This window comes from Frigoribacterium sp. NBH87 (genome assembly GCF_014217665.1).
Classification (GTDB): Bacteria; Actinomycetota; Actinomycetes; order Actinomycetales; family Microbacteriaceae; genus Frigoribacterium; species Frigoribacterium endophyticum.
In genome coordinates, this window is sequence record NZ_CP043650.1 from 2,100,933 (window position 1) to 2,156,984 (window position 56,052).

Annotated in this window: 49 protein-coding genes (2 of these 49 running past the window's edge); 21 read left to right on the plus strand and 28 right to left on the minus strand. The window is 73.4% G+C overall.

What is annotated here, in order from left to right; all coding sequences use genetic code 11:
- On the plus strand, positions 1–1,279 hold the 3' portion of the coding sequence (locus tag F1C15_RS09835) for a bifunctional PIG-L family deacetylase/class I SAM-dependent methyltransferase (protein ID WP_185230905.1). Its footprint begins 125 nt before the window's first position; only the last 1,279 of its 1,404 coding nucleotides appear in the window; its start codon lies beyond the left edge, outside the window; its stop codon occupies positions 1,277–1,279.
- The gene (locus F1C15_RS09840; RefSeq protein ID WP_255465156.1) at positions 1,276–2,097 is read left to right on the plus strand and encodes a glycosyltransferase family 2 protein; all 822 of its coding nucleotides are present in this window, start codon (positions 1,276–1,278) and stop codon (positions 2,095–2,097) included. The genes F1C15_RS09835 and F1C15_RS09840 overlap by 4 nt, the downstream gene beginning before the upstream one ends.
- Positions 2,098–2,700: 603 nt before the next feature.
- Here the strand turns inward: F1C15_RS09840 and F1C15_RS09845 are convergent.
- Complete coding sequence (locus F1C15_RS09845) at positions 2,701–3,303, minus strand: MarR family winged helix-turn-helix transcriptional regulator (RefSeq protein ID WP_219731539.1); 603 nt, start codon at positions 3,301–3,303, stop codon at positions 2,701–2,703.
- 228 nt (positions 3,304–3,531) lie between these two features.
- Here F1C15_RS09845 and F1C15_RS09850 point away from each other — a divergent pair, with 228 nt between their 5' ends.
- From F1C15_RS09850 to F1C15_RS09860, 3 genes are all read left to right on the plus strand, one after another.
- A complete protein-coding gene (locus F1C15_RS09850) occupies positions 3,532–4,080 on the plus strand; it encodes a hypothetical protein (protein WP_185230909.1) in 549 nt (182 codons plus the stop codon).
- A gap of 209 nt (positions 4,081–4,289) precedes the next feature.
- Positions 4,290–4,961 carry an ABC transporter ATP-binding protein gene (locus F1C15_RS09855; RefSeq protein WP_056059283.1) on the plus strand — a complete coding sequence of 224 codons (672 nt, stop codon included), beginning with the start codon at positions 4,290–4,292 and terminating at the stop codon, positions 4,959–4,961.
- The gene (locus F1C15_RS09860) at positions 4,958–6,355 is read left to right on the plus strand and encodes an ABC transporter permease (protein ID WP_185230910.1); all 1,398 of its coding nucleotides are present in this window, start codon (positions 4,958–4,960) and stop codon (positions 6,353–6,355) included. The genes F1C15_RS09855 and F1C15_RS09860 overlap by 4 nt, the downstream gene beginning before the upstream one ends.
- A 64-nt stretch (positions 6,356–6,419) precedes the next feature.
- Here F1C15_RS09860 and F1C15_RS09865 read toward each other — a convergent pair whose 3' ends face one another.
- Entirely contained in the window at positions 6,420–6,917 is a 498-nt protein-coding gene (locus tag F1C15_RS09865; protein ID WP_185230912.1) for a glutathione peroxidase, read from the minus strand.
- Between the two features lie 143 nt (positions 6,918–7,060).
- On the opposite strand from F1C15_RS09865, the gene F1C15_RS09870 reads away from it, so the two are divergent.
- A complete protein-coding gene (locus F1C15_RS09870) occupies positions 7,061–8,020 on the plus strand; it encodes an AraC family transcriptional regulator (protein ID WP_185230914.1) in 960 nt (319 codons plus the stop codon).
- 61 nt (positions 8,021–8,081) lie between these two features.
- Here the strand turns inward: F1C15_RS09870 and F1C15_RS09875 are convergent, their stop codons facing one another.
- Positions 8,082–8,351, minus strand: coding sequence for a hypothetical protein (locus F1C15_RS09875; RefSeq protein WP_185230916.1), 270 nt, complete (start codon positions 8,349–8,351; stop codon positions 8,082–8,084).
- A 211-nt stretch (positions 8,352–8,562) separates the two neighbouring features.
- Here F1C15_RS09875 and F1C15_RS09880 point away from each other — a divergent pair, with 211 nt between their 5' ends.
- Entirely contained in the window at positions 8,563–8,937 is a 375-nt protein-coding gene (locus F1C15_RS09880; protein ID WP_056058571.1) for a hypothetical protein, read from the plus strand.
- 104 nt (positions 8,938–9,041) lie between these two features.
- On the opposite strand, the gene F1C15_RS09885 is transcribed toward F1C15_RS09880, so the two are convergent.
- Positions 9,042–9,749 (minus strand): hypothetical protein, encoded by a 708-nt coding sequence (locus F1C15_RS09885; protein WP_185230918.1) that lies wholly within the window; start codon positions 9,747–9,749, stop codon positions 9,042–9,044.
- A 130-nt stretch (positions 9,750–9,879) separates the two neighbouring features.
- Entirely contained in the window at positions 9,880–10,788 is a 909-nt protein-coding gene (locus tag F1C15_RS09890) for a diacylglycerol kinase family protein (protein WP_185230920.1), read from the minus strand.
- 78 nt (positions 10,789–10,866) lie between these two features.
- Between F1C15_RS09890 and F1C15_RS09895 the strand changes: the two genes are divergently transcribed.
- Together F1C15_RS09895 and F1C15_RS09900 are read left to right on the plus strand one after the other, a co-directional pair.
- Entirely contained in the window at positions 10,867–11,301 is a 435-nt protein-coding gene (locus tag F1C15_RS09895) for a DUF4383 domain-containing protein (protein ID WP_082514681.1), read from the plus strand.
- Between the two features lie 149 nt (positions 11,302–11,450).
- On the plus strand, positions 11,451–12,104 hold the full coding sequence (locus F1C15_RS09900; protein WP_056058575.1) for a heme oxygenase (biliverdin-producing): 654 nt from the start codon (positions 11,451–11,453) through the stop codon (positions 12,102–12,104).
- Positions 12,105–12,232: 128 nt separating this feature from the next.
- On the opposite strand, the gene F1C15_RS09905 is transcribed toward F1C15_RS09900, so the two are convergent.
- On the minus strand, positions 12,233–13,540 hold the full coding sequence (locus F1C15_RS09905) for an ATP-dependent RecD-like DNA helicase (protein WP_185230922.1): 1,308 nt from the start codon (positions 13,538–13,540) through the stop codon (positions 12,233–12,235).
- A 162-nt stretch (positions 13,541–13,702) separates the two neighbouring features.
- On the opposite strand from F1C15_RS09905, the gene F1C15_RS09910 reads away from it, so the two are divergent.
- Complete coding sequence (locus tag F1C15_RS09910) at positions 13,703–14,701, plus strand: hypothetical protein (RefSeq protein WP_185230924.1); 999 nt, start codon at positions 13,703–13,705, stop codon at positions 14,699–14,701.
- 106 nt (positions 14,702–14,807) lie between these two features.
- Positions 14,808–15,857 (plus strand): LacI family DNA-binding transcriptional regulator, encoded by a 1,050-nt coding sequence (locus tag F1C15_RS09915; RefSeq protein WP_185230926.1) that lies wholly within the window; start codon positions 14,808–14,810, stop codon positions 15,855–15,857.
- A 239-nt stretch (positions 15,858–16,096) separates the two neighbouring features.
- Here the strand turns inward: F1C15_RS09915 and F1C15_RS09920 are convergent, their stop codons facing one another.
- A complete protein-coding gene (locus F1C15_RS09920; RefSeq protein WP_185230928.1) occupies positions 16,097–21,910 on the minus strand; it encodes a GH92 family glycosyl hydrolase in 5,814 nt (1,937 codons plus the stop codon).
- A 485-nt stretch (positions 21,911–22,395) separates the two neighbouring features.
- On the opposite strand from F1C15_RS09920, the gene F1C15_RS09925 reads away from it, so the two are divergent.
- Positions 22,396–22,965, plus strand: coding sequence for a YdeI family protein (locus F1C15_RS09925; RefSeq protein WP_185230930.1), 570 nt, complete (start codon positions 22,396–22,398; stop codon positions 22,963–22,965).
- A gap of 195 nt (positions 22,966–23,160) precedes the next feature.
- Here the strand turns inward: F1C15_RS09925 and mmsB are convergent, their stop codons facing one another.
- The 3 genes from mmsB to chvE all read right to left on the minus strand — a co-directional run bounded on the left by mmsB (position 23,161) and on the right by chvE (position 27,114).
- Entirely contained in the window at positions 23,161–24,282 is a 1,122-nt protein-coding gene (mmsB, locus tag F1C15_RS09930) for a multiple monosaccharide ABC transporter permease (RefSeq protein WP_197981555.1), read from the minus strand.
- A gap of 83 nt (positions 24,283–24,365) precedes the next feature.
- Complete coding sequence (mmsA, locus tag F1C15_RS09935; RefSeq protein WP_185230932.1) at positions 24,366–25,913, minus strand: multiple monosaccharide ABC transporter ATP-binding protein; 1,548 nt, start codon at positions 25,911–25,913, stop codon at positions 24,366–24,368.
- Between the two features lie 70 nt (positions 25,914–25,983).
- The gene (gene chvE / locus F1C15_RS09940; RefSeq protein WP_185230934.1) at positions 25,984–27,114 is read right to left on the minus strand and encodes a multiple monosaccharide ABC transporter substrate-binding protein; all 1,131 of its coding nucleotides are present in this window, start codon (positions 27,112–27,114) and stop codon (positions 25,984–25,986) included.
- Positions 27,115–27,372: 258 nt separating this feature from the next.
- Here chvE and F1C15_RS09945 point away from each other — a divergent pair, with 258 nt between their 5' ends.
- The 5 genes from F1C15_RS09945 to F1C15_RS09965 all read left to right on the plus strand — a co-directional run bounded on the left by F1C15_RS09945 (position 27,373) and on the right by F1C15_RS09965 (position 33,854).
- On the plus strand, positions 27,373–28,992 hold the full coding sequence (locus F1C15_RS09945) for a glycoside hydrolase family 43 protein (protein WP_185230936.1): 1,620 nt from the start codon (positions 27,373–27,375) through the stop codon (positions 28,990–28,992).
- A gap of 172 nt (positions 28,993–29,164) precedes the next feature.
- A complete protein-coding gene (locus F1C15_RS09950; protein ID WP_167261503.1) occupies positions 29,165–30,187 on the plus strand; it encodes a LacI family DNA-binding transcriptional regulator in 1,023 nt (340 codons plus the stop codon).
- 125 nt (positions 30,188–30,312) lie between these two features.
- On the plus strand, positions 30,313–31,671 hold the full coding sequence (locus F1C15_RS09955) for an ABC transporter substrate-binding protein (RefSeq protein WP_244634582.1): 1,359 nt from the start codon (positions 30,313–30,315) through the stop codon (positions 31,669–31,671).
- Between the two features lie 63 nt (positions 31,672–31,734).
- On the plus strand, positions 31,735–32,874 hold the full coding sequence (locus F1C15_RS09960) for a carbohydrate ABC transporter permease (RefSeq protein ID WP_056058605.1): 1,140 nt from the start codon (positions 31,735–31,737) through the stop codon (positions 32,872–32,874).
- A complete protein-coding gene (locus F1C15_RS09965; protein WP_056058608.1) occupies positions 32,871–33,854 on the plus strand; it encodes a carbohydrate ABC transporter permease in 984 nt (327 codons plus the stop codon). Before F1C15_RS09960 ends, F1C15_RS09965 begins: the two co-directional genes overlap by 4 nt.
- 364 nt (positions 33,855–34,218) lie before the next feature.
- On the opposite strand, the gene F1C15_RS09970 is transcribed toward F1C15_RS09965, so the two are convergent.
- Genes F1C15_RS09970 through F1C15_RS09985 form a run of 4 tightly spaced genes read right to left on the minus strand, consistent with a single transcriptional unit; the run spans position 34,219 to position 39,812 of the window.
- A complete protein-coding gene (locus F1C15_RS09970) occupies positions 34,219–36,720 on the minus strand; it encodes a beta-glucosidase (protein WP_185230938.1) in 2,502 nt (833 codons plus the stop codon).
- Between the two features lies 1 nt (position 36,721).
- Complete coding sequence (locus F1C15_RS09975; RefSeq protein WP_056058617.1) at positions 36,722–37,543, minus strand: carbohydrate ABC transporter permease; 822 nt, start codon at positions 37,541–37,543, stop codon at positions 36,722–36,724.
- Positions 37,543–38,496 carry a carbohydrate ABC transporter permease gene (locus F1C15_RS09980; RefSeq protein ID WP_185230940.1) on the minus strand — a complete coding sequence of 318 codons (954 nt, stop codon included), beginning with the start codon at positions 38,494–38,496 and terminating at the stop codon, positions 37,543–37,545. Before F1C15_RS09980 ends, F1C15_RS09975 begins: the two co-directional genes overlap by 1 nt.
- Positions 38,496–39,812 (minus strand): ABC transporter substrate-binding protein, encoded by a 1,317-nt coding sequence (locus F1C15_RS09985; protein ID WP_185230942.1) that lies wholly within the window; start codon positions 39,810–39,812, stop codon positions 38,496–38,498. The genes F1C15_RS09980 and F1C15_RS09985 overlap by 1 nt, the downstream gene beginning before the upstream one ends.
- A gap of 145 nt (positions 39,813–39,957) precedes the next feature.
- Here F1C15_RS09985 and F1C15_RS09990 point away from each other — a divergent pair, with 145 nt between their 5' ends.
- Positions 39,958–40,980 (plus strand): LacI family DNA-binding transcriptional regulator, encoded by a 1,023-nt coding sequence (locus F1C15_RS09990; protein WP_185230944.1) that lies wholly within the window; start codon positions 39,958–39,960, stop codon positions 40,978–40,980.
- Positions 40,981–41,008: 28 nt separating this feature from the next.
- On the opposite strand, the gene F1C15_RS09995 is transcribed toward F1C15_RS09990, so the two are convergent.
- Positions 41,009–41,983: a GlxA family transcriptional regulator gene (locus F1C15_RS09995; RefSeq protein WP_255465158.1), complete on the minus strand. Its 975-nt coding sequence runs from the start codon at positions 41,981–41,983 to the stop codon at positions 41,009–41,011.
- 95 nt (positions 41,984–42,078) lie between these two features.
- Here F1C15_RS09995 and F1C15_RS10000 point away from each other — a divergent pair, with 95 nt between their 5' ends.
- Both F1C15_RS10000 and F1C15_RS10005 read left to right on the plus strand, forming a co-directional pair.
- Positions 42,079–42,717, plus strand: a complete 639-nt coding sequence (locus tag F1C15_RS10000; protein ID WP_185230946.1) for an HD domain-containing protein — start codon at positions 42,079–42,081, stop codon at positions 42,715–42,717.
- Between the two features lie 82 nt (positions 42,718–42,799).
- Entirely contained in the window at positions 42,800–43,849 is a 1,050-nt protein-coding gene (locus tag F1C15_RS10005) for an LLM class flavin-dependent oxidoreductase (protein ID WP_056058631.1), read from the plus strand.
- An 81-nt stretch (positions 43,850–43,930) separates the two neighbouring features.
- Here the strand turns inward: F1C15_RS10005 and F1C15_RS10010 are convergent, their stop codons facing one another.
- The 13 genes from F1C15_RS10010 to F1C15_RS10070 all read right to left on the minus strand — a co-directional run bounded on the left by F1C15_RS10010 (position 43,931) and on the right by F1C15_RS10070 (position 55,623).
- Complete coding sequence (locus tag F1C15_RS10010) at positions 43,931–45,913, minus strand: cytochrome c oxidase assembly protein (protein WP_185230948.1); 1,983 nt, start codon at positions 45,911–45,913, stop codon at positions 43,931–43,933.
- A gap of 137 nt (positions 45,914–46,050) precedes the next feature.
- Positions 46,051–46,338, minus strand: a complete 288-nt coding sequence (locus F1C15_RS10015) for an HU family DNA-binding protein (RefSeq protein ID WP_043595940.1) — start codon at positions 46,336–46,338, stop codon at positions 46,051–46,053.
- A 105-nt stretch (positions 46,339–46,443) separates the two neighbouring features.
- Positions 46,444–46,749: a 30S ribosomal protein S14 gene (rpsN, locus tag F1C15_RS10020; RefSeq protein WP_056058637.1), complete on the minus strand. Its 306-nt coding sequence runs from the start codon at positions 46,747–46,749 to the stop codon at positions 46,444–46,446.
- A 2-nt stretch (positions 46,750–46,751) separates the two neighbouring features.
- Positions 46,752–46,919, minus strand: a complete 168-nt coding sequence (rpmG, locus tag F1C15_RS10025) for a 50S ribosomal protein L33 (RefSeq protein WP_043595944.1) — start codon at positions 46,917–46,919, stop codon at positions 46,752–46,754.
- Positions 46,919–47,155, minus strand: a complete 237-nt coding sequence (gene rpmB / locus F1C15_RS10030) for a 50S ribosomal protein L28 (protein ID WP_056058641.1) — start codon at positions 47,153–47,155, stop codon at positions 46,919–46,921. The genes rpmG and rpmB overlap by 1 nt, the downstream gene beginning before the upstream one ends.
- 195 nt (positions 47,156–47,350) lie before the next feature.
- Entirely contained in the window at positions 47,351–47,782 is a 432-nt protein-coding gene (locus F1C15_RS10035) for a Fur family transcriptional regulator (protein WP_056059296.1), read from the minus strand.
- 7 nt (positions 47,783–47,789) lie between these two features.
- On the minus strand, positions 47,790–48,701 hold the full coding sequence (locus tag F1C15_RS10040; protein ID WP_167261517.1) for a metal ABC transporter permease: 912 nt from the start codon (positions 48,699–48,701) through the stop codon (positions 47,790–47,792).
- Entirely contained in the window at positions 48,698–49,576 is an 879-nt protein-coding gene (locus F1C15_RS10045; protein WP_167261519.1) for a metal ABC transporter ATP-binding protein, read from the minus strand. The genes F1C15_RS10040 and F1C15_RS10045 overlap by 4 nt, the downstream gene beginning before the upstream one ends.
- The gene (locus tag F1C15_RS10050) at positions 49,573–50,586 is read right to left on the minus strand and encodes a metal ABC transporter solute-binding protein, Zn/Mn family (protein WP_185230950.1); all 1,014 of its coding nucleotides are present in this window, start codon (positions 50,584–50,586) and stop codon (positions 49,573–49,575) included. The genes F1C15_RS10045 and F1C15_RS10050 overlap by 4 nt, the downstream gene beginning before the upstream one ends.
- Positions 50,587–50,658: 72 nt before the next feature.
- Positions 50,659–52,230, minus strand: a complete 1,572-nt coding sequence (locus F1C15_RS10055) for a dihydrolipoamide acetyltransferase family protein (RefSeq protein ID WP_185230952.1) — start codon at positions 52,228–52,230, stop codon at positions 50,659–50,661.
- Between the two features lie 82 nt (positions 52,231–52,312).
- Entirely contained in the window at positions 52,313–53,278 is a 966-nt protein-coding gene (locus F1C15_RS10060) for an alpha-ketoacid dehydrogenase subunit beta (RefSeq protein ID WP_185234257.1), read from the minus strand.
- Between the two features lie 86 nt (positions 53,279–53,364).
- Positions 53,365–54,522 (minus strand): thiamine pyrophosphate-dependent dehydrogenase E1 component subunit alpha, encoded by a 1,158-nt coding sequence (locus tag F1C15_RS10065; RefSeq protein ID WP_185230954.1) that lies wholly within the window; start codon positions 54,520–54,522, stop codon positions 53,365–53,367.
- Positions 54,523–54,552: 30 nt separating this feature from the next.
- On the minus strand, positions 54,553–55,623 hold the full coding sequence (locus F1C15_RS10070) for a histidinol-phosphate transaminase (protein ID WP_255465161.1): 1,071 nt from the start codon (positions 55,621–55,623) through the stop codon (positions 54,553–54,555).
- 71 nt (positions 55,624–55,694) lie between these two features.
- Between F1C15_RS10070 and F1C15_RS10075 the strand changes: the two genes are divergently transcribed.
- Positions 55,695–56,052, plus strand: partial view of a phage holin family protein gene (locus F1C15_RS10075; protein WP_056058658.1) — the 5' portion only. Its footprint extends 50 nt past the window's final position; only the first 358 of its 408 coding nucleotides appear in the window; the start codon lies at positions 55,695–55,697; the stop codon falls past the right edge of the window.

Below are 56,052 nucleotides of genomic sequence, written 5' to 3' on the forward strand. Positions count from 1 at the left end.
CGACGACGAGACGCTCGGCGCCGGCTCGCTGATCGCCGCCGCCGCCCGGCGGGGGCAGCCCGTCACGGTCGTCGTCGTGACGGACGGCACCGCCTCGCACCCGGCGTCGGAGACGACGTCGAGCGCCGAGCTCGGCGAGGTCCGGCGCCGCGAGGCGCGCGCGGCCCTCGACGAGCTCGGCCCCGGGGTCCGGCTCGTGATGCTCGGCGTGCCCGACGGGGCCGTGCGTGAGCACCGCGAGGCCGTGCGCGACCGGCTCGTCGACCTCGTCGACGAGCTCGCTCCCTCCGCGGTCGTGTCGACCTGGCGCGGCGACGGGCACCGCGACCACCGCGTGCTCGGCGAGGTGGCGGCCGAGGTCGTCGCCGGAGCGCACCCGGCGCCCGAGCTGCTCGAGTACCCGGTCTGGATGTGGCACTGGGGCTCGCCCGACCACCCCGACGTGCCGTGGGCGCAGCTGGTCCAGCTGACGGTGGACGAGGAGGCGCGGGTCGCGCGCCAGCACGCCCTCGCCCGCTACGTCAGCCAGGTCAGGCCGCTCTCCGCGCGCCCGGGCGACGAGGCGGTGCTGCGGCCGGAGTTCCTCGCCCACTTCGCCGCCGGGCGCGACGTGTTCGTGCGCTCCGTGCCCGCGGACGTCCCCGTCGACGTGCCCGTCGCCGGTGACGCCCCCGCCGACGACGCCTCGCGCTTCGACGGGACGCACGCCGCCCGCGACGACCCGTGGGGGGTCACGACGCGGTGGTACGAGCGGCGCAAGCGCGCCCTGGTGCTCGGGGCCCTGCCCGACGAGCGGTACGGCGCGGTGCTCGAGGTCGGCTGCTCGATCGGCGTCGTGACGAGCGAGCTCGCCGCCCGGGCCGACCGGGTCCTCGCGCTCGACGTCTCGCCGGTGGCCGTGCAGCGTGCCCGCGAGCGGCTCGCCGACCGGCCGCACGTGCGGGTGGAGCGGGCCGACGCCTCCGAGGGGCTGCCCGAGGGGCGCTGGGACCTCGTCGTGCTCGGCGAGGTCGGCTACTACCTCGAGCCCGGTGCGCTGACCGCCCTGCTCGACGGCGTCGCCGCCGCGCTCACGGCGACCGGGACGCTCGTGGCCTGCCACTGGCGGCACGGGGCCGACGACTTCGCCCAGGGAGGCGACGAGGTGCACGCCGTGCTGGCCGCCTGGGCCGAGCGCGCCGGGCTGCGCCGCGTGGTGCAGCACGTCGAGGCCGACTTCCTGCTCGACGTGTTCTCGCTCGACGGCCGGTCCGTCGCCGAGCGGACGGGCCTCCGGTGAGCGCGCCCGCGCCCTGCGCCGTGCCCGCCGACGACGCGCGCGACCGGGCCTCCGTCGCGGAGCCGGCCCGCGACTCCTCGCCGGCCCCGGTCGTCGGGGTCGCCGTCGTCGTGCCGGCCCGCGACGAGCAGGAGCTGATCGAGCGCTGCCTCGCCTCCGTCGCCGAGGCGCGGCGTCGCCTGGTCGAGGAGCGCCCGGAGGCGCGGGTCGTCGTCGTCGTCGTGGCCGACGGCTGCACGGACGACACCGTGCGGCTCGCAAGGGCCGTGCCGGGAGTCACCGTGCTCGAGACCAGCGTCCACAACGTCGGGCTCGCGCGGTCGACCGGCGTCGAGTGGGCGCTCGTGGAGCTGCGCCGGGGCGAGGGCCGGGGCGGGCCGGACGACGGGCCCGCGACCACCGCGGACCGCGTGTGGATCGCCAACACGGACGCCGACTCGCAGGTGCCGCCGGCCTGGCTGACGTCGCAGCTCGACGAGGCCGACGCCGGGGCGGACGTCGTGGTCGGCACCGTCCGGCCCGACTTCGCCGACCTCAGCCGGGAGCAGGTCGCCGCCTGGACGGCCCGCCACACGCCCGGGCGGCCGAACGGGCACGTGCACGGGGCGAACCTCGGGGTGCGGGCGTCGCGCTACGCGGAGGCGGGGGGCTTCGGCGACCTCGACCTGCACGAGGACGTGACGCTCGTCGGGCGGCTGCGCGCGGCGGGGGCGACCCTGCTGGCGTCGGAGGCGGGCGAGGTGCTGACCTCGGGGCGTCGCGTCGGCCGCACGCGCGGCGGCTACGCGGGCTACCTCGCGAACGACCTGCTCGCCTGAGCGCCGGCGCCGGCGCCGGCGCCGCGCCGCGCCGCGCATCGAGGTGACCCTTCCTGGGCCCTCCTCCGCACGGAGGCCCCAGGAAGGGTCACCTCGACGTCGTCGCCCGGCGCGGTGCGGCTGGCTCGCTGCTGCGGTGGCCGGCCAGGACGTCGTGGTCGAGAAACGTCGATCCACTCTGGAGTGGAGCAGCGGGGGTTGAGAAGACGTCTCCCCGAAGTCGTCCTCCACTCTGGAGTGGAGGAGCGGGACCGCGGGCGCTGTTCGCCCCGAGGGCCGTGCTCCACTCTGGGGTGGAGGAGCGGGAGTCCGGGCGCTGTTCGCCCCGAGGGCCGTGCTCCACTCTGGGGTGGAGGAGCGGGAACGCGGGCGTCCTCCGTCGGCGTCGTTCTCCACTGTGGAGTGGAGGAGCGGGCACCCGCTCATCCTCCACCGGGGGTCGTCCTCCACTCCGGAGTGGATCGACGTTCCTGGACCGTCTCGTGCTGGCCGGCGCGCGGCGCGGCGGGGACGCGGCGCGGCGGGGACGCGGCGCGGCGGGGACGCGGCGCGGTGGCGGCGCGGCGCGGCGGGGACGCGGCGCGGCGGGGACGCGCGACGCGACTACTCGGAGGGCAGCGCCCCGTTGCGGTCCAGCGCCGCACCGAAGTCGAGGAAGGCGTCCGCCATGCCGCGGTACTGCGGCGCGCTGAAGACCTCGCTGAACGAGCGGCGGTAGACGCCGGCGATCTCGATCGCGGCCGCGCGGCCCTCCTCGGTGAGGCTGACGATCACGCTGCGACGGTCGCCCGGGTTCGGGCGACGGTCGAGGTGCCCGCTGTCGATCAGCCGGTCGACCAGGTTCGTCATGGCGCCGCTCGAGAGCTCGAGGTACTCCGCGGCGCGCTTCGGCGTCACCGCGTCGCCCGCGGCCGACACGTAGAACAGGAACCGCAGGTCGGTGAGCCCGAGCCCGTGCTGACCGCCCTGGTGGCTCAGCACCCGCGAGTGGTGCAGCATCAGCAGCCGGAACGAGTTCAGCAGGCGGTCGAGGTCGAGCTCCGCGTCGACCTCGGAGAACGGCGGCCGGTCGAGGGCCGCGAGCGGGTCCTCGTCGACCTCGGGGTCGAGCTCGGGGTCGTGCCCGAGCTCCGTCTCGTCGACGGGCGAGGCCGCGTCGGGCGCCGGGAGGGTGGTCGAGGTCTGGCCGTCCGTGGCCGTGGTCATCGTCATGGTGCTCCGGTCTGGGGGCGGCCTGTCGGCGCCCGGTCGGGGTGGGGACGCCGTCCGTGGCCTCCCCGTGCCTCTCATGTTCCGTGAATCTCGACCGTCGAGATACCCCCACTACTGGGCGGCTCGGCAGCGCGGGCGCCGGCGAGGGGGGGACAACCCCCGTCCCGCTCCGGGTGGTGCCGTCATGTCGGCCGTCCCCGCCCCGCGGCGACGATGGATCCCATGCAGAAGACCTCCGCCCCCGGCCCCGCCGCTCGCCCCGTCCGCCCCGTCCGTCGCCCCGCCCGCCGCGCCGCCCGCCTCGCGCTCGTCGCCTCCGCCGCCGTCTCCGTGGTCGCCCTCACCGGCTGCTCCGCGATCACCGACGCGGCGCTCGCCGCCGTCGGCTCCGCCCCGGTCCAGGAGCGTCACTTCGACACCGCCGGGGAGGCGCCCCGCCCGTCGAACTCCGACGACGTGGCCTGGTTCCTGCCCGAGTGGGTGCCCTCCGACGCCCGCGACGTCGACGTCCGCCTGCACACCTCGCAGCCGGGCTACGAGATCAGCTTCACCAGCGCCGACGGCGTCGACCTCACGGCCTGCGAGCCCGTCGACGGCGACCTCGGCGGCCCCGCCCTCGAGCCCGAGGTGCTGCCCGACGACCTGCCCGCGACGGGCCTCGTCAGCTGTGGCGACGGCCGCGTCACCGCGCAGGTCGGCGACCGCTGGCTCGGCTGGACCACCGCCGAGCCCGTCCCCGGCGACGACGGCTCGGGCACGCTCCGCGGCTGACCCCGCGCCCGCACCCCCTCGCCCCCCCCGACTCCCCTCCCACCTCCTCCCCGGAAGGCCCCCTCGTGACGCACCCCACCGCCGCCCGCCCCGCACAGCCGGCCCGCGACTCCTCCGCCCCGTCCGCCCCCGCCGGAGGCGCGGCGCCGGTCGCCCGCCTCGCCGACGTCTCGAAGACCTACGGCCGGGGCGACGGCCGCGTCGAGGCGCTGCGAGGCGTGTCGCTCGAGCTCCGCGCCGGCGAGTTCACCGCCGTGATGGGGCCGAGCGGGTCGGGCAAGTCGACCCTCATGCACCTCGCCGCCGGCCTCGACACCGCCACCTCGGGGCAGGTGCTGCTCGGCGACACCGACATCACGCACCTCGACGACACGGCCCTCACCCTGCTGCGTCGCCGCCGCGTCGGCTTCGTCTTCCAGGCGTTCAACCTCGTGCCGACCCTCGACGTGACCGGCAACGTCGAGCTGCCGTTCCGCCTCGACGGGCGGCGCCCCGACGCCGACGAGCGCGCCTGGATCGACCGCCTCGTCGAGACCCTCGGCCTCGGCCAGCGCCTCGGCCACCGGCCCCACCAGCTCTCGGGCGGACAGCAGCAGCGCGTCGCCATCGTGCGCGCCCTCGCCACGCGGCCCGACCTGGTCTTCGCCGACGAGCCGACCGGCAACCTCGACTCGCGCACCGGGCGCGCCGTGCTCGAGGTGCTCGCCGCGGCGTCGCGCGAGCACGGCCAGAGCATCGCGATGGTCACCCACGACCCGGTGGCCGCCAGCTACGCCGACCGCGTCGTCTTCCTCGCCGACGGCCGCGTCGTGCACGAGGTCGGCCGCAGCACGCCCGCCGAGGTCTCCGCCGTCATGCTCGAGCTCGAGGCCGCCGCGTGAGCGCCCGCGAGCTCCTGGCCGAGCACCGCCCGAGCATCCTCGTCACGACCCTCGCCACCACCTTCGGCGTCGCCCTCGTCGGCGCGACCCGGGTGCTCGACCAGGCCCTCCGCGCCGACCCCGTCGCCGGCGACAGCGCCACCGTCGGCCAGATGCTCGGGGTCGTCGCCGTCGTGGTGATCGGGATCGCCCTGTACGTCGGCGCCGTCGTCACCGCGAACACCTTCGCGACCATCGTCGCGGGCCGCACCTCCACGATCGCGCTGATGCGCCTCCTCGGCTCCTCCTCTCGTCAGCAGCGTCGTGCCGTCGCGGGCGAGGGCCTCGTCGTCGGCCTCGTCGGCGCCGCCCTCGGCGCGGTGCTCGGCAGCGTGCTCGTCGTCGTCGCGGTCGCCGTGCTGGTCGGCCGCGGCACGCTGCCCGACCTGCCGTACTCCGTGGTGTCGGCCACCGCCCTGGCCCCGGCCGTCGTGGTCGTCGCGACCACCCTCGCCGCGGCCTGGGTGGGCTCGCGGAAGGTGCTCGCGGTCACGCCGCTGCAGGCGATCGGCACGGCGCAGGAGTCGCCGGCCCACGAGGCCCCGCGCCGCGTGCTGCGGACCGTCGTCAGCGCCGCCCTCGTCGTCGCCGGCGGGGCGCTGCTGGCCGCCGGCGTCGTGACCGGCCTGGCCGACGCGACCGGGGTCGTCGTCGCCTTCCTCGGCGGCGTCGTGTCGTTCACCGGGGTCGTCGTCGGCGCACACCTCGTGATGCCCCTCGCGCTGCGCGGCGTCGGCCGGCTCGCCGGGGGCGGCGCCGTGGCCCGGCTCGCGGCGGAGAACGCCGTGCGCCACCCCGAGCGCAGCACCCGGGCCACGGTCGGCATCGTGATCGGCGTCACGCTCGTCTCGACCCTCGCGGTCGCCCTCGGCACGCTGCGCGCCGTCATCGAGAGCATGACGGCCGCCGACCCGGAGTACTTCGCCGAGCTCGACGCGCTGTTCAGCACGACCCTCCTCGTCGTCACGGCGCTCGTCGGGTTCTCGGCCCTCATCGCCGCCGTCGGCCTCGTCAACGACGTGTCGCTCAGCGTGCTGCAGCGCCGCCGCGAGATCGGCCTGCTGCGCACCCTCGGCGCCACCGCCCGCCAGGTGCGGCTGATGGTGCTGCTCGAGACCGCCCAGATGACCGTCGCCGCGGTGCTGCTCGGGCTGCTGCTCGGCGTCGTCTACGGCTGGGCGGGCGCGCAGTCGCTGCTCGGCTCGGCGGCCGGCGAGCTCGTGGTGCCCCAGGTGCCCGTCGGGCTCGTCGTGGCCCTCGTGGTCGCCGCCGCGGCCCTGGCGCTCGTGTCGTCGGCCGTGCCCGCCCGCCGGGCGACGTCGGTGCCCCCGGTCGTGGCCACCACGGTCGCCTGACCGGAGGCCGGGCCCGGGCCCGGGCCCGGGCCCGAGCGCAGGCCCGAGCCGGCCGGGCCCGGGCCTACGCCCCGGCGGGAGCGGGCAGCGCCGCCTCGATCACCGCGACGACCGCCGGGTCGTCGGGCTCGGTGGTCGGGCGGAAGCGGTGCACCGCCCCGTCGGGGGTGACGACGAACTTCTCGAAGTTCCACTTCACCTTGCCGGCCTTGCCCGCCGCGTCGGGCGTCTTCTTGAGCTCCGTGTAGAGCGGGTGCTCCGCCTTGCCGTTCACGCGCACCTTCTCCATCATCGGGAAGGTCACGCCCCAGGTCGCCGAGCAGTACTCGTCGATCGCCTCGGCCGAGCCGAGCTCCTGCAGGAACTGATTGCTGGGGAAGCCCACGACCGTGAAGCCGCGCTCGCCGTAGGTGCGCTGCAGCTGCTCGAGCTTCTCGTACTGCGGCGCCAGGCCGCAGCGGGAGGCGACGTTCACGACCAGCACGACCTTGTCGGTGAAGGCCCCGAAGCGCGTGTGCTCGCCGCGGAGGGTGGTCAGGTCGATGTCGTCCAGAGTGGTCATGGGCTGACCGTACGCCCGGGGGCCGGGCGCCACCGGAGGGCTCGCTGCGACCGGGCTGTGCGGCATGCACGGGGCGACGCCCTCGGTCAAGCCCCCCTCCCCGAGTTGTCACCCGCGCCTCCCTCGTTGTTCACTCGTGTCTAATGGGTGACGAGGGCGACGATCGCGTCCGTATCGAAGCGGCCGGCACCGACCTCGACGAGGCCGTCGCCGTCTTCGAGCAGGGCTACAACGGCACAGGGCTCGTCGCGCGCGCGACGGAGCTCGATTTCTCGTACCGTCACTCCGCCACCGGCGACCCCGACCTGACGCTCCGCACCTCGAAGTTCTCCGGCGAGATCACCGGCACGATCGAGCCCCCCGGCGAGCACATCGTCCAGTGGCTGAGCCGCGGCCGTGCCGTGATGGACCTCGGGCGCGACGAGGTGCACATCGAGGTCGGCGTGCCCGTGATGTTCCCGCACGGGCGGCCGTTCTCGTTCCGCTACGCCGACTTCGAGCAGAACCTCGTGCACGTCGACGACGTGCTGCTGCACGAGGTCGCCGCCGAGCGGGAGGGCGCGGCCCCCGGCTCGCTCCACTTCGACCACTCCGTGCCGCCCTCGCCCGCGGCGCTCCGCACCTGGAACAGCACGGTGCGGCTCATCGCCCAGACCTACCTCGGCGGCGAGATCGCGCCGATGATGCGCGCCGAGATGGCCCGGCTCGCCGCCGTCGCGATGCTCGACACCTTCAGCCACTCGTCGACGAGCCTGCCGGAGGCGCTGCTCGCGCCCCGGAACGCCTCGCTGCGGAGCGCGGTCGAGTACGTGCACGCCCACGCCCACCTGCCCATCACGGCCGCCGACGTCGCCCAGCACGCCGGCCTCACGGCACGGGGGCTGCAGCAGTCGTTCAGCCGCCACCTCGAGACCACGCCCACGGAGTACCTGCGGGGGGTGCGCCTCGAGCGCGTCCACGAGGAGCTGCGGGCCGGGTCGCCCGACCGCGTCACGGTGGCCGAGGTGGCCCGCCGCTGGGCGTTCGCGCACCTCGGGCGGTTCAGCGCGGCGTACGTGAAGCGCTTCGGGGAGTACCCACGCGACACGCTGCAGCGCGCGTAGGTCGCGGGGCGAGGCGGGTGGGGCGGCTGCCCGCCCTCAGGCGGGCGCCAGGAGTCAGGCGTCAGGCGCCGGCGTCGACGGAGCCGCCCGCGGCCGCGGGGGAGGCGTCGGCGAAGAAGTCGCCGTACGAGGGCCCGGCGGCGACCGACCGGCGCCGACCGAGGGGCGGCACCACCGCGAGGCGCGCGTCGCGCGCGGGGCGCCGCTTCGGGTAGCCCTGGATGCGCACGGGCCGCGTCTCGGGGTCGGAGACGTAGCTGCTCGCGTCCTCGTCGAGCCCGGCAGACGCCAGGTCGGTCGTGGTCGTGGTCGTGGTCGTGCTGGTGCTCACGTCTCCTCGTTCCTCGAGGATCGGCCAGCCTCGCAGTGTCGTGCGCGACGTCGTGCGACGGCGCCTCCCCAACCTAGGGAGGCGGCACCGGACCAGGCAGGCTGGTCGTCCCCGATGCGAACAGGGTGTGCCGTCGTCGGACGGCCGAGGGCTCACGACCATCCGCGCGTAGCGTGAGGGGCATGCAGACACCCCAGGCCGTGGCCCAGCCGTGAAGCGCCTCCACTACGTCGAGGGCCACGTGGTCACGGGCGACGACATCGCGGAGGCGGTGGTCGCCTACGCGCGCGCCCTCGCCCTCCGCGGGCGCTCCGACTCGGTCGACCTGCCCGGCATCGACGTCGACGGCGAGGAGCGTCGCTTCCAGCTGCTGCTCGGCCCGTCGAGCCAGATGCTCGTCTCGCACGAGCCGTGGCACGGCGACGAGCTGACCGACGAGGCGCTGGTCGCCGACGTGGGCCGACGTGGCCTGCTGATCTCGGGCCCCGACCCCGTGACCACGCCGAGCGGCGGCAGCCCCGTCGCGCTCGTGCCCCTCGAGGCCGACGAGTTCACGCCGGTCGAGATCAGCTCGCCCGAGGGCTGAGCCGGCCCGGCCCCGGCACCCGCGACCAGGTGCCTCGACGACGGAAGGCCCGCCCTGCACGAGCAGGGCGGGCCTTCCGTCGTCGGGGCGCGAGCCCCTGGGTGCTACTTGGTGGCGACGGTGATCTTCGCGACGCCGACGAGCATCTCGTCCTGGACGGCGTCGGTCTTGAAGGTCTGGTTCAGCAGCGCGGCGGCGTCGGGGCTGACGTGCACCGTGGTGCCCTCGAGGATCGCGTTGTCGCCCTCGGTCTGCAGGGGCTTCAGCGAGCCGCCGTAGAGGTTGAAGAGGTAGGCGTCCTCGGCGGCGACGGTGCCGTTGGCGGTGACGGTGCCGTAGAGCTTCGACTCGCCCGGGTCGATCCGGAAGTCGGTGAGCTCGACGACGGTGCCGTCGGCGGCGGTCAGCGACAGGCCGGAGCCGTCGTGGTCGATCTCGCCCTGGACGTAGGGGCGGACGTCGCTGGCGGGGTCGTAGTAGTCGACGTTGCCGCCCGTGATCGGGAAGGCGAAGGAGCCGTCGGTGAAGGTCGCGGTGCCGACGACGCCGGGGGTCAGGCCGAGGCTGGTGAGCGCGTCGACGAAGGACTGGTCGACGGCGACCTGGGTGTCGACGCCCTTGCTCAGGTCGGGCAGCGAGGCGACGGGGGTCGCGGCGGCGCTGGGCTCGGACGAGGCCGAGGAGGACGACGACGAGCTGCCGGTGGACGAGGTGTCGTCCATCGAGCAGGCGGCGAGCGAGAAGACGAGTGCGCCGGAGGCGACGAGGCCGAGGCCGACCTTGGTGATGCGCTTGCGGGTGAAGGCGTTCATGATCAGGTCCTTTTCTGTGGTTCCCGGTGGGGTGCAAGGGATTCGCCACCGGGACCGACACGGATTGGTCCCGCTCGTCGCTCTCAGGAGACGGTCAGGTGCGGCAGTCCGCACCCCACCCGGCACCGCCTCAGAGGCCGGGCCCGCCGTAGACCCGGAGCGCCCCGGGCGCGACCTCGACCGTGACGGGCAGCGCGCCGATCCGCTCGCCGTCGGCGTAGGCGACGACGTCGTCCGACTCGATCACCACCCGTCGGGCCCGGTGGACGTGCACCCGCGGGTCGTCGAGGTGCGTCCCGGCGGCGACCCGCGCGAACAGCCGCACGAACTGCAGCCGGGTGAGCCGCTCGACGACGAGCACGTCGAGCAGCCCGTCGTCGAGCCGCGCGTGCGGCAGCACCCGCATGCCGCCGCCGAACGACTGGCCGTTGCCGACGCTGACCAGGGTGCCCCGCACCTCCGACGCGACGCCGTCGATCTCCAGCCGGTACGAGAGGTGGCGCAGCGCGAGCAGCTCGAGCGCGAGCGCCAGGTCGTAGCGTCGACGGCCCCTCGGCCAGCGCAGGCGGTTCGCGCGCTCGTTGACGACGGCGTCGAAGCCGGCCGAGAGCATGCAGCCGAACCAGGTCGACTCGTCGCCGCGCGTCACCCGGCCGGCGTCGATCACGGTCGCGGGTCGCTCGAGGCGGTGGACGAGGAGGCGCGTGGCGGCCGCCACGTCGTCGTGGGGCAGCCCGAGGGCCCGGGCCATGTCGTTGCCGGTGCCGGTCGGCACGACCCCCAGCCCGACCGGCGTCCCGGCCACGAGGTCGACGCCCAGGGCGACCATGCCGTCCCCGCCGACGACGACCAGGGCGTCGGCGCCCCGGTCGAGCTCGCGGCGGACGGCGTCGACGAGGGCCGCGTGCGACTCCTCCTGCAGGGGCGCCACCGTGTGGCCCGCGTCGCGGAGGGCGGCGACGACGCCGTCGCCGACCCCCCGGCGGCGGCCGGTCGAGGCGGAGGGGTTGACGGCGACCACGAGGCGGAGCGGGGGCATGCCCCTGATCATGGCACCGCACCTCCCGCGGGCCAGCGCGCCGTGCGCGGCCCCCGGCCCACCTGGCATGATCGAGGGATGACGACCACGACGACGCCCGCCGCCTACGAGCCCACGATCCGCGAGTCGCCGAACCGCGCGCTGGCCCTGACGATCGGCACCGTCGTGCTGCTGCTCGGCGCCGTCGGGTTCTTCGCAGAAGACATGGGGTCGTTCGTCAGCACCGAGGGCGCGCCCCTCGGGCCGTGGAACGTGAACCCCGCCCTGATCGTCATCTGGGTGCTGACCGGTGCTGCGCTCATCATCGCCGGTGCCTCGGGCCGTGCCGCCGCCCGCTCGATCAACCTCGCGGTGGGCCTGCTCTTCGTCGTCTTCGGCGTCGCCGGGTTCCTGGTGCGCGACACCGAGGCGAACTACCTCGCGCTCAACCTCGGCGACGACGTCACGCACCTCGTCGCCGGCGCGCTGCTCGTGCTGACCGCGGTCGGCGCCGAGCGTCGTCGCCGCCGCTGAGCCGCAGCTCCCGGCGGGGCCGCCGCTAGGGCGCACGTTCACGGCGGACTCCAGGGCGCGGCCCTGGCCGACCCGCGCCTCCCCGGCTATGGTTAGGCTCACCTAACCGGCCTCGTGCCGGGTCGCCGACCGGATCGGAGGTGGGAGCGATGTCCGTCGTCATCCCCTTCTCGCAGGCCCTCCGTGAGCGCACCTCGGCCAGCGCCTCCGGCGTCGACGCGGGCTGCTCGTTCATGACCGACCTGATGACCGGCCGCGGCACCCGCGACGACTACGTGCAGATGCTCGCGCAGCACCACTTCGTCTACGAGGCCCTGGAGCGCGTCGCCGAGCGGTGGGCGGGCGACTCCGTCGCCCGGCCGTTCCTGTCGCCGGCGCTGACGCGGCTGCCCGCGATCCGCGCCGACCTCGAGTTCCTCCTGGGCGAGGGGTGGAGGCGCCGCATCGAGCCCCTGCCCGTGACGGCCCGGTACGTGGCCCGCATCGAGAGCGCCTCCGCGTGGGTGGGCGGGTTCATCGCGCACCACTACACGCGCTACCTCGGCGACCTGTCGGGCTGCCAGATCATCCGCACCCTGATGCAGCGCCAGTTCGGCTTCGAGACGAACGGCGTCGGGTTCTTCCTCTTCGCCGAGATCGCCCGCCCGAAGGAGTTCAAGGGCACCTACCGTCAGCAGCTCGACGCGGTCGACTGGACCGCCGACGAGCGCGAGCGCGTGATCGACGAGGTCGTGGTCGCCTACCGCTTCAGCACCGAGCTCTTCGTCGAGCTCGCCGCCGCGAAGGCCGCCGCCGCCGCGTAGCGCGCCGGCGCCCCTCCTCGCTCACGAACCCTGTTCTCGCACGGGAACCCCGCCGCGGCGGGGTTCCCGTGCGAGAAGGGGGTGTCTCCGTGAGTACGGTGCCGCGCCGGTGCGCGCGGACCCGGGCGCTACGCGGTCGCGGCGTCCTCGGCGGCGCGGATCGCGGGCACGCGCGTCGACTGGCTCATGAAGCGCCGCACGTCGAGGTCGACGATGATGTCCGCCGGCCGCAGCGGCCGCGTCAGGTAGAGGCCCTCGAGGGTCGTGATGCGGCTCAGCGCGACGTAGGTCTGCCCCGCGCTGAACACCCGTGACCCGAGGTCGACGACCGCGCTGTCGTACGTCTTGCCCTGCGACTTGTGGATCGTCACGGCCCACGCCAGCCGCAGCGGGAACTGCGTGAACTCCGCCACGACGTCCTTCTTCAGCTGCTTCGTCGTCGCCGACCACGAGTACGCGAACTTCTCCCACACCGCCGGCTGCACCTCGTGCTCCTCGCCGTCGACCTCGACGAAGACCGTGTCTCGCACCTTCGTCACCGTGCCGGTCGTGCCGTTCACCCAGCGCTGGTCGGGGTCGTTGCGCAGGAACATCACGCGGGCCCCCGGCTTCAGCTCGAGCGCGTCGTCGGCGGGGTAGGCCCGGCCGCCGAACTCGCCGCTCACCTCGGCGCGCGCCGTCAGCACGCGCCCGGGCAGCCGCTCGAGCTCGACCTTGTTGATGCGGGTCACGGTGTCGTTGCGCGTCGCGAGCGTGATCGCCGAGCCGTCGGTCGGAGCGGGCCGCGCCCCGGCCGCGTTCAGCGCCCCGGCGATCTCGGCCGTCACGCGCCCGTGCCGCACGGCGTTCAGCATCTCCTTGAAGTCGCCCGCCGTCTGCCGGTGGATGAATGCCAGCTCGTAGATGCGCAGCGAGGCCTCCTGCCAGACGTGCGCGTCGAAGAACCACATCGACCGGTAGTTGTCGCGGAAGTACGACTTCTCCTCCAGGTCGCCCGGCACCGGGGGCAGCTGGTACGGGTCGCCGAACAGCACGACCTGCACGCCGCCGAAGGGCTCGGCGCGGCGCTGGCGCGCCTGGCGCAGCGAGCGGTCGATCGCGTCCATCAGGTCGGCGTTGACCATCGAGACCTCGTCGATGACGAGCGTGTCGATCGTGTTGAGCAGCTTGCGCAGCTCGCTCTTCTGCTCGATGTCGTGGTCGGCGATCAGGCCGATCGAGAGGCGGAAGAGCGAGTGGATCGTCTGCCCGCCGACGTTCAGCGCCGCGACCCCGGTGGGCGCGCAGATGACGATCTGCTTCGAGGTGTTCCACGACAGGTGGTTGAGCAGCGTCGACTTGCCGGTGCCCGCGCGGCCCGTCACGAAGACGTTCTCGCGCGAGTTCTCGATCGCGTCGAAGACGGCCTGCTGCTCGGCGGAGAGGGCGACTGGCACGGGCGGGACGACCTTCCGGGGCACGAGGCTGATCAGGGGCGAGGGGGAGGCGCGGCGAGGCCGGGGCGACCGGCCCCGGCGACCGCGGCCGGAGCACCCAATCTACCCGCGACTCCTCTCGGGCACGGCTCGCCGTGACCTGCTCCGACCTATGCTGTGGAGATGTCTTCTGCTGTGGGGGAGAGGAGACCCGCCCTGCGCCGCTGGCCGTTCGTCGCGATCTGGGGCGGGGCCGCCCTCCTCGTCGTGATCGGGTTCGTCGTGACCGTGTCGGCGCTCAACGCGACCCTCTACGGCGCCGCCGGCTTCGCGCGCGGCTACCTCGACGCCGTCGACCGCGGCGACACCTCGAGCGCCCTCACCCTCGCGGGCGTCGAGCAGACCGACGAGCTCGAGGACTCCCTGCTCGACGTGCCCTCGCTCGGCGGCCTCGACGACGTGCACGAGGTCTCGCAGCTCTCGCTCGGCGACGGCACGCGCACGGTCACCCTCGGCTACACGCTCGACGGCGTCGAGGGGCAGTCGCAGTTCGTGCTCACCAGGGCGGGCACGCGGTTCGGCGTCTTCCAGGCCTGGCGCTTCGCGCAGCCGCCGACGGCCATCCTCAGCGTGACGCCCGAGCACGACCCCCGCTTCACGGTCGACGGCCGCGTCGTCACGACCGCCGGCGGCGACGTCGCGACGCGCTTCACGGTGCTCGCCCCCTCGCGCTTCGAGCTGTCGCACGAGAGCACCTGGCTCGAGGCGCCGACGGTCGTGGCGAGCGTGCTCGGCGTGGGCTCGACCTCGTCGGCGACCGTGGCGACCGTGGCCCGCGCCTCCTTCGCGGAGGAGCTGCAGGGCCAGCTCGACGACCAGCTCGACGACACCTGCGTCACGCAGTCGGTGCTGCTGCCCGCGGGCTGCCCGTTCGGCCGCCAGGTCGACGACCGCGTCACCAGCGACCCCGTCTGGTCGATGGTCGAGCACCCGCAGCTCGCCGTCGTGCCGTCGGCGACGCCCAGCCAGTGGCTCGTGCAGGAGACCCCCGGCACCGCCCACCTCGTCGTCGAGGCCCAGTCGCTCTTCGACGGCCGCCGCTACACGATCGACGAGGACGTCCCGTTCACCGTCAGCTACCAGATGACCATCGGCACGGACGACCAGATCACCTTCCAGTAGCGCTCCGCGGCCGGGGGGAGTCGCGGGTCGGCCGCCCGGCAGGGCTCCCGCCCCGGTCCCGGCGAACGCCCCGGGTCCGCATCGGCCGCGCTGCCATACTGTGCCGATGATCCCGGGCGACGAGCAGGCTGGCGCGCTGCCGGGGGCCTCCGCGGCCCCCCGAGCAGCCGTGACGCTCGTCGACGTCGCCGCCCGCGCCGGCGTCAGCCTCAAGACCGCGTCGCGCGCCGTGAACGGCGAGCCGCACGTCGCGGAGGAGACGAGGAGGCGCGTGGTCGAGGCCGCCGACGCCCTCGGCTTCCGCCTGAACAGCATGGCCAGCATGCTGCGCCGCGGCATCCGCTCCAGCGTGGTCGGCTTCGTCACCGGCGACCTCGCCAACCCGTTCTACGCGGCGATCGCGTCCGGGATCGAGCAGGAGCTGCGGGGCCACGGCATGCAGCTCGTCGTGGCCAGCACCGACGAGGACCCGGTGCCGGAGCGCGAGCTGGTCGACGAGCTCGTCTCGCGACAGGTGCGGGCGCTCGTCGTGGTCTCGACCCGCGCCTCCCACGCGGAGCTCGCCTCGGTGCAGGAGCGCGGCGTCCGCGTCGTGCTCGTCGACCGCCCGCCGGTCGGGCTCGAGGCCGACACCGTGCTGCTCGACAGCGTCGCCGGAGCCCGCACGGCCGTCGAGCACCTGCTCGCCCACGGGCACCGACGGATCGGCTTCGTCGGCGACTTCTCGCGGCTCTCGACGCACCACGAACGGCTCACCGGCTTCGGCGAGGCGATGACCGCGGCGGGCGTCGACGACTGGCGCCGGTGGGTGCGCGAGGACCGGCACGACGCGGCCTCGGCCCGCTCGGGCGTGAGCGACCTGCTCGCGCTGCCCGAGCCTCCCACCGCCCTCTTCGCGAGCAACAACCGCGTCACGACGGGCACGCTCTCGGCGCTGCGCGGCCTCGCGGTGCCGCCGGCGCTCGTCGGCTTCGACGACTTCGACCTCGCCGACGTGCTCGGCGTGACGGTCGTCGCGCACGACACCGTCGAGATGGGGCGCCAGGCGGCGCGGCTCGCCCTCGCGGCGGGGGAGCCCCCGCGGTGCGTCGTGGTGCCGACCCGGCTCGTGCCGCGCGGCTCGGGCGAGGTCGCGCCCGGCGTCAGCTGGCGCTGACGCGTCGCGCTGCCCGCTGCCCGCCGCCCGCCGCCGCACGCCGCACGCCGCTGCCCGCACTGACGAACCACGTCCTCGCGGCCGAACCACGCCGCGGCCTGGTTCGGCGGCGAGGACGTGGTTCTTCTCCGGGGGCGCCGCGGCGCGACTCCGCGGGACGACAGAGACCCCCGTGCGGGCACGGGGGTCTCTGCGGTCAGGGTGAGCGGGGCGGCGGGACTCGCCCGCCGCCCCGGCCGCTAGGCGTCGTCGCCGACGGCCAGCAGGTGGCGGCGCCGACGTCGCGCCGCCTCGATCGCCAGGGCGAGCGCCCCGGCCGCGAGCAGCACGCCGGCGACGAGCCCGCCGTCGACGGGCGACTCCGGCCTGCCGCCCGTGTAGGCGAGCGACCCGTCGTACGAGCCCGGACGCAGCGGGGCCACGCCGGTCGCGGACGGTGCCGTGTCGACCACCGAGAAGGCGACGCGGACGGCTGCCTGCGACGTGCCTCCCAGGGCCTCCACCTCGTGGGCGCCGGTGACGGCGCCGGCCGGCACGGTGAACGAGCCGCTGACCAGGCCGTCGGCGCCCGCGGTGAGGGTGCCGAGCGCGATCGGGTCGCTGAACAGCGTCAGCGAGACGGTCTCGCCGGGCGCGAAGCCCGCGCCCTCGACCGGAACCGCCGTGCCGCGCGTGGCGGAGTCGGCGAGCACCCGCAGCGACGGCGTCCACGCGCCGGGGCCGCCGGGGTTGCCGGGGTTCCCCGGGTTGCCGGGGTTGCCGGGGCCGCCCGGGTTGCCGGGGTTGCCGGGGTTGCCGGGGTTCCCCGGGTTGCCCGGGTTCCCCGGCTCGCCCGGCTCCTCCGGCTCGACCGGCGCCGCCGCGATCGTGACGGTGGTCGTCGCCGAGGCGCTCGACCGCCCGTCGTCGACCGTGACCGTCACCGTGTACGTGCCCGGCAGCGCGTAGGTGTGCGCTCCCGAGACGGCCCCGCCCGCGACCGTGCCCGCGGTGACGGCCGTGCCGTCGCCCCAGTTCACGGTCGCCGTGACGGCGCCGTCGGCCGCGTCGCCGACGCCGCCCGTCACCGTCGCGAGCTCGCCCGCGACCTCGACGCCCGCCGTGCCCGTGAGGCCCGCGGCCGTCCCGGTCACCACGAGGTCGGCCGGGGGCGCGAGGCGCGTGCCGTCGGTCGCCAGCGCGAACACGTGGATCCGCCCGGCGGCCCGCGGGTCGCCCGTCTGCACCGGCAGGGTCAGCGAGACCGCCGTCTTGCCGGTCGGCAGCGTGACCGGGGCCGTGGCGTAGACGCCCGCCACCGCTCCGTCCGAGCCGTTCGCCCCGTTCGTGCGGCCGTCCGAGGTCGCGACGACGACGTTGCCGAACGCCGGGGTGGTGACCCCGGCCGTCCAGTCGCCGAACTCGATCGGGAAGGGCTGGGTCGAGCCGTCGTCGAAGGTCAGCGTGCCGACCGTCTGCTGGGCCCGCTCGTTCGCCGTGCCGATCACCGACAGCTGGGTGACGTCGTCGCCGAGCTCGAGCGGCAGCACCTGGCCCGCGCCGGTCGCGTTGTCGGGCTCGCCCGCCGGGATCGCCGGCAGGTCGAACGTCAGCGCGGTGCCGGGCACGGCCACCGTGGTGCCCTGCACGAAGCCCTTCTCCGCGAGCGACTGCCGCTTCAGCCCGTTCTGCAGGTAGTCGCAGTTCGCGGCCTGGCCCGGTTCGCCGAGGCAGACGCTGTCGAAGGCGCCGACCAGCGAGGGGGCGGTGCGGGTCACCACGACGTCGGCGGTGGTCGACGCCGACTCGGTGCCGTCGGTCGCCGTGACGATCGCCGTGTAGGTGCCCGGTGCGTCGAACACGTGCGCCGGGGCCGTGACGTCCCAGCCGCCGAGGGCGGTGGGCGTGAGGGCCGCGCCCTGCGGGCCCTCGCCGTCGAGCCAGTCGACCGTCGCAGTGAGGCCCTCGGGGGCGTCACCGCCGCCTCCTGCCCCGCCGGAGGCGCGGGTCACGGTCGCGACGGAGCCCGAGAACTCGGCCCCCGCCTCGCTCGTCAGGCCCGGCTTGCCGGTCAGCGTGAACTCCCCGGCGGGTGCCGTGGTGTCGGCCATCAGCTCGAGCTCGGAGAGCGTCATCGCGCGCCCGTCGGTCGTGCCGGCGGCCGTGAGCCGGTACCAGGTGAACGGCCGCGGGTCGGTGACCGTGAACGGCCTGGTCTGCAGCGCCGACGGGAAGGTCTGCGCGGCGCGCTCGTCGAGCGGCAGCCAGGTGGTGCCGTCGGTCGAGCCCTCGAGGGCCCAGCCGGTGGGCGCCGCCGAGCCGGCGGGGCCGTTCGTCAGCGTGTAGCGCGAGACCGTGACCGGCCCCGACGCCGAGCGCCAGGTGACCGCCGCGTCGGGCGCGTCGAAGGCGACCGCGGTGCGGGCCGAGTCGTCGGCGAGGCGGTCGACGACCGTCCCGTCGCTCGAGCTCAGCACGCCCTGGCCGGCCGTCGTCGCGTCGACGAGGGGCACCGGCACCTCGACGGGCTCGGGGGCGTGCGCCGCCCACGTGCTCGGCCGGGTGCCCATCGTCAGGTCGAGCACGCCGCCGGCCGCGACGTCGTCCTGGCTGAGCGAGACGGTGTCGATCGCCGCGCCGTTCAGCCGGGCCGACTGCACGTACACGGCCTCGTTCGAGTTGCCCTCGGCGCGCACCGTGAACTCGCGGCCCGACCCGAGGTGGATGGTCGCCTCGTCGAACAGCGGCGAGCCGATCGTGTACGAGTCGGTGCCCATGGCGAGCGGGTAGAAGCCGAGCGCCGAGAACAGGTACCACGATGACATCTCGCCGTTGTCCTCGTCGCCGGGGTAGCCCTGGCCGATGTCGCTGCCGACGAAGAGCCGCTGCGTGATCTCGCGGACGACGCGCTGCGTGGTCGCGGGGTCGCCGTTCGCCGCCGAGACGTAGGGGATGTGGTGCGAGACCTGGTTGCTCATGCCGAGCTGCCCGATCCGGACGTCGCGCGCCTCCAGCATCTCGTGGATGACGCCGCCGTACCCGCCGGGCTTGTCGGCGTCCTCCGGCGTGGAGTAGAACTCGGCCAGCTTGGCGTCGAGCCCGTCCGAGCCGCCGTAGAGCGCGGCCAGGCCGGCCACGTCGAACGGGGCGTGGAAGGCGAAGTTCCAGCCGTTCGTCTCGGTGTACGCGCCGCCCCACGACTCGGGGTCGAAGGTGTCGGGCGACTCGGCGAAGGTGCCGTCGGCGTTCCGGGCCTGGAAGAAGCCGACCGCGGGGTCGAACAGGTCCACGTAGTCGCGCGACCGGTCGAGCAGCCAGGCCGACTCCTCCCTCAGCTGCCCACGCCGCGCCTCCGGGGTGGCCGGGTCGTCGGCGAGCGCCGCCGCCATCCGGCCGAGCCCGAAGTCGTTGATGTTGCCCTCGAGGCCCCACGAGACGCTCTCGCCGGTGCTCGCCGGCGTGTAGCCGAGGAAGAGCGACTGGTCGAGGCCCTTCCGGCCGACGCCGCTCTCGGTGGGCTGCACCGACGCGTTCTTGAGCGCGGCGTCGTAGGCCTCGAGCGCGAGGTCGCCGCTGACGGCGCCCTTCAGGTAGGAGTCGGCGAACGCGACGTCCGAGCTGGTGCCGGTCATGAGGTCGGCGTAGCCGGGGCTCGACCAGCGTGCGATCCAGCCGGAGTCGCGGTACTGCTGCACGAAGCCGTCCATGAGCTCGCTCGCGACCTCCGGGTAGAGCATCGAGTAGGCGGGCCAGACGGTGCGGTAGGTGTCCCAGAAGCCGTTGTTGACGTAGATCTTGCCGGCCTTCACCTGCGCGTTCGTCGTCGTGTCGGTCGCCGCGCCCTCCTTCGGCGCGACGGGGCTGGCGTACCGGTAGTCGGGCGCCGAGGCCGTGCCCGTGTTCTCGAACTGCGAGTTCGGGTACATGTTGAGGCGGTAGAGGCTGCCGTAGAGGGTGGCCAGCTGGTCGTCGCGGGCGCCCTCGACGGTGATGACGCCGAGGCGGTCGTTCCAGAGCTGCTCGGCGGCGCCGCGCACCTCGTCGAAGCTGCGGCCGGTGACCTCGAGGTCGAGGTTGCGCGTGGCCTGCGCGGCCGAGATGAACGACGTCGCGAGGCGCAGCTCGACGACGCCGGCGGGGCTGTCGCCGCTCGGCGCCGTGGCGTCGAACGAGGCGTAGCGGGCACCGTCGCGGTCGCCCGCCGCGGTGCCGACCGAGGTGGGCGTGCGGTCGAACGTGCCGGAGACGAACATGCGGCTGGCGCCGGCCGAGAGGCCGGAGCCGTTCTCGACCCAGCCGCTGACGCGGCCGTCGGCCGAGACCGTGAGGCCCGAGCTGCCGGCGACGCGGTCGACGATGACGCTGCCGGCCCGGGTGGTGCTGCCGGGGTCGGTGCCCGCGGTCTCGGGGAAGGCGAAGCGCAGCACGGCGCCGTGGTCGGTCGGCGTGACGGCGGCCTCGAGGCCGCTCGTGGTGGCGACGCTGTAGAGGTCCGGTCGCGCGACCTCGGCCCCGTGGTCGAACTGGAGGGCCCGGGTGGCGAGCGAGGCGTCGGGCGCCCCCGCGCCTCCCGCGCCCGCGACGGTGGTCGACGGGAGGATGGCGAGCTGGTTCCGGTCGCCCATCCACGGGCTCGGCTCGTGCGAGACGCCGAGGCCCTGCAGGCGGGGGAGGTTCTGCGCGTCGTTGCCGCGGGCGTAGTCGTACAGCCACGACTGGCTCGACGCGTTCGTCATCGGCGTCCAGAAGTTGAAGCCGTTCGGCACGGTGGCCGCCGGGACGTTGTTGCCCCGCGAGAAGCCGCCGGTCGCGTTGGTGCCGCGACGCGTGTCGACGTGCGCGACCAGGCTGCTGCCGTCGACGCGGGCGGGCGCCGGGTCGAGGTCGAGGTCGTCGACCCAGCCCTGGAAGCGCGTGTCGGCCGTGCCGCCGTCGTTGTCGTAGGTGAACAGCACGCGCTCGACGGTCTGGCCGGCCAGGTCGCCCAGGGGCACCTGCACCGAGTTCCACTGGTCGGCGTAGAGGATCTTCGCGGCGCCCTGGTCGCCGGCGGAGGTGCCGCCGCCCTGGCCGTCGACGACGCCGTCGGCCGCGCTGACGAGCGAGCCGTCGCTGAGCTGCAGGTCGACGGCGGCGTAGGTGGCCGGGTACTGCAGGTCGCCGCCGAGCTCGGGGAAGACCTTGTACGAGAAGACGGTGTCGTCGCCGATGAGCAGGTCGAGGTCGTCGTAGAGCACGTTCGTCGCACGGGCGGGGCCGTCGGTCGTGTGCTCGCCGGCGTACCGCAGCGAGCGGGTGCCGCTGAAGCCGGCGCCCGGCTTCATGTTCGGGCCGCTGACCGGGCCGGTGCCGACGACGGTCACCATCGGGCCGGCCGGAGGCGCGGTGTCGGTCCCGTCGCCCAGGCTCCAGTCCGCGAGCTGGGTCAGCCCCGCACCGGCGTTGGCCGTGATGTCGAGGCGGTACGCGTCGTACGCCCCGGGCGTGGTGACGGCGTACTCGTTCGTGGCGCCGCGGCTCGCGAAGGAGATGCCGGTGAGGACGGTGATCGGGGTCCAGGTGGCTCCGCCGTCGGCCGAGCCCTGCAGGGTCACGTCGCGGGGGTCGCGGGTGGGGGCGTCGCCGCCGCTGGTGAGCGAGAACTCGGCCGCGGTCTGCGGCGAGTCGAGCAGGTAGGTGATCGACGCGGTGCGCTCGAAGGCGAGCCACTTGCTCGCCGCGTTGCCGTCGGTGAGGTTGATCGCGACCTCGCCGGGGGCGTTCTCGGCGGTGGCGGTGACCTCGGTCACGTGGCCGAGCAGGCTGCCGGCGGGGAGGCCGGTCGAGCCGGAGACGTTGTCGCTCGGGGCGACCGAGGCCGACCCGGGGTCGACGTCAGTGAGGGGCGTGCTGGCGAGCGGCTGCGCGTCGGCGGCCTCGAAGCTCGTGCGCCAGTCGCTGCCCGCGACCGCGGCGGCGCGGGCGTCTCCGCCGCGGGCGTCACCGGAGCTGCCGGAGCCGCCCGGTGCGGCGGCCGCGGGGCCGGCGCCGGTGAGGGCGCCCGTGACGGCCAGGGCGATCGCGGTGGTGATCACCCCCGCCCGTCGTGCCTGCTGCTTCGCGGAACTCCGCCTCCAGCTCGCGCCCCTGCGCTGCTGCTCGTCCGTGCGGACACGACCTGACGCCATCGTCACTCTCCTGCTGTCGACCCGTGATCGGGGGTGCGGCGGCCCGGGGGCCTGCCGCCGGCCGCTGGTACGGCCGAGCACGACGACGACGCCTGTCATCGATGACAGCGTTGTCATGCACGTGTTCTTTCTACCCCCGCCCGGGGGTGGTGGTCAAGGCCGGCGGCGCGTGCCGCCGCCGGCCGGCGGCGGCCACCTGCCTCACCGGGGTGCCGCGTTCTGGGCCCACGCCACCGCCGAGGCCCCAGATCGCGTCGTCCCGCCGCGGCAGCGGGCTCGCGCGGCCCGCGTCGCCCCGCGAGGCACCACGTCTTCGCACCGGAACCACGCCGCGGCGTGGTTCGCCGGCGAGGACGTGGTTCCTCCCGCGCTGCACCCGCTACCGTCGCCCCATGGTCAGCGTCGCCGACAAGCCCGCCCTGCACCTCACCGAGCCGCAGTGGGTGCACTACCTCGAGACGGTCGCCCACCCCGACGGCGTCCGGCTCCTGCTGCGCAAGAAGTCCTCCGCCCGGGTCGGCATGACCTGGTCGGAGGCCCTCGACGTCGCGCTCTGCCACGGCTGGATCGACGGCCAGTCCCAGCGCGTCGACGACGACTTCCTGCTGACGGCCTTCCAGCCGCGGCGCCGTGCGAGCCCGTGGTCGCAGGTCAACCGCGACCACGTCGCGCGCCTCGTCGCGGAGGGGCGGATGCTCCCCGCGGGCCAGGCCGAGGTCGACCGTGCGAAGGCCGACGGCCGGTGGGAGGCGGCCTACCGTCAGAAGGACGCGGTCGCCCCGCCCGACCTCCAGGCCGCCCTCGACGCCGACCCCGCGGCCGCCGCGCACTGGGCGACGCTCACGAAGACCGTGCGCTTCCGGACCTACTTCCGCCTCGCGGCCCTCAAGCGCCCCGAGACCCGCGCCGCGCGCGTCGCCGACGTGGTCGCCGCCGCCCGCGGCGAGCAGCACTACCGCTGACGCGCGCACCCCGCCCCGCGCCCGCGCCCGCGCCCCGCGCCCCGCGCCCCGCGCCCCGCGCACCCCGCCCCGCACAGACGACGAACCCCGTCTTCGCACGGGAACCCCGCCGCGGCGGGGTTCGAGTGCGAGGACGGGGTGTCGGGAGCTCGGCGCAGGCGGCCGGGCCGGCCCCGGGGGGCCGACCCGCGCCTCCTACCGGCGGCGCCGCTTGCTGTACACGTCGAACGCGACGGCCAGCAGCAGCACGAGCCCCTTGATGACCTGCTGCCAGGCGGCGTCGACCGAGAGGATCGACAGCCCCTGGTTCAGCACGCCCATCACGAGCCCGCCGATGACGGCCCCGACGACGGTGCCGATGCCGCCCTGCACGGCCGCGCCGCCGATGAACACCGCGGCGATCGCGTCGAGCTCGAAGCTCTGGCCGGCCGAGGCGACGGCGCTGCCGGCGCGGGCGGTGCTGACGACGCCGGCGAGGCCGGCGAGCAGTCCCATGTTGACGAAGATGCCGAAGGTGACCCACTTCGTCTTGACGCCCGACATCATCGCGGCGAACAGGTTGCCGCCCATGGCGTAGACGTGGCGGCCGAACACGGTCCGCGTCAGCAGGAACGAGTACAGCAGCACCAGCGTCGCCAGGATGATGAGGATGATCGGCGTCCCGCGGTTGTACGCCAGCAGGTAGCAGAGGTACATGATCGCGGCGACGGCGATGGCGATCTTCAGCACGAACGACACGGCGCGCTCGCGGGGCAGCTCGAGGCGGCGGAGGTTCGCGCGGGCCCGCAGCTGCTGGGCGATCAGGCCCGCCGAGGCGAGCAGCCCGATGCCGAGCGTGAACAGGTCGGGCTGGCCCGTGGTCGGCAGGGTGCCCGAGCCGATCGCGTTGAACGAGCGGGGCAGGCCGCTGATGGTGCCGCCGGTCAGCAGCACGAGGGCGACGCCGCGGAAGACGAGCATGCCGGCGAGCGTGACGATGAAGGCCGGGATCCCGACGAACGCGACCCAGAAGCCCTGCCACGCGCCGATCAGCGCGCCGACGAGCAGCGAGAGCGCGACGGCGGCGCCCCAGGGCAGGCCCCAGTCGTTCATGGCGAGCGCGGCGACGGCGCCGACGGTCGCGACGACCGAGCCGACCGAGAGGTCGATGTGCCCGGCGATGATGACGATCACCATGCCGATCGCGAGGATCAGCACGTAGGCGTTCTGCTGGATGAGGTTGCTGACGTTGCCGGGGTAGAGCAGCCGGCCCTCGGTCAGCACCTGGAAGAGCAGCACGATCACCAGCAGCGCGGCGAGGATGCCGTACTGGCGCATGTCGATCCGGAGGCGGCGCTTGGCGCCCGGCACCGGCGCAGGTGCCGGCGGCGGAGCGGAGGGGCGAGGAGGTGCGGTGGTGGTCACGAGGCTTCTGCTCCTAGGGTCCTGGTCGCGGTCATGTGGCGCATCAGCTCTTCCTGGCTGGCGTCGGCGCGCGAGAGCTCGGCCGTGAGGCGGCCCTCCGCGATGGTGTAGATCCGGTCGGAGAGGCCGATCAGCTCCGGCAGCTCGCTCGAGATGACGATGACGGCCTTCCCCTGGGCCGCCATCTCGGCGATGATCCCGTAGATCTCGTATTTCGCCCCGACGTCGATGCCCCGGGTGGGCTCGTCGAGGATGAGCACGTCGGGGCCCGAGTAGATCCACTTGCTCAGGACGACCTTCTGCTGGTTGCCGCCCGACAGGTTGCCGACGATCGCCGAGACCGTGGGGGTCTTGATGTTCATCTGCTTCCGGTAGTCGTCGGCCACGGCGTACTCTCGGTTGCGGTCGATGACGCCGAGCTTGGCGAGCTTGCCGAGGGCGGCGGCCGAGACGTTCACCGTGATGCTGCCGATGAGGTTCAGGCCGTAGCGCTTGCGGTCCTCCGTGACGTAGGCGATGCCGTTCTTGATCGCCTCGCCGACGGTGCGGGTCTGGATCTCGGTGCCGTCCTTGTAGACGCGGCCCGAGATGTCGGTGCCGTACGACCGGCCGAAGAGGCTCATCGCCAGCTCGGTGCGCCCGGCGCCCATCAGGCCGGCGAAGCCGACGACCTCGCCCGCCCGCACGTGGAACGACGCGTGGTCGACGACGAGCCGCTCGGAGTCGACCGGGTGGTGCACGGTCCAGTCCTCGACGCGCAGCTTCTCGGCGCCGATGTCGGGTACCCGCGGCGGGAACTGGCTGTCGAGCGGGCGCCCGACCATCGCTCGGATGATGCGGGTCTCGATCTCCGGGGTGTCGACCACGGGGAACGACTCGATCGTCCTGCCGTCGCGGATGACCGTGACGGTGTCGGCGATCGCCCGGATCTCGCCGAGCTTGTGGCTGATGATGATCGACGTGATGCCCTGCTCGCGCAGCTGGTCGATCAGGCCGAGCAGGTGGGCCGAGTCGTCGTCGTTGAGGGCCGCGGTCGGCTCGTCGAGGATGAGGAGCTTCACCTCCTTCGAGAGCGCCTTCGCGATCTCGACGAGCTGCTGCTTGCCGACGCCGAGCTCGAGCACCTTGGTGACCGGGCTCTCGGCGAGGCCGACCCGCGCGAGCAGCTTCGAGGCCTCGAGGTTGGTGCGGTTCCAGTCGATGACCCCGGCGCGCTGCACCTCGTTGCCGAGGAAGATGTTCTCGGCGATGGAGAGGAACGGGCTGAGCGCGAGCTCCTGGTGGATGATCACCACGCCGTCGCGCTCGGAGTCGTTGATGGACGAGTAGCGGACGGGGCTGCCGTCGATCTCGATCGTGCCGTCGAAGCTGCCGTGGGGGTAGACGCCCGAGAGCACCTTCATCAGGGTCGACTTGCCGGCCCCGTTCTCGCCGCAGATCGCGTGCACCTCGCCGCGCTGCACGCTCACCGAGACGCCGTCGAGGGCGCGGACGGCGCCGAACTCCTTGACGATGTCGGTCATCTGCAGGATGACGTCGTTCATGTCTTCTCGCTTCGGGTCGAGGGAGCCGGCGGCGGCCCCGAGGGGCCGCCGCCGGCTGCCGGGGGTGGGGTCAGAGACCGACGTCGGAGGCGTCGACGAAGCCCGAGTCGACGAGCGTGCCCTGCACGTCGTCCTTGGTGACGACCACAGGGTCGAGCAGGTACGCGGGGACGACCTTCTCGCCGTTGTCGTACGTGTCGGTGTCGTTCGTCTCGACCTCGTCGCCCGCGACGATGGCCGCCACCATCGCCTGCACCTGGGTGCCGAGCTCGCGGGTGTCCTTCCAGACGGTCATCGACTGCTGGTCGGCGAGGATCGCCTTGACGTTGGCGACGTCGGCGTCCTGGCCGGTGATGATCGGCCAGTCCGAGCCCGGCTGGTAGCCGGCGGCGTCGAGGGAGGCCTCGATGCCGAGCGCGAGGCTGTCGTTCGGCGACAGGACCACGTCGACCTTCTCGCCGCCCGTGTAGAACGACTGCAGCCGGTTGTCCATCTCGGCCTGGGCGTCGTCCGAGCCCCAGCCGAGGATGCCGATGGCCTTCCAGCCGTCGTCGTCGGCGGGGGCCTTGCCGCTCGGCACGACGAGCGCGCCGCTCTCGACGTAGGGCTGCAGGACGTCCCACGCGCCGGCGAAGAAGAAGCCGGCGTTGTTGTCGTCGGGGCTGCCGGCGAACGGCTCCATCGTGAAGGGGCCCTTCTCGCCGTCGGCGAGGCCGAGCTGCTCCTCGATGTACTGGCCCTGCAGCTGGCCGACCTTGTAGTTGTCGAAGGTGGCGTAGTAGTCGACGGCCTCGGTGCCGTTGATCAGGCGGTCGTAGGCGATGACGGTGGCGTCCTGCGACTTCGCGTCCTCGAGCGCCGGGCCGAGGGTCTGCCCGTCGATGGCGGCGACGACGAGGATCTTCGCGCCCCCGGCGACCTGGTTCTGGATCTGGCTGATCTGCTGGTCGGTCTTGTTGTCGGCGTACTGCAGGTCGACGGTGCAGCCGTCGCCCTCGAGCTTCTCCTTGAGGCCCTCGCCGTCGTTGATCCAGCGCTCGAGGCTGCGGGTGGGCATGCTGATGCCGACGTTGCACTCGGTGCCGGAGGCGTCGTCGCCCCCGCCGCCGCCGCCGGAGGAGCCGGCGGGTGCGCAGGCCGCGAGGCCGGCCACGAGGCCGACCGTGAGGGCCGCGACGGAGAGCTTCCTTGCTGTGGTCATGGTGCGGATCCTTTCGGTGGGATCTGCCCGGGCGACGCCGCTCCGGTCGCCTCGTCGAGGGCGTGCCGGGCGGTGGTTCGTCGTCGAACCGGACCAGATCGAGCGGGTACTTCGCTGTAGTGCTCGAACCGACGTGGGTGGCGTCGGGGTATTTGTTGGCTCTCGGAACATATACGCGCCCTGATCGTCGGCGCAAGGGCCTCGGAGACCGTTACCGGATCGAGATGAGCCGGGCTCACCGCGGCTATGCTCGCCGTCGTGCCCGCCGACGTGCCCCTCGCTGCCGACCCGACCACCGCCTCCGCCCGGCCCCGCGCGACGCCGGTGCTGCCGGGCTTCCACCCCGACCCGAGCGTCTGCCGGGCGCCCGGCGACGACGTGGTCTGGCTCGCGACGTCGACCTTCGAGTACTGGCCCTCCGTCGCGCTCTCCTCCTCGAGCGACCTGCTGACCTGGGAGGCGCGGGGCTCGGTCGTCACCCGGCCCGGCGCCCTGGACCTGGCCGGCGTGCCCGACAGCGGCGGGGCCTACGCGCCCACGCTGCGGCACGGCCTCGGGCGCTGGTGGCTCGTCAGCACGGTGGTCGGCGGCGACCGGCCGGGGTCGTTCGCCTGCACGGCCGACGACCCGGCCGGCCCGTGGTCCGACCCGGTCGTCGTCGAGGGCGCCGAGGGCATCGACCCGGCGCTGTTCTTCGAGGCGCGGCCGGGCGGTCGGCGCGACCGCGTCTGGTGGCTCGGCACGCGCCTCCGCGACCCCGGCTCGTACGAGGGCGAGACCGAGATCTGGCTGCGCGAGCTCGACCCCGACACGCTGCGGCTGATGGGGCCCGAGCACGTCGTCTGGACGGCCGCGCAGCGCGGCGCCGTCTGGAGCGAGGGGCCGCACCTGGTCGAGCGCGACGGCTGGTTCCACCTCGTCACCGCCGAGGGCGGCACCGAGCGGGCGCACGCCGTCGTCGCCGCCCGCTCGCGCGCCGTCACCGGGCCGTACGAGGTCGACCCGCGGGGCCCGCTGCTCACGCACCGGCACCTCGGGCAGGGGCACCCGGTCGTCGCCGTCGGCCACGCCGACCTCGTCGAGCTGCCCGACGGCGAGTGGCGCGCCACCGTGCTCGGCATGCGCCCGGTCGGCGGCCACACGGTGCTCGGCCGCGAGACCTTCCTCGCCCGGGTCACGTGGGAGGACGACCGCCCCGTCGTCAACGCCGGCGTCGGCCAGCTCGACGACGCGGTCGTCGGGCACGGGCCCCGCGTGCCGGAGGCGCGGGTCGACGACCTGAGGGGCTCCCGGCCCCTCGACGCGGCGTGGCTCTCGGTGCGCGGGGCGCCCTCCTTCGCGGTGCCGGGCCCCGACGGCCTGGCGCTCGACGGCGCCGGCGCCGCCCGCCTGCACGACCCGACCGGCGTGCCGACCTTCGTCGGGGCGCGGCAGCGCGACCACCACGAGACGCTCGAGCTGGCCGTCACGGCGCGGCCGGGGCCGGGCGGAGCGGCGGGCCTCGTCGTGCGGCAGTCCGGGGCGGCCGACCTCCGCGTCGAGGTCGTGCGCGGGCTCGACGGCGACGGCCTCCGCGTGCGGATCGTGGCGCGCGAGACCGGCGTCGACCGCGAGATCGCCGGCGCCACGGTGGAGGAGACCGGCTCGGGTGGTGTCGAGATGCTGCTCCGCGCCTCCTGCCGGGGCGACGCCTACGACCTCGTCGCGCTCGTCGTCGACCCCGCGGGCGGGCCGCCGGCCGAGCTGCTGCGGGCCCGGGCGGAGGCGCGGGTCGTCAGCACCGAGACGGCCGGCGGGTTCGTCGGCGTGGTCTGGGGCGCCGCGGTCGACGGGCCCGGTCAGCTCGTGCTGCACCGCGCCTCCCGCACCGTCGGCTGACCGGGCGGTCCGCTCCGGGCGCGCCCCCCACAGACGTGGGCAGACCTCAGGTTGGACAAATCGTCAGCCGTTGCGCATGATGACCTCGCCGCCGATCGCACAGTCGTGCACCGGGGGAGCGCCTGCGTCGCCGCTCCTGTCCTGCGACGCACGACCGATCGAGGTGGATGCCATGGGTGCGACCCGTGACGACGTGGCGCGCCTCGCCGGCGTCTCGTCGAGCACCGTCTCGTACGCGATCAGCGGTCGGCGCACCATCTCGGAGGCGACCCGGCAGCGCGTCGAGCGCGCGATGGCCGAGCTCGACTACACCCCGAACGCCTTCGCCCGCGGCCTCGCCGGCTCGCGCGGCGGGATCCTCGCCCTGCACTACCCGTCCAGCCCCCGCGGCGTGACGTCGTCCGAGTTCGAGTACGTCGCCGCCGCCACCGAGCGCGCCCGGTCGTGCGGCTACCACCTGCTGCTCTGGTCGAACCCGATCGGCGACGTCGAGGGGCTCGGCAGCCTCGTCAGCGAGCGGCTCGTCGACGGCGTGATCCTCATGGAGCTGACGTCGACCGACGCCCGCGTCGAGGTGCTCGAGCGTGCCGGGGTGCCCTTCACCAACATCGGTCGGCCCGACGACGCGGGCCGCCTCTGGTTCGTCGACGCCGACTACGAGGCGATGGGCCGGCTCGCCGTCGACCACGTCGCCGACCTCGGGCACGAGCACCTGTTCTTCCTCAGCCAGGGCCTCGGCGCGCTCGAGCGGGGCTCGGGCCCGTTGACGCGGACGACGCGGGCGCTCGCGGGGCCGGTCCGCGACCGGGGCCTGCGGGTCGAGGTGGTCCACGCCGACACCTCCGTACGCGGCGGGCGGGAGGCGTTCGCCGCGTTCGCCGCGCTGGTGCCGCGCCCGACGGCCGTGCTCGCCTTCAACGAGATGGCGCTCGCCGGCTTCGTCCAGGCCGCCGCGCTCGCCGGCTGTCGCGTGCCCGACGACGTCACCGTCGTCGCGCTGAGCATCGGCGACCTGGCCGCCGACATGACCTCCCCGCCCCTGACCACGGTGTCGCCGCCGGGCGACGAGATCGCCGCCGCGGCCGTCGACGACCTCGTCGCCGCCATCGAGGACCGCCGCGGCGAGGCGCCGCACCTGCTCGTCGCGCCGCGGCTCACGGTGCGCGGCAGCTCCGCTCCGCCGACACGCTCCTAGGCGCGGTTGCGCGCCTCCGCACGGTGTGTGACACTCATCGTCGACGCGCGTCGATGACGACACGTCGACGGTCCGCTCGACAGCACGAGCGATCGCCCGCCGCACCACTCAATGAGGAGAACCCCATGCGAGCACCCCTGAACCGCCGCGTCACCGGCGGGATGGCCTTCCTGGCCGCCACGAGCCTCCTGTTGGTCGGCTGCTCCGGCAGCTCCGACCCCAACGACCCGAACGCCGGCGGCGGAGCCGGCGGGTCGGTCGGCACCGCCGACGGCGTCGTGAACGTCTACGGCACGATCAACGGCGACGAAGCGACCCTCCTCGAGCAGTCCTGGGCGGACTGGGAGAAGGAGAACGACATCGAGATCAAGTACACGGGCGACAAGGAGTTCGAGAAGCAGATCGGCATCAAGGTCCAGGGCGGCGACACCCCCGACCTCGCGATCTTCCCGCAGCCCGGCCTGCTGGCCGACACGGTCAAGTCCGGCAAGGTGCAGGAGCTCCCCGCCGACGCCCTCGCCAACGTCAAGGAGGGCTGGTCGGAGGACTGGCAGAAGTACGGCCAGGTCGACGGCACCCAGTACGGCGCGCCCCTCATGGCCAGCGTCAAGGGCTACGTCTGGTACTCGCCGGCGAAGTTCAAGGAGTGGGGCGTCGAGGTCCCGAAGACGTACGACGACCTCGTCGCGCTGTCGAAGACCATCCAGGAGAAGACCGGCGGCCCGTCGTGGTGCGCCGGCTTCAACTCGGGCGAGGCCTCGGGCTGGCCCGGCACCGACTGGGTCGAGGACCTCGTGCTGCGCGAGGCCGGCCCTGACGCCTACGACTCGTGGGTCGCCGGCGACACGAAGTTCACCGACCCCGAGATCAAGTCGGCCTTCGACGCGGTCGGCGAGATCCTCCTCGACCCGACGCTCGTCAACGCCGGCTACGGCGACGTGAAGTCGATCAACTCGACCGCGTTCGGCGACGTCGCGACCAACGTCGCGAACGGCAGCTGCGCCCTGACCCACCAGGCCTCGTTCTTCGAGGGCTTCCTGACCGCGGCGAACAACGCCGAGGGCCAGCCCGCCACCGTCGCCGAGGACGGCGACGTCTGGGCCTTCCTCACCCCGCCGATGGAGGAGGGCGACCCCGCCGCCGTCACCGGTGGCGGCGAGTTCGTCGCCGCGTTCTCGAACGACGACGACACCGCGAAGGTTCAGGCGTACCTCGCCAGCGCCGACTGGGCCAACAGCCGCGTCTCGCTCGGCGGCGTCATCTCCGCCAACCAGGGCCTCGACCCGGAGAACGCCGGCAGCGACCTGCTGAAGAGCGCCGTGGAGATCCTCCAGGGCACCGACACCACCTTCCGCTTCGACGGTTCCGACCTGATGCCCAAGTCGGTCGGCTCCGACAGCTTCTGGAAGGGCATGGTCGACTGGATCGACGGTACCGACACCGACTCGGTCCTCGAGGAGATCCAGGCCGGCTACACCTCCTAGTCGTCCTTCCGTCAGGGGCCGTCGTTCGTCGGCGGCCCCTGACCCGTCCCCGAAAGGACAGCGATGTCCAGCTTCTTCCAGTGGTTGGCGGGTGTCCCGCCCCTGGCGCAGATCCCCCTGATCCTGCTCGCCTTCACCGCGCTCGTCGGCATCGTGCTCGTCTTCGTCGAGTTCGCCCCGCGTCGCGGCCTCCAGTACACGATCCTCCGGCTCGCGGTCTGCGTGCTCGTGCCGGTCGTGGTGCTGCTCGCGTTCGGCCTCTACAACTCGGTGATGTGGGTCGCGGTCGTCGCGGCCGTGCTCGGCGGCGGGCTGTTCCTGCTCGACTACCGCTCGAAGCGCGGCTCCGGCTACTCGCTGCAGCTGATCGCCTTCATGGCCCCCGCGGTCTTCTTCCTCATCATCGGCCTGATCTACCCGACGATCACCACGGCGGGGCAGGCCTTCATGAAGAACGACGGCTCCGGCTTCGCCGGCATCGACAACTTCATCTGGGTCTTCACGAGCCCCGACGGCCTCACCGCCTTCGGCAACACGCTGGTCTGGGTGCTGCTCGCCCCGATCACGGCGACGGCCATCGGCCTCGCCTACGCCGTGTTCATCGACAAGAGCCGCGGCGAGAAGGTCCTCAAGCTGCTGGTCTTCATGCCGATGGCGATCTCGTTCGTCGGTGCGTCGATCATCTTCAAGTTCTTCTACGACATCCGCCAGGGCGAGCAGATCGGCCTCCTGAACGGCGTCCTGGTCGCGTTCGGCGGCCAGCCCGTCGACTGGCTGGGGCTCGAGCCCTGGAACACCCTGCTGCTCGTGATCGTGCTGATCTGGACCCAGGCCGGCTTCGCGATGACGGTGCTCTCCGCCGCCATCAAGGGCGTCCCCGCCGAGCAGCTCGAGGCGGCGTCGCTCGACGGCACCAACGGCTTCCAGGCCTTCCGCCACATCACGGTGCCGGGCATCCGCACGACGATCATCGTGGTGCTCACGACGATCTCGATCGCCTCGCTCAAGGTCTACGACATCGTCTCGGCGATGACCGGCGGCCGCAACGACACGACCATCCTCGCGTTCGAGATGGTGCGCCAGTTCCAGCTCGGCAGCCGCACCGGCTACAGCTCGGCGCTGGCCGTCATCCTGTTCGTCCTGGTGCTGCCGATCGTGATCTACAACGCCCGCCAGATCCAGAAGCAGAGGGAGATCCGATGACCGCCACGCCCACCCCGGTCGGGGTCGCCGTCCCCCCTCGCACCGAGAGCCAGCTGAAGCGCGGCGTCGCGAAGATCGAGAACTCCAGCGGCAAGCTGAAGAAGGGCACGACGAGCCGCGGGGCGACCATCGCCGCCCTGATCATCGCCGTGATCTGGACCCTGCCCACCGCGGGCCTCTTCATCTCGTCGTTCCGCCCCGCGACCGACATCAAGACGACGGGCTGGTGGACGGTCTTCGCCAACCCCGGCTTCACGCTCGACAACTACGTCAACGCGCTGAACTCGGGCGACAGCCTGACCCTCGGCAAGGCCTTCCTCAACTCGCTCGTCATCACGCTGCCCGCGGCGCTGATCCCGATCACGATCGCGAGCCTCGCGGCCTACGCGTTCGCCTGGATCGACTTCAAGGGCCGCAACACGATGTTCGTGCTGGTGTTCGCCCTGCAGATCGTGCCGATCCAGATGGCCCTCGTGCCGCTGTTGCGCCTGTTCTCGGACGGGCTCGTCATCGGCGGGCTGTACATCCTCCCCGGCCTCGGGGTGAACGGGCTCGACGGCTCGTTCGCCAAGGTGTGGATCGCGCACACGATCTTCGCGCTGCCGCTGGCCATCTTCATGCTGCACAACTTCATCAGCGAGATCCCGGCCGAGGTCATCGAGGCCGCGCGCATGGACGGCGCGGGGCACGGCCAGGTCTTCTTCCGCATCGTGCTGCCGCTGTCGATGCCGGCCATCGCCTCCTTCGGCATCTTCCAGTTCTTGTGGGTCTGGAACGACCTGCTCGTCGCGACGGTGTTCACGTCGGGCGAGGGGCTGCCGATCACGAAGGCCCTGCAGGACCTCTCGGGCTCGTACGGCCAGTCGTGGGAGCTGCTCACGGCGGGCGCGTTCATCTCGATCATCGTGCCGCTGATCGTGTTCTTCGCCCTGCAGCGCTTCTTCGTGCGCGGCCTGCTGGCCGGCGCGACGAAGGGCTGACCCCGAGGAGTCGCGGGTCGGCCCCCGCAGGCTGCCTCACCACGGACGCCGGTCCGGTGCACCCGCACCGGGCCGGCGTCCGTCGTCGGCCCGGGGGTCGCCCGGGCGACGACGAGGTGACGCGACGTGGCCCCCCGACGACGTCGAGACGACTCGATCGGGGCCCTCGACGGTGCCGTGGGCCCAGATCGCGTCGTCTCGACCCGGCGAGGGCGCGAGGGCGCGCGAGGCGCCCGAGGCGCAGGAGGCGCGGGAGTCGCGGGTCGCCTCGCGCGGGCCCGCGCACGCCGGAGGGGGCGGCGCCTCCACAGCACCGCCCCCTCCGTCCCCTCGCCCCCGCGCACCACGGCGGGGGCCCGGTGCCTCAGCGCACCGTCACCACCGAGGTCAGGCGGCGGGTGTGGTCGACGACCCGCGCCTCCCCGGTCACCTCGACGTCGACCGCGGCGACGACGTCGCTGCTCGAGCGGGCGACCCGCAGCTGCAGGGCCCCCGTCTCGATGCGCCGCAGGCCGTCGCGACCGGTCGCCGAGGCGAGGTCGACCGGCACCACGATCTCGAGCACGGCCTGCTCGCCGGGCGCGAGCTGCGGGGTGCGCCCGTAGGCGACCAGCCGCTGCCCCGGCCGGACCGTCTCGGCCACCGGGTCGTGCAGGTAGACCTGCACCACATCGGCCCCGATCCGGTCGCCGGTGTTGTGCACGGTCACCTCGAGCGCGACCTCGCCGACGGTCGGCACGCGCAGCGGCCCGTCGCCGCCGCCGGGCACGACGACGTCCCAGCCGAAGGTCGTGTACGACAGCCCGTGCCCGAAGCCGAAGGCCGGCGTCGGGTCGACGTCCGACACGGCCGACCGCGCGGCGAGCGGGCTCTGCAGGTAGGTCGACGGCTGGGCTCCCGGGTGGGCCGGCACGCTCACGGGCAGCCGGCCCGAGGGCGTGACCGCGCCGGTGAGCACGTCGACGACGGCCGCTGCGCCCTCCTCGCCGGGGAAGAACGCCTGCACGACCGCGGCCGCCTCCGTGGCGGCACGGCCGAGGGCGTAGGGGCGCCCGGTGAAGAGCACGACCACGGTCGGCGTGCCGGTGTCGAGCACGGCGTCGAGCAGCTGCTGCTGCACGCCGGGCAGCGCGAGGTCGACGGCGTCGCAGCCCTCGCCGCTCGTGCCGCGGCCGAAGAGGCCGGCGCGGTCGCCGAGCACGACGAGCGCGACGTCGGCGTCGCGGGCGGCGTCGACGGCGGCGGGGATGCCGGAGGCGTCCGTCCCGTCCACGTCGCAGCCCGCGACGACCGCGCCCAGGCCGGGCACCGCCTCCCGCAGGCGCTCCGCGAAGGTGGGCAGCTCGATGCCGACCGCGACGTCGGGGTGCTGCGACCCCACGTGCGCCGGGAACGAGTAGCAGCCGAGCAGCGCGGCGGAGGTGTCGGCGTTCGGGCCGACCACGGCGAGGCGCGGGGCGGTGCCCCGGCCGGCCTCGGAGCCCCGGCCGACGCCGGAGGCCGAGCCGGCCCCGGTCAGCGGCAGCGCCCCGGCGAGCGGCAGCACCCCGTCGTTGCGCAGCAGCACGACGGCCTCGTCGGCGAGCCGCCGGGCGAGGGCGCGGTTGCCGGCCGTGTCGAGGTCGATGTCGTCGGCGCGGGCGAGGGGCGCCTCCGGGTCCCACCCGGGGTCGAGCAGCCCGAGCTCGGCCTTCTGGGTCAGCACGCGGAGCGCGGCCCGGTCGATCAGGGCCTCGTCGACCTCGCCGGCGCGCACGGCGGCGACGAGGGCCGGCCCGAACGCGTCGACCGTGGGCAGCTCGACGTCGACGCCGGCGGCGAGGGCCAGCCCCGCCGCCTCGGCCCGCGAGCCCGCGACGCCGTGCAGCGTCTCGAGGAAGGCGACGCCGAAGTAGTCGGCGACGACGGTGCCGTCGAAGCCCCAGGTGTCGCGCAGCAGCCCGGTCAGCAGCGACTCGTCGGCGGCTGAGGGCACCCCGTCGATGTCGGTGTAGGCGTGCATGACGCTTCGCACGCCGCCGAGGGCCACGGCCATCTCGAACGGCGGCAGCACGACGTCGGCGAGCTCGCGCCGCCCCATCGAGACGGGGGCGAGGTTGCGGCCCGCGCGCGACGCCGAGTAGCCGGCGAAGTGCTTGAGCGTCGCGATGACGCCGGCGCTCTCGAGGCCCTGCACGTACGCGGTCGCGACGGTGCCGACGAGGTGCGGGTCCTCCCCGATGGTCTCCTCGACGCGGCCCCAGCGGGCGTCGCGGACGACGTCGAGCACGGGGGCGAGCCCCTGGTGCACGCCGACCGAGCGCAGGTCGTCGCCGATGCGCGCCGCCATCTCGCGGACGAGCTCCGGGTCGAAGGAGGCGCCCCACGAGAGCGGCACCGGGTATGCGGTGGCGCCCCAGGCCGCGAAGCCCGCGAGGCACTCCTCGTGTGCGAGGGCCGGCACCCCGAAGCGGCCGCTCTCGACGATGGTGCGCTGGGTGCGGGCCAGCGAGCGGGCGCCGGCCACGGCCTCGACCGGGGCCGTGCCGAAGGGGCGCGTCAGCTGCCCGAGGCCGGTCGGCAGCAGCTCGTCGAGCGAGACGGGCTCGGCCATGTCGTGCTGGTGCGGGGCGACCTCGGCGCCGTCGGCCGAGGCGCCGACCCAGATGCCGAACAGCTGGGCGATCTTCTCCTCCGGGGTCATCGCCGCGACGAGGGCCGCGGCGCGCTCCGCGGCCGGCAGGGCCGGGTCGCGCCAGGGGCCGTCGAGGGGGGCCGACGAGGAGGCGCGGGCCGGCTCCGCCGCCGCCCCTCCCGCCGCGGGGGCGCCGGCGCCGATGCCGGCGCTCGTGCTGGTGCTGGTGCTGGTGCTGGTGGTGCTGGTCATGTCACTTGCCGCCTACTCCGATGAGGCCCTGCACCAGCGCGCGACGCGCGAAGAGGTAGAGCACGAGGATCGGGATCATCGAGAGCACCACCGCGGCCAGGAGGCCGGGGATGTTCACGCCGTACTGGGTCTGGAAGTTGAAGAGTCCGAGCGTGACGACGCGGGTGTCGTCGGACTGCGTGAGGATCAGGGGGAAGAGGAAGCCGTTCCACGCCTGGAGCGCCGAGAAGACGACGATCGTCGCGAGGCCGCCCTTCGAGAGCGGCAGCACGAGCCGGAAGAAGGCGCGGAACGGCGTCGCGCCGTCCATCGACATCGCCTCGTACAGCTCGGGCGAGATGTCGCGCATGACGCCCGACAGGATGAGCGTGCAGACCGGCAGCGCGAACGCCGCGGTCGGCAGGATGACCCCGAGGAGGTTGTCGTACAGCCCGGCGACGGAGATCAGGTAGAAGATCGGCACGATCACGGCCTGCGCCGGCACCGCGAGCCCGAGCAGGAAGACGCGGAAGACGCCCCGCACGAGCGGCGAGGTGCTGCGCACGATCGCGTAGGCGAGCGGCGGCACGAGCAGCAGCACGACGAGCACCACGGCGACCGTGACGAACAGCGTGTTGAGGAAGTACTGGGCGAAGCCGGTGTCGAAGGCGTCGACGTAGTTCGAGAGCGTGAAGTCGCCGAACGGCAGCGAGAGCGGGCCGTTCGCGGCGTAGCCGGTGCGGGTCTGCAGGGTGGCCGTGACCATCGCGTAGAGCGGCAGGGCCACGACGGCGAGCCAGATCGCGGCCAGGGTGCCGGCGATCCAGTTGGGTCGGGTGGTCATCAGACTCCTTCTGCCTGGGAGCGCATCTCGCCGTAGCCCGAGAACTTGACGACGATCAACGAGATCGCCGTCGCGACGATCACGAGCGCGACCGCGATGACGCTGGCGCCGCCGAAGTCGAACGACGAGAAGGCCTTCTGGTACATGTACAGCGGCGAGACGAGCGTGTCGGTGCCGGGGCCGCCGTTGGTGAGGATCAGCACGGTCTCGAAGGTGGTGAGGCCGCCGACGAGCATGAGGATCAGCGACGTGACCACGGTGTTCTTGAGCTGCGGCAGCGTGATGCTGAAGAACTGGCGCACCATGCCGGCGCCGTCGAGCGAGGCCGCCTGGTAGAGCACGGCGGGGATGCCGCGGGCGCCGCCCTGGTAGATCAGCGTGTGGAACGGCGTGTACTGCCAGGTGCTGACGAACACGAGCACCGCGATCGCCGTGCCCTGGTGGCCGAACAGGTTGCCGTCGCCGAAGAGCCAGGGCGCGCTGCCGGGGATGCCGAAGTTGGGGTCGAGCAGCGCTCGCCAGAGCACCGAGATGGCGGCCGACGAGAGCAGCAGGGGGATGAACCAGATCGTGACGACGGCGGCGCGGGTGCGCTGCTGGCCGGCGGCCCAGACCCCGAGGAGGAGCGAGACCGGGGTCTGCACGGCGATCGAGAGCAGCACGAGCACGACGGTCAGCCCGATGCTCTTGAGCAGCAGGGAGTCCTGGCCGATGCGGGTCCAGTTGTCGAGGCCGACGAACCGGGGGTCGCCGATGCCGCCCCAGGTGACGAACGACATCCAGACCGTGGCGACGAGCGGCACGAGGGCGAAGAGCCCGAAGAAGACGGTGGCGGGCAGCGCCCAGACGGAGCCGGGCCGGCCGACGGCGGCCTGCCCCGTCCGGGGCCGACCGGCACGGCGAGCCGTGCCGGTCGACCCGAGCGCCCCGCGACGAGCGGTGGCGGACGACATCACGGAGCCTGCAGCGCCTGCATGGCGGCGATGAAGCCGTCCTCGTCGAGGGTGCCGCTGAAGTACTGCGCGACGGCGGTGTGGATCGGCGTCATCGCGGCGGGCGGGTAGGCCTGGTCCCACGAGAGCTGGAACGACGGGGCGTCGGCCACGAGGTCGAACTGGTACTGCGAGTAGGCCGGGTCGGCCGCCGTCGACAGGAAGTCGGGCGTGTTCGTCGTGGTCGGCAGGTTGCCGATCGCGAGCTGCTGCTGCACGAACTCGTCGCTGTACATGATCTTCAGGAAGTCCTCGACGGCGTCGGGGTACCGCGTGCCCTTGATGACCGAGTAGAAGTTGTTCGTGTTGCCAGCCAGGTTGGCCGGGTCGCCCTTGCCGCCCTCGACGGTCGGGAAGGTCGTGTAGCCGAGGTCGGTCGCGGCGAACTCCGGGTCCTCGTTCTGCTGGGTCGAGTACTCCCACGAGCCCATCAGCTCGAACGCGGCCTTGCCGGTGCGGAGCAGGGCGGGCGAGCCGCCGTCGGTGAACTTGACCGAGTCGAAGTTCGTGCCGAAGCCGCCGGCGTCGACGAGGTCGCGCAGCATGCCGAGCGCCTCCCTGCTGTCGTCGCTGGCCCAGGCGTCGGCGTCGCCGTCGAGGGCCGACTGGAACAGCTCGGGCCCGGCGACGCGGTCGTACGCGTACTGGAACCACATCTGGGTCGGCCACTGGTCGCCGCCGCCGAGCGCGATCGGGGTGACCCCGGCGCCCTTCAGCGTCTCGACGGCCGCCATCAGGTCGTCCCACGTCTCGGGCACGGCGATGCCGGCGTCGGCGAGCACGCTCTTGTTGTAGAAGAGCATCACGGGCTGCGTGCCGCGCATCGGCACCCCGTAGGCCTTGTCGTCGAAGCGGGCCGTGTCGAAGACCGAGGGCAGGAAGGCCTCCTCCAGCTGCGGGTCGTCGGCGATCATGTCGTCGAGCGGCAGCAGCAGGTCGGCGTCGACGAACGGCTTGATGCTGCCGCCGCCCCAGTTGAAGAAGACGTCGGGCGCGCTGTCCGTGTCGATGATCGTCTGCAGCTTCTGCTGGTAGTTCGCGCCGGGGATGACGTCCAGCACGGCCTTGACGTCGCTGGTCTCGTTGAACTTCGCGACCACCGCCTCCTCGACCTTGTTGGTGGCGTCGCCGTACACCGCGACGTGGATCTCGTTCTCGGGGCGGCTCTCGGCGCCGGAGCCGCCGGAGCAGCCGGCGAGGAGCGCGCCGGTGGCGAGCGTCGCGACGACCGCGAGCGACCGCCGCAGTCGCCGGGAGCGGGGGGATGAACTGTTCATCGTTGAACACCTTCCGAAAGTTTCGCTGATTCGCCCGAAATGAGTGCCGGACCGTCGAAGCATAGGCAGGAGGCGCCCCCGAGGTCAATAGGTTGTCGCAGACCACAAATGGCGGGCGCCGCCGACCGCCAGCTACGATCACCGGATGGACGAGCTCGACGCCGCACCCCGGACGACGCTGGCCGAGGTGGCCGACGAGGCCGGCGTCTCGCTGTCGACGATCTCGAAAGTGTTGAACGCGCGGGCGGATGTATCGGCGAGCACCCGCGCCCGCGTCGAGGCCCTGCTCGAGGACCGCGGCTACCGCCGTCGCGCCTCCCCCTCGCGGTCGTCCACCCTCGTCGAGCTGGTCTTCCACGAGCTCGACTCGGCCTGGGCGCTCGAGATCATCCGCGGCGTGGAGGACGTCGCCCGCGCTCGCGGCCTCAGCGTCGTGCTCACCCAGAGCGGCGACCGGCACTCGCCCGACGCGGGCTGGGTCGACGGGGTGCTGCGCCGTCGACCGGCCGGCGTGGTGCTGGTCTTCTCCGACCTGGGGGAGTCGCAGACCGCCCAGCTGCGCTCGCGCGACATCCCCTTCGTGATCGTCGACCCCGCCGGCGACCCCGCGCCCGACGTGCCCTCGGTGGGCTCGGCCAACTGGTCGGGGGGCATGGCCGCCACCCGGCACCTGCTCGAGCTCGGCCACCGGCGGATCGCTGCGATCACGGGCCCCGACGACATGATGTGCTCGCTCGCCCGGCTCGACGGCTACCGATCGGCGATGGGCGCCGCGGGCGTCGCCGTCGACGAGCGGCACGTCGCGTTCGGCGACTTCCAGGTCGGCGGCGGCCGCGAGGCGGCGATGCGCATGCTCCGGCTGCCCGAGCCCCCCACCGCGATCTTCGCGGGCAGCGACCTCCAGGCGCTGGGCGTCTTCGACGCGGCCCGCTCGCTCGGCCTCGCCGTGCCCGACGACCTCTCCGTCGTCGGCTACGACGACCTGCCGCTCGCCGAGTGGACGAGCCCCCGCCTCACCACCGTGCACCAGCCGCTCCGCGAGATGGCGCAGGAGGCGACGCGGCTCGTGCTCGGCGGCACCGCGGGGCGGCCGACCCGGCTCGACCTCGCGACGTACCTGGTGCGGCGCGAGAGCACGGCGGCGCCGGCGCCCGCCGCAGCCGCCTAGCCCGCCTGGCGGCCCGGCCGGCCGCCGCCTAGCCGGCCTGCCGCAGCGGCGCGCGCCCGGCGAACGTCGCCCGGTACGCCCGCGGCGTCGTGCCGAGCACGCGCCCGAAGTGGTGCCGCAGCACGGCCGACGACCCGAAGCCGACGCTCGCCGCGATCGCGTCGAGCCCGAGCGACGTCGTCTCGAGCAGCTGCTGGGCCCGCAGGAGGCGCTGCCTCGTCACCCAGGCCGCGGGCGTCGTGCCCCGCTCGGCCCGGAAGCGCCGGGCGAACGTCCGCGGCGACATGTGCACCCGCGCGGCCAGCGACTCCACCGGGAGCTCCTCGTCGAGGTGCTCGAGCACCCACGCCGTGAGGGGAGCGAGCGAGGTGTCGGGCTCGGCCGGCAGCGGGGTCTCGATGAACTGGCTCTGGCCGCCGTCGCGGTGCGGGGGCACCACCATGCGGCGGGCGACGACGTTCGCGGCGGCCGCGCCGGCCACCCGGCGGACGAAGTGCAGGCAGGCGTCGATGCCGGCCGCGGTGCCGGCCCCGGTGATGACGCGGCGGTCCTCGACGAAGAGCACGTCGGGGTCGACGGTGACGGCGGGGTGCTCGGCGGCGAGGCGGTCGGCGTACATCCAGTGCGTGGTGGCGCGGCGGCCGTCGAGCACGCCCGCCGCCGCGAGCACGAAGGCGCCGCTGCAGACGCTGATCAGCCACGCGCCGCGGGCCTCGGCGCGGCGGATCAGGTCGAGGGCCGCGGGGGAGAGCGCGTCGGGGCCGGTGCCGAGGGCGGGCACGCAGATGACGTCGGCGCCCTCGGCGGCGTCGAGCCCCAGCTCGACCGTGATCGAGAAGCCCTGGTTCGTGCGCACGAGGCCGGGGCGCTCGGTGACGACCCGGTGCTCGAAGGCGGGGCCGCCGGCGGCGCGGCGGTCGAGGCCGAAGACCTCGCAGAGCACCCCGAACTCGAAGGGGGCGACGCCGTCGGCGACGAGGGTGGCGACGGTCAGGGGCTCCACGGGTCTCCTCGAGGTGGTCGTGCTTGGCAGGAACGGTGCGTCTCGTGGCGATGCTGCCACTCGTCGGCGCCCGTGTCCACTCGTAGGGTCGCTGCATGACCTCTGCCCCCGCCCCCGCCGACGCCGCCGCACGCGTCGAGCAGCTGCTCGCGCCTCCCACCGTCGTGGCCTCGCGGTCGCGCGCCGTGGCGGCCGCCCACGCCTCCGCCGCCCTGGTCGGCCACAGCGAGCGGTCGTGGGTGCTCGCGGCCGAGCTCGGGCGCCGCGAGGGGGTGGCCTTCGACCCGGAGCTGCTCTACGCGGCGTCGCTGCTGCACGACCTCGGCCTCGTCGCGTCGTTCGACAGCCACGAGGTCGCCTTCGAGCGGGCGGGCGGCGACGTGGCGCGCGTCTTCGCCGCGGGCGCCGGCTGGGACGACGACCGCCAGCGGCGCCTCGGCGAGGTCGTCGTGCGCCACATGTGGCCGGCGGTGTCGGCCGAGCTCGACGCCGAGGGGCACCTGCTCGAGAGGGCCACGAGCCTCGACGTCAGCGGGGTGGGCGGCGACGACTGGGGGCCCGCGTTCGTCGCGGCCCTCGTCGAGCGGGTGCCGCGCACGGGCTTCGCGGCGGAGTTCGGCGTCGCGATCGCCGCCCAGGCGCACCGCAAGCCGGCGACCGAGGCGGGCCGCGCCGTCCGCTCGGGCATCACCCGCCGGCTCGCGGAGAACCCGCTCGACCGGCTCGGCGGCTGAGCGCGATCCGTCGGAATGGGGAGGCGCCTCCCCGGGTTGCCCCGCTAGCATGATGCAAACGCATGGAAATGGAGCGCACCCCATGGCACACCCCCTCGAGTTCGGACTCGACACCTTCGGCGACGTCACCGAGCGCCCGGCCGGGGCCGCCGACGCCGGCCAGCTCGTCTCGCACGCGCAGTCGATCCGCGACCTGGTCGACCAGGCCGTGCTCGCCGACCAGGTCGGCCTCGACTTCATCGGCGTCGGCGAGCACCACCGCGTCGACTTCGCCGTCAGCGCCCCCGAGGTCGTGCTCGCAGCGATCGCGGCGCGCACCGAGACCATCCGCATGGGCTCGGCCGTGACCGTGCTCAGCAGCGACGACCCCGTCCGGGTCTACGAGCGCTTCGCCACCGTCGACGCCCTGTCGAACGGGCGGGCCGAGGTCATCCTCGGGCGCGGCTCGTTCACCGAGTCGTTCCCGCTCTTCGGCCTCGACCTGCAGGACTACGAGGTGCTCTTCGAGGAGAAGATCCAGCTCTTCGCCGAGCTGCTGAAGGACGAGCCCGTCACCTGGACGGGCACGAAGCGCGGTGCCCTCAGCGAGCAGTGGGTCTACCCGCGCCCCGAGAGCGGCACCCTGAAGACCTGGGTCGGCGTCGGCGGGTCGCCGCAGTCGGTGATCCGCGCCGCGCACTACGGCCTGCCGCTCTTCCTCGCCATCATCGGCGGCCAGCCCGCCCAGTTCGCGCCCTACGCCGACCTCTACCGCCGGGCCCTGACCGAGTTCGGCAAGGAGCCGCAGCCCATCGCGATGCACTCGCCCGGCTTCGTGCTCGAGACCGACGACGAGGCGAAGGAGCTGCTGTACCCGTACCAGGAGGCGCAGACGAACCAGCTCGGTCGCGAGCGCGGCTGGCCCCCCTACTCGCGCGCCCAGTACGAGCAGAGCGCCGGCCCCGACGGGGCCCTCTACGTCGGCTCGCCCGAGACGGTCGCGGCGAAGATCGCGGGGAACATGGCGCTGCTCGGCGCGACGCGCTTCGACATGCGGTACAGCATGGGGCGCCTGCCGCACGAGGCGATGATGCGCAGCATCGAGCTGTACGGCACGAAGGTGGTGCCCCTGGTGCGCGAGATGCTCGCCTAGCGAGCACCGCGCCTCCGGTAGGCCCCAGCGCCGCGGGCGAGGGGGCCGGGGGGAGGCGCGGGGCCGGCCGTCGGGGAGCGCTCAGCCCCGGCGGTCGCTCCGCGCCAGCGCCCCGAGCTGCTCGTTGTACGCGTCGAGCTCGGCGTCGCCGTCGCGCTCGGCCTGGCGGTCCTTGCGCTTGGCCTCGCGGCTGTCGCTGCGGCTCCACATGATCGCGACGGCGATCGCGAGCGAGACGGTGGGGATCTCGCCGACGCTCCAGGCGATGCCGCCTGCCGCGTACTGGTCGGCCACCGGCGTCGCGCCCCAGGTGCGGCCCATGGCGCCGTACCAGTCGGCGAGGAAGAGCGACGTGCTCGTCATGATGCTCAGCCCGAAGAAGGCGTGGAACGCCATCGTCGCGAGCAGCACCAGCAGCCGCATCGGGTAGGGCAGGCGGCCCTTGACCGGGTCGATGCCGATCATCGACTGCACGAAGAGGTACCCGACGATCAGGAAGTGCACGATCATCCAGTAGTGCCCGAGGTGGGTCGTCGTGGCCCAGCTGAACAGCGACGTGTAGTAGAAGACGAACAGCGAGCCGGCGAAGAGCACCGCCGAGACGATCGGGTTGCTGATGACGTGGGCGTACGTCGAGTGCACCAGGACCATGATCCACTCGCGGGGGCCCCGCGTGCCGTCCTGTCGCTTGCGGATGGCGCGCAGCGCCAGCGTGACGGGCGCTCCCGGCACGAGCAGCACCGGCACGACCATGCCGAGCGCCATGTGCGCCAGCATGTGCATGCTGAAGAGGTACTCCTCGTAGACGTTCGGGGCGCCGCAGGTGATGTAGAAGAGCACGACGAGGCCGGCGATCCACGACACGGTGCGGCCGAGCGACCACTGGTCGCCGCGGCGCCGCAGCCGGACGACGCCGGCCACGTAGAAGAAGATGCCGAAGGCGCAGAGCAGGGCCCAGAGCAGGTCCGGGTTCCACTCCGTGAGGTACCGCAGCGGCGTCAGCTCGCGCGGCAGCACCTCCTCGGTGAGGATCTCGGCGGGCGTCGGGTCGGCGAGGTCGGTCGCGACGACCTGCTCGACCGGCGTGGCCGTGCGGCCGAGGGCCGCGGCGACGCCCGAGGCGAGGCCCATGAAGGCGAGCTCGGCCGAGACGAACCACCAGAAGAAGCGGTTGGTCGCCGCGGGGTGCGTCGACATGCGCGCGACGAGCCAGCGGCGCTGGACGACGCCGAAGAGGCCGAGGGCCACGAGGGCGAGCGTCTTCACGAGCACCAGCACGCCGTAGCCGGTGGTCAGGGCGGCCCAGTCACCGAGGCGGAGGGCCGCGCTGCCGACGCCGGAGACCGCGACGACGACGAAGCAGATGATCGCCACGGTGGAGTAGCGGGCGAGGACGACGCCGATGCGGCCCTTCTCGAGCGTGGGGCGCAGCAGCACCAGGGCGACGAGCCCGCCGAGCCAGACCGAGGCGCCCTCGAGGTGCAGGGCGAGGTCGGTCACGGCGGCGTCGTGCCCGCTCGCGCCGGCGGCGTGGCCCTGCTGGGCGATGGGGATGAGCCCGCCCATGGCCAGCAGCGTCAGGGCGACGAGCGACCAGATGTTCCGCAGCGCGAAGGCGAGCACCGTGACGCCGGCGGCGATGAGGGTCGTGGTCAGCCAGGCGACGCCGAGCTCGGTGTTCGTGAGGAAGAAGGCGAGCGTGCGGCCGAACTGGTCGTCGAAGGTGACCGGCACGTTGGCGACGCTGAGGAAGGTGAAGAAGGCCGTGGCGGCGGAGGCGACGGTCCAGGCCCCGGCGGCGCCCGCGGCGATGTCCATGGCCCGTTCGAACTCGGCCTCCTTCCGCGACAGCGCGAAGCAGGTGAGGAACAGCGTGCCGATGGTGACCGCGGCGGTGACGTTGTTCAGCATCTTCGCGATGGGGAGGCCCCACCGCACGGCCTCGCCGGGGTCGACGACGAGCGGCGCGTCTGCCGCGCCGCCGAACTGCAGGGCCGCCAGCAGCGAGAGGAACGCCACCAGCACGAGCAGTGCGGGACCGGAGGCGCGGGTGATCCTGGTCATCGGGGCCTAGCTTAGGTCGGGTCGTCTGGGAGTCGGCGGCCGATCGCTCGGCGACGAACGACCCGCCGCCGGACGCACGGAAGGGGCGGCGACCGAGGTCGCCGCCCCTTCCGGGGTGCTCCGTGAGGAGCGGAGGACTACTTGACCGCAGCCTTGAGCTTGCTGCCGGCGCTGACCTTGACCGAGTCGCTCGCGGCGATCTCGAGGGCCTCGCCCGTCTGCGGGTTGCGGCCCGTGCGGGCGGCGCGGTGGGTCTTCTCGAAGGCGATCCAGCCGGGGATGGTCACCTTGGTGCCGTCGGCGACCGACTTCGAGACGACAGAGAAGAACGCGTCGACGACGCCGCTGACGGCGGCCTGGCTCTGGCCGGACTCGGAAGCGACAGCTGCGACGAGCTCGGTGCGGTTCAGTGACTTGTCAGCCATGTGGTGTCCTCCTCGGACTTCGTTCGGTGAGACGAGGCACGGTGTCCACCGTGCCCGTGGAGTTCGGGCCCCCCGGGGCCGAGGCCCCGGGGAAACGGCTCGAACCTACCAGGAAGACTTCGTGATGCCCGGAAGCTCGCCTCGGTGTGCCATGTCGCGGAAGCGGACACGGCTGATGCCGTACTCCTTGAGGTGGCCACGGGGGCGACCGTCGATCGCGTCGCGGTTGCGGAGGCGGACCGGCGACGCGTCGCGGGGCAGCTTCTGCAGGCCGAGACGAGCGGCCTCGCGGCTCTCGTCGGTGCCGGCGGGGTCGACGAGGGCCTTCTTCAGCTCGAGACGCTTCTCGGCGTAGCGAGCGACGATGACGGCGCGCTGGTCGTTCTTGGCGATCTTGCTCTTCTTGGCCATGGTTAGCGCTCCTCGCGGAATTCGACGTGCTTGCGGATCACGGGGTCGTACTTCTTCAGCACGAGGCGATCGGGGTTGTTGCGACGGTTCTTCTTGGTCACGTACGTGAAGCCGGTGCCCGCCGTCGAGCGGAGCTTGATGATGGGACGAACGTCCTGCTGACGGGCCATCAGATCTTCTCCCCACGCGCGAGGAGGTCCTTGACGACCTTCTCGATGCCACGAGCGTCGATCACCTTGATGCCCTTGGCGCTGAGCTGCAGGGTGACGTTCCGACGAAGCGACGGCACGTAGTACGTCTTCTTCTGGATGTTGGGGTCGAAACGACGCTTGGTGCGTCGGTGCGAGTGCGAGATGTTGTGGCCGAAACCGGGGATGGCTCCGGTCACCTGGCAGGTTGCTGCCATGGTTTCCTCCGTAGGTACCGTAGGAGCCGGAGCCCCTACCCAAGGTCACTTGTCGGCGCGCCGGTCCCCCTGCCCGATCGTGAGAACGAGCGCTGCTCGGTCGTGAGGCCGAGCGGATGGTGCTGGGGGGCGGTGCACATGGGCGCAGATAGCGCCCAACCAAAGGGAGAGCCTACGCGACACGCCCGGCCGGGGTCAACTGCGGAGACCGCCCCGCGTCACGACGGGGTCGCGCCCGGCGGCCTTCTCGGCCGAGCACGCCGCGCACAGGCCGAAGACGTCGACGATGTGCTGCGCCTCGGTGAAGCCGTGCTGCGCGGCGACCTGACGGGCCCAGGTCTCGACCGCGTCGGCCTCGATCTCGACCGTGGTGCCGCAGACGCGGCAGATGAGGTGGTGGTGGTGCGTGCCCGGCGTGCAGGCGCGGTAGAGGCTCTCGCCCTCCTGCTGCAGCGAGTCGGCCGAGCCGTCGGCGGCCAGGTCGGAGAGCGCGCGGTAGACGGTCGCCAGCCCGATCGGGGAGCCGGAGTCGCGGAGCTGGGTGTGCAGGGACTGCGCGCTGACGAAGCCCTCGCTGCTGCCGAGCGCCTCGCGCACGGCCTCCCGCTGCCAGGTGTTGCGCTTCACGACCACGTCAGGCCTCCTTCGTCGGTGTCGAGGGTACCGGCGTGCCTCGGCGTCGGCTGGGCGTCGCCCCGCCGCGCGACCCCGCGCGCTCCCGGCCCCGCCCGACGACGCGGCAGACGAGCCAGATGGCGAACGAGATCGTCGTCACGTAGGGGCTGATCGGCAGCCCGCCGCCGAGGGCGAGCAGGATCCCGCCGACGACCGAGGTCACGGCGAAGGCGACGCTGAGCAGCGGCACGAGCCGAGGGTTCACGGTCACGCGCAGGGCGGCCGCGGCCGGGGTGACGAGCAGCGACAGCACGAGCAGCGCCCCGATCACCTGCACCGACACGGCGACGGCGAGCCCGAGCACGAGCATGAACAGCAGCCCGAGCGCGCGCACCGGCACGCCGGCGGCGGCGGCGACGTCGGGGTCGACGCTCGCGAAGGTCAGGGGTCGCCAGATGACGAGCAGCACGACGATCACCACGGCCGAGATGCCGACGAGCCAGCCGAGCTGGGGATTGTCGACCGACACGATCTGCCCGGTGAGCAGGCCGAACTTGTTGGCCGAGCGGCCCTTGTAGAGCGCGAGGAAGAGGATGCCGAGGCCCAGCCCGAACGGCATCAGCACCGCGATGATCGAGTTCCGCTCCCGGGCGCGGGCACCGAGCAGCCCGATCAGCATCGCCGCGACGACGCTGCCGACGAGGGAGCCCCCGACGACGTTCGCGCCGAGCAGGAGCGCCGCGGAGGCGCCCGCGAACGACAGCTCGCTGATGCCGTGCACCGCGAAGGGCAGGTTGCGCGTCACGACGAACGGGCCGATGAGCCCTCCGACGAGGCCGAGCACGGCCCCGGCGATGATCGAGTTGCGCACCAGCACGACGAGCTCGCCGAAGTCCTGGAACGAGAACAACTGCGACCAGAGGTCGGTCATCGATCTCCTCCCTCGTCGTCGGCGGGCTCGTCGACGTGGTGGTCGTCGTGGCCGTGGCCGCCGACGATCACGATGCGGCCCATGGTGCGGATCACGTCGACCGGCGTGCCGTACAGCTCCGACAGCACGTCGGCGCGCAGCACCTCGTCGGGCGTGCCGACGCGGAACGAGCCGCCGGCGAGGTAGAGCACCCGGTCGACCACGTCGAGGATGGGGTTGACGTCGTGCGTGACGAACACGACCGCGGCGTCGCGGGCCCGGCGCTGGCGGTCGATGAGCTCGGTGACGCCGCGCTGGTGGCGCAGGTCGAGCGAGATCAGCGGCTCGTCGCAGAGCAGCAGGGCGGGGTCGGCGGCGAGTGCCTGCCCGACGCGGGCGCGCTGCTGCTCGCCGCCCGACAGGGTCGCGACCGGCGCGGAGGCGAAGGAGGCGGCGCCCACCTCCTCGACGAGGCGGTCGACGGCAGCGCGTTCGGCCGCCGACTCCCGGCGGAGCCCCCAGCGGTGGCCCGTGACGCCGAGCGCGATCATGTCGCGGGTGCGGAGCGGCGTCCCCGACTCCATCAGGCGCTGCTGCGGCACGTAGCCGATGCGGCGGTGGCCGCGGCCGACGGCCTGGCCGAGGAACTCGATGCTGCCGCTGGTGAGCTGCTGCTGGCCGAGGATCGTCCGGAGCATGGTGGTCTTGCCCGCGCCGTTCGGCCCGAGCACGGCGACGAACTCGCCCGGCGCGACGTCGAGGTCGAGCCCCTGCCACAGCACGCGGTCGCCGAACCGCACGCCCGCGTCGCGGAGGCGCAGCACGGCGTCGCCGCCGCCCGTGCCCGAGGGGGCGGGGGCGGCGGCGACGGGGGAGTCGGTGGGGCCGGGTGTCACTGGTCGAGTGCCGCCTTGATCGCGTCGATGTTGCTCTGCTGCCACGAGACGTAATCATCCCCCGACGGGAGCAGCTCCGTGACCGGCACGATCGCGACGCCGGCGTCGGTGGCCGCCGTCTCGACCTGCTCGGTCTCGGGGCTCGAGGTCTGCTCGTTGTAGGCGAGGAGGTCGACGCTGCCGCCCGAGAAGAGCTGGAGGGTCTCGTTGAGCACGGCCGGGGAGACGTCGGTGCCCTCCTCGATCGCCTCCGAGAAGGCCTCCGGCGTGACGTTCTCGAGCCCCATGGCGTCGAAGAGGTAGCCGGGCACGGGCTCGGTGTAGGCGACCGACTCGCCGCCGTGGGCGGTCTCGACCTCCGCCGCCTGCGCCTCCAGGTCGGCGATCTGCTCGCCGAACGACTCGGCGTTCGCGGTGTAGGCGTCGGCGTTCGAGGGGTCGAGGCTGCCCAGCTCGTCGGCGATCGCCGTCGCGAGCGCGGCCATGCTCGGCAGGCTGTAGAAGACGTGCTCGTTGAACTCGCCGTGGTCGTGACCGTGGTCGTCGCCCCCGGCGGTGGCCTCGTCGCTCGCCTCGTCGCTGTGCTCGTCGTCGCCGTGCTCGTCGTCGGAGTGGCCGGCCTCGTCGTCGGGGTCGAGCCCGGAGATCTCGACCGCGTTCAGCACGGTCGCGCTCGTGCCGCTGGCGTCGACGAGCGTGTCGACGAAGTCGTCGTAGCCGCCGCCGTTCTCGATGACGACGTCGGCCTTCGAGACGGCGAGCTGCGTGCGGGCGTCGGCCTCGAACGAGTGCGGGTCCTGCGAGGCGTCGCTGATCACGCTGGTGACGTCGACGTCGTCGCCGCCCACGGTCTTCGCGATGTCGCCGTAGACGTTGGTCGAGGCGACGATCGAGATGCCGTCGTCGGCGGTCGGCGCGCCCGCGCCCTGGTCGCCGCCCGAGCAGCCGGCGAGCACGAGGGCCGCGGCGGCGGGCAGGGCGAGCAGGGGCAGGGCGCGTCGCGAGGTCATGAGGGCCACGCTATTGCTACTGATAATGATTGTCAAAACGAGGAGGCGCGGGTCGCCTCCCCGGGCCCGCGCTCAGTCGAGCAGCAGCGCCGGCTCCTCGAGCACGCTCGCGACGTCGGCCACGAAGCGGCTGGCGACGTCGCCGTCGACCACGCGGTGGTCGAAGCTCGCACCGATCGTCGTCACCATGCGCGAGCGCACCTCGCCGTCGACGACCCAGGCCTTGGGCTTGATCGTGCCGAGCGCGACGATCGCGACCTCGCCGGGGTTGAGGATGGGGGTGCCGGTGTCCATGCCGAAGACGCCGATGTTCGTGATGGTGATCGTGCCGTCGCGCATGTCGGCCGGGGTCGTCTTGCCGTCGCGGGCCGTCAGCGTCAGCTGCTCGAGGGCCTGGGCCAGCTCGAGCAGGCTCATCGACTGGGCCTCCTTGACGTTCGGCACGATCAGCCCGCGCGGCGTGGCGGCGGCGATGCCGAGGTTGACGAAGTGCCGCACGAGGATCTCGCGGTCGGTCCAGGCCGAGTTCACCATCGGGTTGCGGCGCACGGCCCAGATGATCGCCTTCGCCATGATCAGCAGCGGCGAGACCTTGACGCCGGCGAACTGCGGCGACGCCTTGAGGCGCTTGACGAACTCCATCGTGCGGGTGGCGTCGACGTCGACGAACAGGCTGACGTGCGGGGCCGTGTAGGCCGACGACGTCATCGCGGCGGCGATGGCCTTGCGGACGCCCTTGACCGGGATCCGCTCGACGCGCTCCTCGCCCCACTCGGGCGTCTCGATGTTGCGGAAGACGCTCGCCTGCTTGGCGTGGCGGATGACGTCGTCGCGGGTCACCTCGCCGGCGAGGCCGGTGGGCTGGACGAGCGTGAGGTCGACCTCCAGGTCTTTCGCGAGCTTGCGGATCGGCGGCTTGGCGATGATCGGCAGCGCCTGCGCGGCGGGCACCGAGGTCGCCGGGCGGCGGCGGCCCTGCTCGGCGATCCGCAGCTGGCGCGCGTCGACCTGCCCCTTGCTGGGCTGGCGACGACGCGTCTGGCCATGGCCGCCGGCGGCACCGTAGCCCACGAGCACCGCGCCGGATCCGCTGTCGTCGGCCTCGGGGGCGGAGGCCGCGGGGGCGGCGGGGGCCGCCGGGGCGGCGACCGGGGCCGCGGGGGAGGGGGCGGCGGCGGAGGCGACCGGGGCCGGGGCCTGCACCGCGACTCCTGCAGGCGCGGCGGGAGCGGCAGCGGCCGGAGGCGCGCTGACGGCGACCGGGTCGACCGCGTTCTCGAGGTGGCGGGCCCGCTGCTCGGAGAGGGCCTCCTCCTCCTGCGCGATGATCTGCGCGGTGCGGGCCATGCCGCCCGACTCGAGCGACTCGGCCTGGGCGGCGCGGTCGCCGGGGGTGGTCGGTGCGGTGCCGTCGCCGATGGTGATGATCGGGGTGCCGACGTCGACGGTGTCGCCCGAGCTGACGAGGATGCTCTCGACCACGCCGGCGAACGGCGAGGGCAGCTCGACGAGCGACTTGGCGGTCTCGATCTCGACCAGCACCTGGTTGATCGCCACGGTGTCGCCCGCGGCGACCTTCCACTCGACGATCTCGGCCTCGGTGAGGCCCTCGCCGACGTCGGGGAGGGCGAACTCTGAACTCATGCGGGGTGACTCCTCGTGACGCGGTGGGGCCGGGGCCCGGGGTGCGGAGCGGCGCGCGGCGGGCGCGCCGGGGGGCGGACGCTCAGTACGCGAGCGCCCGGTCGACGGCCTCGAGGACCCGGTCGGCGTCGGGCAGGTACAGGGTCTCGAGCTTGGCGGGCGGGAAGGGCGTGTCGAAGCCGCTGACGCGCAGCACCGGCGCCTCGAGCGAGTAGAAGGCCTTCTCGGCGACGGTCGCGGCGATCTCGGAGCCGACGCTGACGAAGCCGGGGGCCTCCTGCGCGACGACGAGGCGGCCGGTCTTGCGCACCGACTCGAGGATCGGGCCGTAGTCGACGGGCGACAGCGAGCGCAGGTCGACGACCTCGACCGAGATGCCCTCGGCGGCGGCGATCTCGGCGGCCTGCAGCAGCACGCTGACCATGGCGCCGTGGCCGAGCAGGGTCACCTCGGTGCCGGTCCGCACGACGCGGCTGGCGTGCAGCGGCGCCTGCGGGTCGCTGAGGTCGACCTCGCCCTTGGGCCAGTAGCGGCTCTTCGGCTCGAAGAACATCACCGGGTCGTTCGAGGCGACGGCCTCCTGGATCATCCAGTAGGCGTCGTGCGGCGTGCTCGGGCTGACGACGCGGAGGCCCGCGGTGTGCGCGAAGTACGCCTCGGGGCTCTCCTGGTGGTGCTCGACGGCGCCGATGTGCCCGCCGTAGGGCACCCGGATGACGACGGGCATCTGCAGGTCGCCCTCGTGCCGGTTGGTCATCTTCGCGAGCTGCGAGGTGATCTGGTCGAAGCCCGGGTAGATGAAACCGTCGAACTGGATCTCGCAGACGGGGCGGAAGCCGCCCATCGCGAGGCCGATCGCGGTGCCGACGATGCCCGACTCGGCGAGCGGGGTGTCGATGACCCGGCTCGCCCCGAACTCGCCCTGCAGCCCTTCGGTGACGCGGAAGACGCCGCCGAGCGTGCCGATGTCCTCGCCCATGAGCAGCACGCGCGGGTCGTCGGCCATGGCCTTGCGGAGGCCGGCGGTGATCGCCTTGCCGAGCGGCATGGAGACGCGGGAGTCGCGGGTCGGGTCGTCGACGCCGGCCGCGGTCTCGGTGCGGTCGGCGGTGCCGGTGCGGTCAGCGGTGTCGGTCATGAACGTGCTCCGTCGGTGGGTGCGTCGGCGGCCGGGCCGAACGACTGCTCGTAGCGGGCCAGCCACTCCTTCTGCTCGGCCATCAGCGGGTGAGGCTCGCTGTAGACGTGGTCGAACATCAGGCCGATCTCGGGCTTCGGCAGCGTGGTGGTGCGGCGGCGGATGTCGGCGCCCAGGTCGTCGCACTCGACGGCGAGCTCGGCGAGGAAGGCGTCGGTCTCGCCGAGGCCCTTCAGGTAGGTCTCGAAGCGGGCGATCGGGTCTCGGGCGATCCAGCCCTGCAGCTCGTCGTCGGTGCGGTACTTCGTGGGGTCGTCGGAGGAGGTGTGCGCCCCGACGCGGTAGGTCATCGCCTCGATGAAGCGCGGGCCGCCGCCCGTGCGCGCGGCGTCGAGGTCGCGGCGGCTGACGGCGTACGAGGCGAGCACGTCGTTGCCGTCGATCTGGGTGCCGGGGATGCCGAAGCCGCCGGCGCGGTGCACGAGCGGGGTGCGCGACTGGCGCGAGACCGGCACGCTGATGGCCCACTGGTTGTTCTGCAGGAAGAACAGCTCGGGCGTCTGGAAGCTCGCCGCGAAGACCAGCGCCTCGCTGACGTCGCCCTGGCTGGTCGCGCCGTCGCCGAAGAACGTGACGACGGCCTGGTCGGTCTCGACGTCGCCGGTGCCGGCCCTGCCGTCGAGCGTGAGGCCCATCGCGTAGCCCGTGGCGTGCAGGGTCTGCGAGCCGATCACGAGCGTGTACACGTGGAAGTTGTGGTGCTCGGCCGGGTTCCAGCCGCCGTGCGTGTGGCCGCGCAGCAGGCGCAGGATGTCGACGGGGTCGACGCCGCGGCTGAGCGCGACGGCGTGCTCGCGGTACGACGGGAAGAGGTGGTCCTGCGGGCGGGTCGCGTGCGCGAGACCGATCTGGGCGCCCTCCTGGCCGTGGCTCGGCACCCAGAGGGCGAGCTGGCCCTGGCGGGCGAGGGCGGCGGCCTCGACGTCGAAGCGCCGGGTCAGCACCATGTCGCGGTGGAACGCGCGCAGCTGGTCGTCGGTGAGCGCGTCGACGTAGGGCTGGAACTCGGCCGAGGCGTCGGAGTCGACCCGCTCGCCCGTGGGGCTCAGCAGCTGGATCGTCGTCACGTCGCGGCCCGCTTCGGTGGAGGACATGGGGTCCAATCTACTCAGGCCCACATGCCGTCAGGAGGATGTGTCGCCGCGCAGCTCGCGCGCCGCGCGCAGCAGCCCGTCGACCGACGCGGGCTCGCCGATCGTGATGCGGAGGCCCTCCGGGGCGAAGGCGCGCACGACGATGCCGTGCCGCTCGAACACCTCGGCGGCGCGGGCCGTGTCGTCGCCCGTGGCGAGCCAGACGAAGTTGCCCTGGGCGTCGGGCACCGACCAGCCCTGGTCGAGCAGGGCCTGCCGCACCTGGTCGCGCAGGGTCGCGAGGCGGGCGACCCGGTCGAGCAGCTCGCCCTCGAGCTCCAGCGAGGCGAGCGCGGCGGCCTGGCCCTGCTCGGTGACCGAGAGGGGGATGGCGGTCGCGCGGGCGGCGTCGAGCACCGAGGAGGCGCCGATCGCGTACCCGACGCGGAGGGCCGCCAGCCCGTACGCCTTCGAGAAGGTGCGCAGCACGACGAGGTTGGGGTGGCGCTCGGTGAGCGACCCGCCGCGGACGGCGTCGTCGGCCGTGACGAACTCGGCGTAGGCCTCGTCGAGCACGACGAGGAGGTCGCTCGGCACCGCGGCCATGAACGTCTCGAAGTCGTGGGTGCTCACGGTCGTGCCGGTCGGGTTGTTGGGCGAGCAGACGATGACGAGGCGGGTGCGGTCGGTGACGGCGGCGGCCATGGCGTCGAGGTCGTGGCTGCCGTCGGCCCGCAGCGGCACCGGCACGCTCGTCGCGCCCGAGACGGTGACGATGCCCGGGTAGGCCTCGAACGAGCGCCAGGCGTAGACGACCTCGTCGCCGGGCGCCGCGGCGGCGAGCACGAACTGGTTGAGCAGCGACACCGAACCGGCGCCGACGTGGACCTCGTCGGTGGTGACGCCCCACTTGTCGGCCAGGGCGGCGCGCAGGGCGGAGGCGCTGGCGTCGGGGTACCGGTTGACGGCGACCGCGCCGCGCAGGGCCTCGACGACGCCGGGCAGCGGCTCGAAGGGGTTCTCGTTCGACGACAGCTTGAACGCGTCGGCGGCGGCCTGCTTCCCCTGGCGGTAGGGCGGCAGCGCCGCGATCTCGGGGCGGAGGCGCACGGGACTGGTCACCCGGCCACCTTAGGGCGGGCGGAGGCGGTCGGCGACTACCGCGGGCCGCGTGGGGTCGGCATGATGGGGCCATGACCCGATTCGTCGTGCGGCTGCTGATCAACGCCCTCGCCCTCTGGGCGACCACGTCACTGGTCTCGGGGGTGAGCGTCGACGCGTACGGGTCGGAGGGCACGACCGAGACGGTGCTCACCTACCTCCTCGTCGCCCTGATCTTCGGCGTCGTCAACGGCGTCGTCGGCACCGTCATCCGCGTGGTCGCGTTCCCCCTCTACGTGCTCACGCTCGGCCTGCTCTCGCTGATCGTCAACGGGCTCCTGCTGGTGATCGTCGCCGCGGTCTCCGACGTCATCGGCTTCGGCCTGCAGGTCGACGGCTTCTGGTGGGGCGTGCTCGGGGCGCTCGTGCTCGCGATCGTCGCCTGGCTGA

Coding starts and splice junctions, on each gene's coding strand:
- F1C15_RS10005 (WP_056058631.1), top strand. CDS start 42,800: ATGGCACACCCCCTCGAGTTCGGACTCGACACCTTCGGCGACGTCACC.
- F1C15_RS09845 (WP_219731539.1), bottom strand. CDS start 3,303: ATGACCACGGCCACGGACGGCCAGACCTCGACCACCCTCCCGGCGCCC.
- rpsN (WP_056058637.1), bottom strand. CDS start 46,749: ATGGCCAAGAAGAGCAAGATCGCCAAGAACGACCAGCGCGCCGTCATC.
- F1C15_RS10065 (WP_185230954.1), bottom strand. CDS start 54,522: ATGTCCTCCACCGAAGCGGGCCGCGACGTGACGACGATCCAGCTGCTG.
- F1C15_RS09870 (WP_185230914.1), top strand. CDS start 7,061: ATGGGTGACGAGGGCGACGATCGCGTCCGTATCGAAGCGGCCGGCACC.
- F1C15_RS09960 (WP_056058605.1), top strand. CDS start 31,735: ATGTCCAGCTTCTTCCAGTGGTTGGCGGGTGTCCCGCCCCTGGCGCAG.
- F1C15_RS09970 (WP_185230938.1), bottom strand. CDS start 36,720: ATGACCAGCACCACCAGCACCAGCACCAGCACCAGCACGAGCGCCGGC.
- F1C15_RS09885 (WP_185230918.1), bottom strand. CDS start 9,749: ATGAACGCCTTCACCCGCAAGCGCATCACCAAGGTCGGCCTCGGCCTC.
- F1C15_RS09955 (WP_244634582.1), top strand. CDS start 30,313: ATGCGAGCACCCCTGAACCGCCGCGTCACCGGCGGGATGGCCTTCCTG.
- rpmG (WP_043595944.1), bottom strand. CDS start 46,919: ATGGCCCGTCAGCAGGACGTTCGTCCCATCATCAAGCTCCGCTCGACG.
- F1C15_RS09890 (WP_185230920.1), bottom strand. CDS start 10,788: ATGCCCCCGCTCCGCCTCGTGGTCGCCGTCAACCCCTCCGCCTCGACC.
- F1C15_RS09910 (WP_185230924.1), top strand. CDS start 13,703: ATGTCTTCTGCTGTGGGGGAGAGGAGACCCGCCCTGCGCCGCTGGCCG.
- F1C15_RS09975 (WP_056058617.1), bottom strand. CDS start 37,543: ATGACCACCCGACCCAACTGGATCGCCGGCACCCTGGCCGCGATCTGG.
- F1C15_RS09895 (WP_082514681.1), top strand. CDS start 10,867: ATGACGACCACGACGACGCCCGCCGCCTACGAGCCCACGATCCGCGAG.
- F1C15_RS09900 (WP_056058575.1), top strand. CDS start 11,451: ATGTCCGTCGTCATCCCCTTCTCGCAGGCCCTCCGTGAGCGCACCTCG.
- chvE (WP_185230934.1), bottom strand. CDS start 27,114: ATGACCACAGCAAGGAAGCTCTCCGTCGCGGCCCTCACGGTCGGCCTC.
- F1C15_RS10055 (WP_185230952.1), bottom strand. CDS start 52,230: ATGAGTTCAGAGTTCGCCCTCCCCGACGTCGGCGAGGGCCTCACCGAG.
- F1C15_RS09965 (WP_056058608.1), top strand. CDS start 32,871: ATGACCGCCACGCCCACCCCGGTCGGGGTCGCCGTCCCCCCTCGCACC.
- F1C15_RS09915 (WP_185230926.1), top strand. CDS start 14,808: ATGATCCCGGGCGACGAGCAGGCTGGCGCGCTGCCGGGGGCCTCCGCG.
- rpmB (WP_056058641.1), bottom strand. CDS start 47,155: ATGGCAGCAACCTGCCAGGTGACCGGAGCCATCCCCGGTTTCGGCCAC.
- F1C15_RS09865 (WP_185230912.1), bottom strand. CDS start 6,917: ATGACCACTCTGGACGACATCGACCTGACCACCCTCCGCGGCGAGCAC.
- F1C15_RS10000 (WP_185230946.1), top strand. CDS start 42,079: ATGACCTCTGCCCCCGCCCCCGCCGACGCCGCCGCACGCGTCGAGCAG.
- F1C15_RS10010 (WP_185230948.1), bottom strand. CDS start 45,913: ATGACCAGGATCACCCGCGCCTCCGGTCCCGCACTGCTCGTGCTGGTG.
- F1C15_RS10060 (WP_185234257.1), bottom strand. CDS start 53,278: ATGCCGCTCGGCAAGGCGATCACCGCCGGCCTCCGCAAGGCCATGGCC.
- F1C15_RS09990 (WP_185230944.1), top strand. CDS start 39,958: ATGGACGAGCTCGACGCCGCACCCCGGACGACGCTGGCCGAGGTGGCC.
- F1C15_RS09925 (WP_185230930.1), top strand. CDS start 22,396: ATGGTCAGCGTCGCCGACAAGCCCGCCCTGCACCTCACCGAGCCGCAG.
- mmsB (WP_197981555.1), bottom strand. CDS start 24,282: ATGCGCCAGTACGGCATCCTCGCCGCGCTGCTGGTGATCGTGCTGCTC.
- F1C15_RS09985 (WP_185230942.1), bottom strand. CDS start 39,812: ATGAACAGTTCATCCCCCCGCTCCCGGCGACTGCGGCGGTCGCTCGCG.
- F1C15_RS10050 (WP_185230950.1), bottom strand. CDS start 50,586: ATGACCTCGCGACGCGCCCTGCCCCTGCTCGCCCTGCCCGCCGCCGCG.
- F1C15_RS09850 (WP_185230909.1), top strand. CDS start 3,532: ATGCAGAAGACCTCCGCCCCCGGCCCCGCCGCTCGCCCCGTCCGCCCC.
- F1C15_RS09950 (WP_167261503.1), top strand. CDS start 29,165: ATGGGTGCGACCCGTGACGACGTGGCGCGCCTCGCCGGCGTCTCGTCG.
- mmsA (WP_185230932.1), bottom strand. CDS start 25,913: ATGAACGACGTCATCCTGCAGATGACCGACATCGTCAAGGAGTTCGGC.
- F1C15_RS09980 (WP_185230940.1), bottom strand. CDS start 38,496: ATGTCGTCCGCCACCGCTCGTCGCGGGGCGCTCGGGTCGACCGGCACG.
- F1C15_RS10040 (WP_167261517.1), bottom strand. CDS start 48,701: ATGACCGACCTCTGGTCGCAGTTGTTCTCGTTCCAGGACTTCGGCGAG.
- F1C15_RS10015 (WP_043595940.1), bottom strand. CDS start 46,338: ATGGCTGACAAGTCACTGAACCGCACCGAGCTCGTCGCAGCTGTCGCT.